The 55,282-nt window shown below is 65.6% G+C and carries 52 protein-coding genes and 2 tRNA genes (2 of these 54 only partly in view); 28 read left to right on the top strand and 26 right to left on the bottom strand.

The annotated features are described in order from the left end of the window. Window positions 1–439, top strand: partial view of an IclR family transcriptional regulator gene (locus tag KT882_RS12120; protein WP_161073970.1) — the 3' portion only. The gene continues 317 nt to the left of window position 1, outside the view; 439 of the gene's 756 nt are visible here — the last part of the coding sequence; its start codon lies beyond the left edge, outside the window; the stop codon is at window positions 437–439. A gap of 132 nt (window positions 440–571) precedes the next feature. Here KT882_RS12120 and KT882_RS12115 read toward each other — a convergent pair. The 5 genes from KT882_RS12115 to KT882_RS12095 form a co-directional block, all read right to left on the bottom strand. After that, a tRNA-Ser gene (locus KT882_RS12115) sits at window positions 572–661 on the bottom strand. 32 nt (window positions 662–693) lie between these two features. Then, window positions 694–783 (bottom strand) — tRNA-Ser (locus KT882_RS12110). Window positions 784–849: 66 nt separating this feature from the next. After that, window positions 850–2,139 (bottom strand): serine--tRNA ligase, encoded by a 1,290-nt coding sequence (serS, locus tag KT882_RS12105; RefSeq protein WP_228895923.1) that lies wholly within the window; start codon window positions 2,137–2,139, stop codon window positions 850–852. A 104-nt stretch (window positions 2,140–2,243) separates the two neighbouring features. Continuing rightward, window positions 2,244–2,447 (bottom strand): hypothetical protein, encoded by a 204-nt coding sequence (locus KT882_RS12100; protein WP_161073968.1) that lies wholly within the window; start codon window positions 2,445–2,447, stop codon window positions 2,244–2,246. 437 nt (window positions 2,448–2,884) lie between these two features. Next, window positions 2,885–3,556, bottom strand: coding sequence for a glutathione S-transferase family protein (locus KT882_RS12095; protein WP_223149372.1), 672 nt, complete (start codon window positions 3,554–3,556; stop codon window positions 2,885–2,887). A gap of 106 nt (window positions 3,557–3,662) precedes the next feature. Here KT882_RS12095 and KT882_RS12090 point away from each other — a divergent pair, with 106 nt between their 5' ends. Both KT882_RS12090 and KT882_RS12085 read left to right on the top strand, forming a co-directional pair. Continuing rightward, entirely contained in the window at window positions 3,663–4,580 is a 918-nt protein-coding gene (locus tag KT882_RS12090) for a LysR family transcriptional regulator (protein ID WP_228895921.1), read from the top strand. 66 nt (window positions 4,581–4,646) lie between these two features. Further along, complete coding sequence (locus tag KT882_RS12085) at window positions 4,647–5,351, top strand: GntR family transcriptional regulator (protein WP_161073966.1); 705 nt, start codon at window positions 4,647–4,649, stop codon at window positions 5,349–5,351. Between the two features lie 86 nt (window positions 5,352–5,437). Here the strand turns inward: KT882_RS12085 and KT882_RS12080 are convergent, their stop codons facing one another. Both KT882_RS12080 and KT882_RS12075 read right to left on the bottom strand, forming a co-directional pair. Beyond that, window positions 5,438–6,814, bottom strand: a complete 1,377-nt coding sequence (locus KT882_RS12080; RefSeq protein ID WP_161074957.1) for an 8-oxoguanine deaminase — start codon at window positions 6,812–6,814, stop codon at window positions 5,438–5,440. 126 nt (window positions 6,815–6,940) lie between these two features. Then, window positions 6,941–8,296 carry a nucleobase:cation symporter-2 family protein gene (locus KT882_RS12075; RefSeq protein WP_161074956.1) on the bottom strand — a complete coding sequence of 452 codons (1,356 nt, stop codon included), beginning with the start codon at window positions 8,294–8,296 and terminating at the stop codon, window positions 6,941–6,943. Between the two features lie 358 nt (window positions 8,297–8,654). On the opposite strand from KT882_RS12075, the gene KT882_RS12070 reads away from it, so the two are divergent. Continuing rightward, the gene (locus tag KT882_RS12070) at window positions 8,655–9,536 is read left to right on the top strand and encodes an alpha/beta hydrolase family protein (protein ID WP_161074955.1); all 882 of its coding nucleotides are present in this window, start codon (window positions 8,655–8,657) and stop codon (window positions 9,534–9,536) included. 5 nt (window positions 9,537–9,541) lie between these two features. On the opposite strand, the gene KT882_RS12065 is transcribed toward KT882_RS12070, so the two are convergent. The 4 genes from KT882_RS12065 to KT882_RS12050 form a co-directional block, all read right to left on the bottom strand. After that, entirely contained in the window at window positions 9,542–9,985 is a 444-nt protein-coding gene (locus KT882_RS12065) for an Hsp20/alpha crystallin family protein (protein WP_161074954.1), read from the bottom strand. Between the two features lie 100 nt (window positions 9,986–10,085). Continuing rightward, window positions 10,086–11,393: a replication-associated recombination protein A gene (locus KT882_RS12060; protein ID WP_161074965.1), complete on the bottom strand. Its 1,308-nt coding sequence runs from the start codon at window positions 11,391–11,393 to the stop codon at window positions 10,086–10,088. Window positions 11,394–11,463: 70 nt separating this feature from the next. Continuing rightward, window positions 11,464–12,093, bottom strand: coding sequence for an outer membrane lipoprotein chaperone LolA (gene lolA, locus KT882_RS12055; RefSeq protein ID WP_161074953.1), 630 nt, complete (start codon window positions 12,091–12,093; stop codon window positions 11,464–11,466). An 11-nt stretch (window positions 12,094–12,104) separates the two neighbouring features. Further along, a complete protein-coding gene (locus KT882_RS12050) occupies window positions 12,105–14,654 on the bottom strand; it encodes a DNA translocase FtsK (RefSeq protein WP_187358850.1) in 2,550 nt (849 codons plus the stop codon). A 199-nt stretch (window positions 14,655–14,853) separates the two neighbouring features. Between KT882_RS12050 and trxB the strand changes: the two genes are divergently transcribed. The 3 genes from trxB (at window position 14,854) to KT882_RS12035 (ending at window position 17,308) form a co-directional block, all read left to right on the top strand. Next, complete coding sequence (gene trxB / locus KT882_RS12045) at window positions 14,854–15,807, top strand: thioredoxin-disulfide reductase (RefSeq protein WP_161074952.1); 954 nt, start codon at window positions 14,854–14,856, stop codon at window positions 15,805–15,807. A 4-nt stretch (window positions 15,808–15,811) separates the two neighbouring features. Continuing rightward, a complete protein-coding gene (locus KT882_RS12040; RefSeq protein ID WP_161074951.1) occupies window positions 15,812–16,504 on the top strand; it encodes a Smr/MutS family protein in 693 nt (230 codons plus the stop codon). 177 nt (window positions 16,505–16,681) lie between these two features. After that, window positions 16,682–17,308 carry a trimeric intracellular cation channel family protein gene (locus tag KT882_RS12035; protein WP_161074950.1) on the top strand — a complete coding sequence of 209 codons (627 nt, stop codon included), beginning with the start codon at window positions 16,682–16,684 and terminating at the stop codon, window positions 17,306–17,308. A 2-nt stretch (window positions 17,309–17,310) separates the two neighbouring features. Here KT882_RS12035 and KT882_RS12030 read toward each other — a convergent pair whose 3' ends face one another. Together KT882_RS12030 and KT882_RS12025 are read right to left on the bottom strand one after the other, a co-directional pair. After that, window positions 17,311–17,649 carry a P-II family nitrogen regulator gene (locus tag KT882_RS12030; protein WP_019922031.1) on the bottom strand — a complete coding sequence of 113 codons (339 nt, stop codon included), beginning with the start codon at window positions 17,647–17,649 and terminating at the stop codon, window positions 17,311–17,313. Between the two features lie 23 nt (window positions 17,650–17,672). Next, on the bottom strand, window positions 17,673–19,736 hold the full coding sequence (locus tag KT882_RS12025) for an NAD(+) synthase (protein ID WP_161074949.1): 2,064 nt from the start codon (window positions 19,734–19,736) through the stop codon (window positions 17,673–17,675). A 130-nt stretch (window positions 19,737–19,866) separates the two neighbouring features. On the opposite strand from KT882_RS12025, the gene KT882_RS12020 reads away from it, so the two are divergent. Then, window positions 19,867–21,000, top strand: a complete 1,134-nt coding sequence (locus tag KT882_RS12020; protein WP_228895919.1) for a GNAT family N-acetyltransferase — start codon at window positions 19,867–19,869, stop codon at window positions 20,998–21,000. A gap of 42 nt (window positions 21,001–21,042) precedes the next feature. Here the strand turns inward: KT882_RS12020 and KT882_RS12015 are convergent, their stop codons facing one another. Both KT882_RS12015 and KT882_RS12010 read right to left on the bottom strand, forming a co-directional pair. Continuing rightward, window positions 21,043–21,402 carry a hypothetical protein gene (locus tag KT882_RS12015; RefSeq protein ID WP_228896615.1) on the bottom strand — a complete coding sequence of 120 codons (360 nt, stop codon included), beginning with the start codon at window positions 21,400–21,402 and terminating at the stop codon, window positions 21,043–21,045. Between the two features lie 13 nt (window positions 21,403–21,415). Beyond that, the gene (locus KT882_RS12010; RefSeq protein WP_228895918.1) at window positions 21,416–21,943 is read right to left on the bottom strand and encodes a winged helix-turn-helix transcriptional regulator; all 528 of its coding nucleotides are present in this window, start codon (window positions 21,941–21,943) and stop codon (window positions 21,416–21,418) included. A gap of 107 nt (window positions 21,944–22,050) precedes the next feature. Here KT882_RS12010 and KT882_RS12005 point away from each other — a divergent pair, with 107 nt between their 5' ends. After that, window positions 22,051–23,232, top strand: a complete 1,182-nt coding sequence (locus KT882_RS12005) for an MFS transporter (protein ID WP_228895916.1) — start codon at window positions 22,051–22,053, stop codon at window positions 23,230–23,232. On the opposite strand, the gene KT882_RS12000 is transcribed toward KT882_RS12005, so the two are convergent. Continuing rightward, on the bottom strand, window positions 23,225–24,640 hold the full coding sequence (locus KT882_RS12000; protein WP_228895914.1) for a heavy metal sensor histidine kinase: 1,416 nt from the start codon (window positions 24,638–24,640) through the stop codon (window positions 23,225–23,227). The genes KT882_RS12005 and KT882_RS12000 overlap by 8 nt on opposite strands. Beyond that, a complete protein-coding gene (locus tag KT882_RS11995; RefSeq protein ID WP_161074961.1) occupies window positions 24,637–25,308 on the bottom strand; it encodes a heavy metal response regulator transcription factor in 672 nt (223 codons plus the stop codon). Before KT882_RS11995 ends, KT882_RS12000 begins: the two co-directional genes overlap by 4 nt. A gap of 143 nt (window positions 25,309–25,451) precedes the next feature. On the opposite strand from KT882_RS11995, the gene KT882_RS11990 reads away from it, so the two are divergent. After that, on the top strand, window positions 25,452–25,784 hold the full coding sequence (locus KT882_RS11990; RefSeq protein WP_228895913.1) for a CzcE family metal-binding protein: 333 nt from the start codon (window positions 25,452–25,454) through the stop codon (window positions 25,782–25,784). 135 nt (window positions 25,785–25,919) lie between these two features. Here KT882_RS11990 and KT882_RS11985 read toward each other — a convergent pair whose 3' ends face one another. Beyond that, a complete protein-coding gene (locus KT882_RS11985) occupies window positions 25,920–26,681 on the bottom strand; it encodes an alpha/beta fold hydrolase (protein WP_228895912.1) in 762 nt (253 codons plus the stop codon). An 80-nt stretch (window positions 26,682–26,761) separates the two neighbouring features. Next, on the bottom strand, window positions 26,762–27,547 hold the full coding sequence (locus KT882_RS11980) for a redoxin family protein (protein WP_228895911.1): 786 nt from the start codon (window positions 27,545–27,547) through the stop codon (window positions 26,762–26,764). A 192-nt stretch (window positions 27,548–27,739) separates the two neighbouring features. On the opposite strand from KT882_RS11980, the gene KT882_RS11975 reads away from it, so the two are divergent. Both KT882_RS11975 and KT882_RS11970 read left to right on the top strand, forming a co-directional pair. Then, window positions 27,740–29,086 (top strand): MFS transporter, encoded by a 1,347-nt coding sequence (locus tag KT882_RS11975; RefSeq protein ID WP_228895910.1) that lies wholly within the window; start codon window positions 27,740–27,742, stop codon window positions 29,084–29,086. A 49-nt stretch (window positions 29,087–29,135) separates the two neighbouring features. Beyond that, window positions 29,136–30,236, top strand: a complete 1,101-nt coding sequence (locus tag KT882_RS11970; RefSeq protein WP_228895909.1) for a porin — start codon at window positions 29,136–29,138, stop codon at window positions 30,234–30,236. A gap of 42 nt (window positions 30,237–30,278) precedes the next feature. Here KT882_RS11970 and KT882_RS11965 read toward each other — a convergent pair whose 3' ends face one another. Then, window positions 30,279–31,193 carry a LysR family transcriptional regulator gene (locus KT882_RS11965; RefSeq protein WP_228895908.1) on the bottom strand — a complete coding sequence of 305 codons (915 nt, stop codon included), beginning with the start codon at window positions 31,191–31,193 and terminating at the stop codon, window positions 30,279–30,281. Window positions 31,194–31,304: 111 nt separating this feature from the next. Here KT882_RS11965 and KT882_RS11960 point away from each other — a divergent pair, with 111 nt between their 5' ends. From KT882_RS11960 to KT882_RS11905, 12 genes are all read left to right on the top strand, one after another. Continuing rightward, a complete protein-coding gene (locus KT882_RS11960; RefSeq protein WP_161074939.1) occupies window positions 31,305–32,414 on the top strand; it encodes a muconate/chloromuconate family cycloisomerase in 1,110 nt (369 codons plus the stop codon). An 11-nt stretch (window positions 32,415–32,425) separates the two neighbouring features. Beyond that, window positions 32,426–32,716, top strand: a complete 291-nt coding sequence (gene catC / locus KT882_RS11955) for a muconolactone Delta-isomerase (protein WP_161074938.1) — start codon at window positions 32,426–32,428, stop codon at window positions 32,714–32,716. A 25-nt stretch (window positions 32,717–32,741) separates the two neighbouring features. Beyond that, window positions 32,742–33,662 carry a catechol 1,2-dioxygenase gene (gene catA, locus KT882_RS11950; RefSeq protein WP_161074937.1) on the top strand — a complete coding sequence of 307 codons (921 nt, stop codon included), beginning with the start codon at window positions 32,742–32,744 and terminating at the stop codon, window positions 33,660–33,662. A gap of 12 nt (window positions 33,663–33,674) precedes the next feature. After that, window positions 33,675–35,054: a benzoate 1,2-dioxygenase large subunit gene (gene benA / locus KT882_RS11945; RefSeq protein WP_161074936.1), complete on the top strand. Its 1,380-nt coding sequence runs from the start codon at window positions 33,675–33,677 to the stop codon at window positions 35,052–35,054. Beyond that, on the top strand, window positions 35,051–35,542 hold the full coding sequence (gene benB, locus KT882_RS11940; RefSeq protein WP_228895906.1) for a benzoate 1,2-dioxygenase small subunit: 492 nt from the start codon (window positions 35,051–35,053) through the stop codon (window positions 35,540–35,542). Before benA ends, benB begins: the two co-directional genes overlap by 4 nt. A gap of 16 nt (window positions 35,543–35,558) precedes the next feature. Further along, window positions 35,559–36,578, top strand: coding sequence for a benzoate 1,2-dioxygenase electron transfer component BenC (benC, locus tag KT882_RS11935; protein WP_228895903.1), 1,020 nt, complete (start codon window positions 35,559–35,561; stop codon window positions 36,576–36,578). Then, window positions 36,575–37,366, top strand: a complete 792-nt coding sequence (locus KT882_RS11930) for a 1,6-dihydroxycyclohexa-2,4-diene-1-carboxylate dehydrogenase (protein ID WP_228895901.1) — start codon at window positions 36,575–36,577, stop codon at window positions 37,364–37,366. Before benC ends, KT882_RS11930 begins: the two co-directional genes overlap by 4 nt. A 2-nt stretch (window positions 37,367–37,368) precedes the next feature. Beyond that, window positions 37,369–38,535: a benzoate/H(+) symporter BenE family transporter gene (locus KT882_RS11925; protein WP_228895900.1), complete on the top strand. Its 1,167-nt coding sequence runs from the start codon at window positions 37,369–37,371 to the stop codon at window positions 38,533–38,535. Window positions 38,536–38,546: 11 nt separating this feature from the next. Then, window positions 38,547–39,323: a 3-oxoadipate enol-lactonase gene (gene pcaD, locus KT882_RS11920; protein ID WP_228895897.1), complete on the top strand. Its 777-nt coding sequence runs from the start codon at window positions 38,547–38,549 to the stop codon at window positions 39,321–39,323. A gap of 42 nt (window positions 39,324–39,365) precedes the next feature. Next, complete coding sequence (locus tag KT882_RS11915; protein WP_161074931.1) at window positions 39,366–39,791, top strand: Fur family transcriptional regulator; 426 nt, start codon at window positions 39,366–39,368, stop codon at window positions 39,789–39,791. Between the two features lie 90 nt (window positions 39,792–39,881). Next, window positions 39,882–42,077 (top strand): TonB-dependent siderophore receptor, encoded by a 2,196-nt coding sequence (locus KT882_RS11910; protein WP_228895895.1) that lies wholly within the window; start codon window positions 39,882–39,884, stop codon window positions 42,075–42,077. A gap of 2 nt (window positions 42,078–42,079) precedes the next feature. Next, window positions 42,080–43,273: a DUF1624 domain-containing protein gene (locus KT882_RS11905; protein WP_228895893.1), complete on the top strand. Its 1,194-nt coding sequence runs from the start codon at window positions 42,080–42,082 to the stop codon at window positions 43,271–43,273. 2 nt (window positions 43,274–43,275) lie between these two features. Here the strand turns inward: KT882_RS11905 and KT882_RS11900 are convergent, their stop codons facing one another. The 6 genes from KT882_RS11900 to hemC all read right to left on the bottom strand — a co-directional run bounded on the left by KT882_RS11900 (window position 43,276) and on the right by hemC (window position 48,682). Then, the gene (locus tag KT882_RS11900) at window positions 43,276–43,611 is read right to left on the bottom strand and encodes a DUF5335 family protein (protein WP_228895891.1); all 336 of its coding nucleotides are present in this window, start codon (window positions 43,609–43,611) and stop codon (window positions 43,276–43,278) included. A gap of 128 nt (window positions 43,612–43,739) precedes the next feature. Further along, on the bottom strand, window positions 43,740–44,282 hold the full coding sequence (gene ppa, locus KT882_RS11895; protein WP_161074928.1) for an inorganic diphosphatase: 543 nt from the start codon (window positions 44,280–44,282) through the stop codon (window positions 43,740–43,742). Window positions 44,283–44,431: 149 nt separating this feature from the next. After that, complete coding sequence (locus KT882_RS11890; protein WP_161074927.1) at window positions 44,432–45,628, bottom strand: heme biosynthesis protein HemY; 1,197 nt, start codon at window positions 45,626–45,628, stop codon at window positions 44,432–44,434. A 3-nt stretch (window positions 45,629–45,631) separates the two neighbouring features. Next, window positions 45,632–46,819 (bottom strand): uroporphyrinogen-III C-methyltransferase, encoded by a 1,188-nt coding sequence (locus KT882_RS11885; protein WP_161074926.1) that lies wholly within the window; start codon window positions 46,817–46,819, stop codon window positions 45,632–45,634. Beyond that, window positions 46,816–47,589 carry a uroporphyrinogen-III synthase gene (locus tag KT882_RS11880; RefSeq protein ID WP_161074925.1) on the bottom strand — a complete coding sequence of 258 codons (774 nt, stop codon included), beginning with the start codon at window positions 47,587–47,589 and terminating at the stop codon, window positions 46,816–46,818. Before KT882_RS11880 ends, KT882_RS11885 begins: the two co-directional genes overlap by 4 nt. A gap of 22 nt (window positions 47,590–47,611) precedes the next feature. Beyond that, window positions 47,612–48,682, bottom strand: a complete 1,071-nt coding sequence (hemC, locus tag KT882_RS11875; protein WP_161074924.1) for a hydroxymethylbilane synthase — start codon at window positions 48,680–48,682, stop codon at window positions 47,612–47,614. Window positions 48,683–48,776: 94 nt separating this feature from the next. Between hemC and ppc the strand changes: the two genes are divergently transcribed. The 4 genes from ppc to KT882_RS11850 form a co-directional block, all read left to right on the top strand. Continuing rightward, a complete protein-coding gene (ppc, locus tag KT882_RS11870) occupies window positions 48,777–51,608 on the top strand; it encodes a phosphoenolpyruvate carboxylase (protein ID WP_407682036.1) in 2,832 nt (943 codons plus the stop codon). A 238-nt stretch (window positions 51,609–51,846) separates the two neighbouring features. Continuing rightward, a complete protein-coding gene (locus KT882_RS30645) occupies window positions 51,847–53,457 on the top strand; it encodes a methyl-accepting chemotaxis protein (protein ID WP_187358847.1) in 1,611 nt (536 codons plus the stop codon). 162 nt (window positions 53,458–53,619) lie between these two features. Next, window positions 53,620–54,639 carry a PEP-CTERM sorting domain-containing protein gene (locus tag KT882_RS11855; protein WP_161074922.1) on the top strand — a complete coding sequence of 340 codons (1,020 nt, stop codon included), beginning with the start codon at window positions 53,620–53,622 and terminating at the stop codon, window positions 54,637–54,639. Window positions 54,640–54,794: 155 nt separating this feature from the next. Further along, on the top strand, window positions 54,795–55,282 hold the 5' portion of the coding sequence (locus KT882_RS11850) for a PAS domain-containing sensor histidine kinase (protein WP_161074921.1). 766 nt of this gene lie beyond the right edge of the window; the window shows 488 of its 1,254 coding nt (coding positions 1–488); its start codon is at window positions 54,795–54,797; its stop codon lies off the right edge, out of view.

Here is a 55,282-nt window from a genome sequence, read left to right as displayed (position 1 = left end):
TGGGCCGTTTGCGGTGTATCTGGTGAAGGAGGTGCCGCAGACGCCGCTGGTGAGCAATATCCGGCCGGGGAGCAGGCTGCCGGCTTATTTGATTGCGCCGGGACGGGTGCTGATGGCGCGCTTGCCGAGGGAGTCCTGGCGGGGGCTTTATGATGCGGCGCAGGGGGATCCCAGGGGCGGCCGGTTTTCGTTTGAGGAGGTAGAGGCTTTGCTGCTGGATGCGGCGGAGCGGGAGTGCTGCTGGAGTTTTGGGAAGTTTGAACAGGGGATTGATGCGTGCGCGGCGCCGGTGTTTGATGCGGCTGGGGAGGCGGTGGCGGCGATTAGTGTTGCGGGACCGAGTTATTTGCTGATTGACGAGCCACTGCAGAAGCTTGCTATTGAGGACGCCGTTGTGGCGACTGCCAAGCGGCTGTCGGGGGTGCTGGGGGCTGGCTAGCTTTTAAGGCGCACTGCAAAATGGGCGATTCGGAGAGGGCTGGGCGAAGTACGCCCAGCCCTTCGAATCCCACCCTCGCCGTCCAAACAAATAAAAAAGGGCTCCCGCAGGGGAGCCCGTTTTTATTTGTTTTGGCGGAGAGGGTGGGATTCGAACCCACGGTAGGGTCGCCCCTACGCTTGATTTCGAGTCAAGTACATTCGACCACTCTGCCACCTCTCCTGGTGACGCATTTTCCTGCAGCAGCTTGTTTGTGGCGGAGAGGGTGGGATTCGAACCCACGGTAGGGTCGCCCCTACGCTTGATTTCGAGTCAAGTACATTCGACCACTCTGCCACCTCTCCGTTTTCCCACATGCTGCTGCGAGAAGGCAAGATTATAGCAGGCCTTCGCAGAAAGGGAAGGCTTATTTATGCCTTGAGGTGAGTTATTCCACCCATGTAGGGACGCAGCACTTCCGGCACTTCCACCGAACCATCCGCTTGCTGGTAGTTTTCCAGCACGGCGACCAGGGTGCGGCCCACCGCCAGGCCGGAGCCGTTCAGGGTGTGCAGCAGTTCTGGCTTGCCTTGGGCGTTGCGGAAGCGCGCCTGCATGCGGCGCGCCTGGAAGGCTTCGCAGTTGGACAGGGACGAGATCTCGCGGTAGGTGTTCTGCGCCGGCAGCCACACTTCCAGGTCGTAGGTCTTGGTGGCGCCGAAGCCCATGTCGCCGGTGCACAGCGACATCACGCGGTACGGCAGGCCCAGGTCCTTCAGGATGCGCTCGGCGTGGCCGACCATTTCTTCCAGCACGTCATACGAGGTGTCGGGATGCACGACTTGGACCAGTTCCACTTTGTCGAACTGGTGCTGGCGTATCATGCCGCGCGTGTCGCGGCCGTAGCTACCGGCTTCGGAGCGGAAGCATGGGGTGTGGGCGGTCATCTTCAGCGGCAGCGCGTCGGCGGCCAGGATTTCGTCGCGCACGATGTTGGTCAGCGAGACTTCCGAGGTCGGGATCAGGTAGAAGGTCTCGCCCTCGCCTTCCGCGCCGCCCTTCTTCACCGAGAACAGGTCGGCTTCGAATTTCGGCAGCTGGCCGGTGCCGCGCAGGGAGTCGGCGTTGACCATGTAGGGCGTGTAGCATTCGGTGTAGCCGTGCTCGCCGGTGTGCGTGTTCAGCATGTACTGCGCCAGCGCGCGGTGCAGGCGGGCGATTCCGCCCTTCATGACGGAGAAGCGCGAGCCGGTCAGCTTGGTGGCGGTGTCGAAGTCCAGGCCCAGGGCCGCGCCCACGTCGACGTGGTCTTTGACTTCAAACTCGAAGGCGCGCGGCGTGCCGACTTTGCGCACTTCCACGTTGCCGCTTTCGTCCTTGCCGACGGGGACCGATTCGTGCGGCAGGTTAGGCACCGCCTGCATGAAATCGCCCATCTGCGCCTGCACGGCCGACAAAGCTTGTTCGTTGTTCTTCAGCTCATCGCCCAGGCCGGCCACTTCCGCCATCACGGCGGTGGTGTCTTCCCCTTTGCCTTTGAGCATACCGATCTGCTTGGAAAGCGAATTGCGCTTGCTTTGCAGTTCTTCGGTGCGCATCTGGATCGCTTTGCGTTCCGCTTCGAGGGCGTTGAAACCGGCCACGTCCAGCTGGAACTTGCGCGTCGCCAGGCGGGCTGCGACGGTGTCAATATCTTTACGGAGAAGTTGGATGTCTATCATGGGAGTTGCCGCTAGGTCGGAAAGACAGCAATTGTACCAAGACGAGGCCACTTCTTTCGAGTTTTCAGCCCTCCAGCCTGCTGCTTCTGAAAAACCGCCCCGTTTCAGATCAGGGCGGCTTTCTCGGCTGCGGTCAGGCGTTTGACGGCGACCACCACGACAGGCATCTTGGCAGGGGCTGCGGCCACGGTAGCGACGGCGGCGGCGGGGACTTCGATCACGGGCGTGCTGGCGGTAGCGTAGCTGGTGGCAACGGCCAGCGAAGCGGCGGCGACGAAGATGATTTCCATGTTTTTCAGTACGTTCATTTTAAGCTCCTCAGGTGGTTGGGACTACGTTGTGTGCTGCGATGTTTGTACTGTACCTAAAGGCTCCCCGCCCTTCCATCGGCGTGCGATGAAGCGCAAAAAACGGGGCATGAAACGCAGAAAACGGCCGAAATCCGGAACCGGGCTCTGCCGCACTCTCCCCAAATTCGGGGTCTGACCCCGGGGTTTGGGAAATGCGGCAGAGTCCGCTTGTAGGATTACATTTAACGGTATAGGACTAAATCAGGGGGACGGGCGGCAAGGTGGTGTCAGCGACGATGTGTCCGGGGCACCAAGGCGGACTCTGCCGCATTTTTACCACTCCGGGGTCAGACCCCGGATCGGGGGAGATGCGGCAGAGTTCGCTTGTAGGATTAGGATTAGCGGCGTAGGGCTAAGTCAGGGCCTGCGGCGATTCCCCGGACTGACAAGTGCTATCAGGCGTTCTGCGGGAACAGGGCGCGGCGGGTTTCTTCGTCGAAGTCTTGCTTCAGCGTGACCTTGTCCTTCAGCGCCAGCGCGCGCGCCACTGCCGGACGGGCCGAGATTTCGGTCATCAGGCGCTGCACGTTCGGGTAGTCGCTCAGGCCTTTTTCACCCAGGATGTAGCCGGCGAAGTTGGCCCAGCCCCACAGCGCCATGTCGGCGATGGTGTATTCGTCGCCGGCCAGGTATTTGCTCACGCCCAGGCGCTCGTCCAGCACGCGGTAGTGTCGCTCCACTTCTTTCAGGTAGCGGTTCTGCGCATACGCCAGCTTTTCCGGGGCGTGGTGCAGGAAGTGCACGGCCTGGCCGGAGAACGGCGACAGGCCGGTGGCGATGAACATCAGCCAGGACAGCATGGCGGCGTGGCCTGCGGCGGTCGATGGCAGGAACTGACCGTGCTTGGCGGCCAGGTGCAGCAGGATGGCGTGGGAGTCGAACACGATCACGCCGTTGTCGTCCAGGGCCGGCACCTTGCCGTTGGGATTGATGCTCAGGAAGGCGGCCTGGTGCTGCTCGCCCTTGAAGGTGTCCACCGCGATCAGTTCGAACGGGGCGCCCAGTTCCTCCAGCAGCAGCGCTGCCTTCATTGGGTTGGGCGAGGTGTGGAAGTAGAATTTCAACATGTGCATTTCCTTTGTAAGGGTTTTTCGTTTAACTGCATGCATGGTAGCGGCCGAAACCGCTCTTGCCGTACAATCTGGACGATGAACTCATTCGATAAAATTGCACATGTTGTCTGAAGACGAACTGGCGCTGCTGGACGCGATCCGCAGCAGCGGCAGCCTGTCGCGCGCGGCGGCACGGCTGGGCAAGGCGCCGTCCACCGTGTCGCACCAGGCGCGCCAGCTGGAATCGCGCTTCGACGCCCTGCTGTTCGACCGCCGCCGCTACCGCCTGCAGCTCACGCCCGCCGGGCAGCTGCTGGCAGACGAGGCCGAGCGCCTGATGCGTGACGCCGCGCGCATGGCCCAACGCGTGCGCCAGGTGGCCAACGGCTGGGAGGACAGGCTGTGGATCGTCACCGACGAGCTGTTTGAATTCGACCTGCTGGCACCGCTGGTGGCGGACTTCGACGCCCTGCAGTCCGGCGTGAGCCTGCGCTTCAGCAGCGAGGTGCTGGGCGGCACATGGGAGGCGCTGCGCGACGGGCGCGCCAGCGTGATCGTCGGCGCCACCAACGAGCCGCCCGCCATACCGGAGCTGCGCTGGTTCGAGCTGGGAGCTATGGAATGGGTGTTCGCGGTGGCGCCGGCCCATCCGCTGGCGCGCGCCAAGGCGCCGCTGCAGCGCGACGAGATCGCCGCGCACCGCGCCGTGGTGGTGGCCGATTCGGCGCGCGTCAGCGGGAGCCGGGCTTACGGCACGGTGGGCGGCCAGGCGGCGCTGGCGGTGCCCAGCATGCGCGCCAAGGCGCTGGCGCAGCGCCAGGGATTGGGCGTGGGCTGGCTGCCGCGCCAGCGCGTGTCGGCGCTGCTGGCACGCGGCGAACTGGTGGAGAAGGCCACCGCCAATCCGCGCGAACCCAATGTGCTGTACGTGGCCTGGCGCGGCAGCAGCGAGGGCCGCGCGCTGGCGTGGTGGCTGGAGCACCTGCGCGAGCCCACGCTGAAGCAGCGCTTGCTGGCAGGCGGCAGGCCGTATGACTAGGGGCTGGGCGTAGCCAATATATAGTCATCCATGTATGATTGGATAATTGATTACTGCTAGCGCTCCATGCCAACGTCCATCATCGCCATCGAAGAAAAACAGAGCAGTGGCGAGAGCTCGAACGACATTGCAAACCACATCGCGGAGGCCATCGCGGCGCGCAAGCTGCCGCCGGGGACCAAGCTGCGCGAGGAGGCTTTGTCGCGCCTGTATTCGGTCAGCCGCACCAAGATACGCGCCGCGCTGCTCATCCTGTCCAAGGACAAGCTGATCCAGATGGTGCCGGACAAGGGCGCCTTCGTGAGCCAGCCCAGCGAGAAGGAGTCGCGCGACATTTTCGCCGCGCGGCGCATCCTGGAAGCGGCACTGGCCAGGGAGTTCGTGGCCAAGGCCGTCGCGGCGGATTACAAGATGCTGGAGCGGCACCTGGAGCTGGAGCGCAAGGCGCTGGGCGACCACAAGGTGCGCTCGCAGCTGCTGGGCGACTTTCATGTGCTGCTGGCGGAAGTGGTGGGGAACCAGGTGCTGCACGAGATGCTGAGCGAACTGGTGGCGCGCAGCTCGCTCATCACCATGCTGTATCAGTCGGACCGCGACGCGGTGTGCTCGTCGAACGAGCATGAGGAATTTTTGAATGCGGCCAAGGCGGGCGACGCCGAGCTGGCCGCCAGGCTGATGCTGGAGCACCTGCTGCACGTGGAAGCCGCGCTGCGCTTCGACTCCAGCGGCGCCGCGCCGGATAAGGACCTCGTGGCGGCGCTGCTGAAGTAACGGCGGGTTATGGCTCCGCCTAACCCGCCCTACGCATGCTTGTGCCGTATCCGTAGGGCGGGTTAGCCGAAGGCGTAACCCGCCGATCACGCGGCCCTGCGCGTCCCGGTAGCCAGCGCCAGCTCGCGCGCCAGCGTGTTGTGGCGCTCTATCACAATCGGCAGATCCACGGTCTGCAGCAGTCCATCCCGCACCACCACCCGGCCGTTGATAACGCTGTGCGTCACATTCGACGGCGTGCAGAACACCAGCGCCGCCACCGGATCATGCAGCGCCCCCGCAAAGCCGATCTGGTCCAGCCTGAAGGTGATGATATCCGCCGCCATGCCCGGCTTGAGCGCGCCGATATCGTCCCGGTTAAGCACCTTGGCGCCGCCCAGCGTGGCCAGTTCCAGCGCCTGGCGCGCGGTCATCGCATCCGGGCCAAAGCCCACGCGCTGCAGCAGCATGGCCTGCCGCACCTCGCCCAGCATATGGCCCGCGTCGTTGGACGCGCAGCCGTCCACGCCCAGCCCCACTGGCACGCCCGCATCCACCATCTTGCGTATCGGCGCGATGCCGGAAGCGAGCCGCATATTCGAGCAGGGGCAGTGCGCAATGCCGGTGCCGGTTTGGGCGAACAGGTAGACCCCGTCGTCATCCAGCTGCACGCAGTGCGCGTGCCACACGTCATGCCCCACCCAGCCGCAGTCCTCGGCGTATTCGGCCGGCGTCATATTGAATTTCTCGCGGCTGTAGGCGATGTCGTTCACGTTCTCGGCCAGATGGGTGTGCAGCGACACGCCGTAGCTGCGCGCCATCGTGGCCGCTTCCTTCATCAGGTCGCGCGACACCGAAAACGGCGAACACGGCGCCACCACGATGCGCTGCATGGCGTAGCGGCCCGCGTCGTGATAGGTCTCGATCAGGCGCTGCGTATCCCTGAGGATGGCACCCTCCTCCTCCACCACGCGGTCCGGCGGCAGGCCGCCCTTGGACTGGCCCACGCTCATGGAGCCGCGCGCGGCGTGGAAGCGCATGCCTATCTTGCGCGCGGCCTCGATGCTATCGTCCAGGCGGCAGCCGTTGGGGTAGATGTAGAGATGGTCGCTGCTGGTGGTACAGCCGGACAGCATCAGCTCTGACATGGCCGTCAGCGTGGACACGTGCACCATCTCGCCGGTGAGGTTGGCCCAGATCGGATACAGATTGGTGAGCCAGTTGAACAGCTCCCCGTTCTGCGCGGACGGGATCACGCGCGTCAGGCTCTGGTACATATGGTGGTGGGTGTTCACCAGGCCGGGCATGACGAGCTGGCCGGTGGCGTCGATCACCTCGTCGGCGTGCTGCGGCAGGTCGGCCGTGAAGCCCACCTGCTCGATCACATTGTCCCGCACGAACACTGCGCCGTTGTCGATTTCGCGGCGCTGCTCGTCCATGGTCACCACCACACGCGCGTTTTTGATCAAGAGAGTTTTAGTCATTTTCAGGTCCATAGGAATGATTAAACACTGCGGAAACAATGCGCGGGCACTGCGGAAACAATGTCAAAACCGCGCCGGGTGGTCGTCACCGGCGCGGGGCTTTACTGCGGGGAGGCGGCGAGGAAGTCAGGCCGCCTCAAGCTTTTTTACCAGCATGGGCTGGGGCACGTCCTCCTCGTCGTCGTCGCTCGCTTCCACCGGACGCTCCGGCAAGATCAGGTTCAGCGTCACGGCCACGATGGCGGCGGTGCTGATGCCGGAACCGAAGATCTCGTGCACGAAAGCCGGCAGCTTGGCCAGCAGCTCCGGCCGCACGCTGACGGCCAGGCCGCAGCCGATGGAGACGGCAATGATAATGCCGGTGCGCTTGCTGTGCTCCACTTTGCTCAGCATCTGCACGCCGGCGGCGATAATCATGGCGAACATCATCAGGCCCGCGCCGCCCAGCACCGGCTGCGGAATCGTGACCACCATGGCGCCCAACACCGGGAACAGGCCGGCCAGCGCCAGCATCACGCCGGTCAGGGCCACCACATGGCGGCTGGCCACGCCGGTCAGCGAGATCACGCCCACGTTCTGCGCAAAGGTCGATACCGGCGGGCTGCCCAGCATGGCGACGCAGGCCGAGCCCACGCCGTCGCACAGCACGCCGCGCGCCAGCGTCTTGCCGCGCATCTTGGTGTTGGTGGCCGAGCCCAGCGCCATAAAGGTGCCGGTGGTTTCCACCATGGTGACCACGTAGGCCACGCCCATGGCGACGATGCCGCTGATGGGGAAGGTCATGCCGTGCGCGAAGGGCTGCGGCAGCGAGAACGCGGCGGCCTTCTGCACCGACGAGAAATCCACCAGGCCCATGGCCACGCACACCAGGTAGCCGACGAACATGCCCAGCACCACGGCGGCGGCCGAGAAGATGCCTTTACCGTACTGCACCAGGGCGATCACCGTCACCAGCACGAACAGCGCAATGCCGAGGTTGATCGGATCGCCGTAGTGCGCGCCCGAACCCTTGCCGCCAGCGGCCCAGTCGATGGCGACCGGCACCAGCGACAAGCCTATCATGGTGACCACCACGGCGGTCACGGCGTGCGGGAACAGTTTGCGGATCTGCGGCATGAAGCAGGAGCCGATTATCATCACCACCGAACCGGCCAGCGAGGAGCCGAGAATGCCGGGCACGCCGTGTTCCAGGCCGATGCTGATGGCCGCGCCGACGAAGGCGAAGCTGGTGCCCATGACGCAAGGCAAGCGGATGCCGATCGGGCCGACGCCCTTGCACTGGATGATGGTGACGATGCCCGAGCCGAGCAGCGCCGCGTTGATCAGGGCCACGATCTGGTCGGCCGGCAGTTTGAGGACGGCGCCCACCACCAGCGGCACGGCGATGATGCCGCCCAGCGCAGCGAGCATGTGCTGGGCGGCCAGCAGGGTGGTGGTGATGAGGGGTGGACGGTCGTCCACTTGGAATAGCAGCTTGTTCATTTGTGTCTCCATCATTGATGTTGTGTCGTGAACTACTTGTTCCGGTGCTATCCGGCATGCCTCACCGCGCAGATCGTGGCGTCTGTTTTTATCGTGGCGAGGTCGTACTGCGAGGCGGGATGGAGGGTCTTGTGGACACTCCACTGGGATGCTTACACGCGGCTCTGCGGCCGCGTTCCATGCAATCGATGATGCCGAGTGCTGAAAAAGTTGTCAACCGATTTTGTATACAATCTATGCATACCGCAAATATCGTATTGCAAAAACCACAAGCGGGGTCAGTTCTCGCATCGCGTCATTTATGGCAGGATGGTGGAACTGACCCCGACTGTTTAGTTCGCTTATTTGGAGACCATGCATGACATTTGCCTGTGGCTGCCGCTTGATGGAGGTGCATGACGCCGTGCAGGGCGCGATGGTGCCGCTGGCCCTGCTTTACCCGGCCGTGGGGACGGAGGCGCTGACGCATTTCGGGCCGTATGGCCTGGAGGTGGCGCGCGATGCGGCGCCGGTGGCGGGGACATGGCCGCTGGTGGTGTTGTCGCACGGGAATTCAGGCACGCCCTGGGCTTACCGCCAGCTGGCCAGGCATTTGGCGCTGGCGGGCTTTGTGGTGGCGCTGCCCTCCCATACGGGCAATACGCGCCTGGACAATTCGCTGGCCGGCACCGCCGCCAACCTGGCGAACCGGCCGCGCCATATTTCATTGTGCATCGGCGCGGCGCTGGCCGATGGCGTTGTCGGCGCGCATATTGCGCCCGGCGGGGTGGCGCTGATCGGGCATTCCATCGGCGCTTATACGGCGCTGGCGGTGGCCGGCGGCCAGCCCTGGACCGGGCCGCGCGAGAACAAGGGGGCGCCGCCCTCCCCTGTTCCCGTGCGGCCGGACGCGCGCGTGCGGGCGCTGGTGCTGCTGAATCCGGCCACGTTCTGGTTCCCGGAAGGCGCCCTGTCGCAGGTGCGCGTGCCCATCCTGATACGCACCGGCGAGAAGGACGACATCACGCCCGTCTCGCACGCGCATCACATCATCAACGGCGTGCCGGATGCGGCCCTGGTGGAGCATGTGGACGTCCCCGGCGGCGGCCACTTCGCTTTCATGAGCAAGTTTCCGCCGGAGATGACGCGGCCCAATTTCAAGCCTTCGCAAGACCCGCCGGGCTTCGACCGCGAGGCCGTCCAGCCCGCGCTGTTCGCCGACGTGACCGTCTTCCTGCGCCGCACGCTGTCAGCCGTGTAAGGGGGTTACTGGATCTGCAGCTGCCGGCTGTGGCCGCCGGTCTTCTTGGGCAAGGTCAGCTCCAGCACGCCGTTGCTGCAGGTGGCAGTGGCTTGCTGGTCGTCCACTTCCTGCGGCAGCGTAAAGCTGCGATAGTGCTCGCCGTGGAAGCGTTCGCTGCGCATCATGGTGCCTGTCTGGGGCTGCTGTTTCTGCTCGTCATGCTTGGCGCGGATGGTGACGGTGCTGCCGTCGATGGAGACGTTGATGTCCTCCTTCTCGAAGCCCGGCATTTCAGCCCGCACCGTGTAAGTCTGGTCGGTCTCCGACACGTCCATGCGCATGCTGCGCGCCAGATCCGGCTGCACGCTCTGGCGCTCGAATTCATCGAAAAAACGTTCGATATCGCGGAAAGGGTCGAAGCGCGCCAAGTCGCCGAAGGGGGTGAAACGGGAAAGGTTGCTAGCCATGGTATTTTCTCCTTGTGGGGGTTGTAGTGGAGTTGAATAGCATGGCGACCGCAAGGCCCGGCGCCTTTGATCTGCGTCAAACGTGCGCGCGCACGGCGGCTTACTTGCCGCGCGCGTCGTCGTCCAGGCTGCGCAGGAAGGCCAGCTTGTCGGCGATCTTGCTTTCCAGGCCGCGCGGGACGGGCTGGTACCAGCCGGGCTCGGCCATGCCGTCCGGCAGATAGGTTTCGCCGGCCGCGTAGGCGTGCGGCTCGTCGTGGGCGTAGCGGTATTCGTGGCCGTAGCCCAGCTCTTTCATCAGCTTGGTCGGCGCGTTGCGCAGGTGCACCGGCACTTCGCGCGACTTGTCGCGCTTCACGAAGGCCATGGCCTGGTTGAAGGCGTTGTAGCCGGCGTTGCTCTTGGCGGCGATGGCCAGGTAGATCACGGCCTGGCCCAGCGCCAGTTCGCCTTCCGGCGAGCCCAGCCGTTCATAGGTGGCGGCCGCGTCGTTGGCCATGGTGAGGGCGCGCGGGTCGGCCAGGCCGATGTCTTCCCAGGCCATGCGCACGATGCGGCGCGACAGGTAGCGCGGGTCCGCGCCGCCGTCTATCATGCGGCAGAACCAGTACAGCGCGCCGTCCGGATTGGAGCCGCGCACGGACTTGTGCAGCGCCGAGATCTGGTCGTAGAAGTTGTCGCCGCCCTTGTCGAAGCGGCGCGCGTTCAAGGTCATGGCGTTTTCCACGAACTTGGCGTCTATCTTCTGCACGCCGGCCGACGAGGCGGCGTTGTCGGCCTGCTCCAGCAGGTTCAGGAAGCGGCGCGCGTCGCCGTCCGCGTAGCCGACCAGGGTGTCGGCGGCCGCGTCGTCGAACTTCAGGTGCGGCAGCGCTTCCTTCTGCGCCTTGGCCAGCAGCTGGCGCATTTCCTCGTCGCTGAGCGACTTCAGCACGTAGACCTGGGCGCGCGACAGCAATGCCGAGTTCACTTCAAAGCTGGGGTTCTCGGTGGTGGCGCCGATAAAGGTGACCAGGCCGGATTCGACGAAGGGCAGCAAGGCGTCCTGCTGGGATTTGTTGAAGCGGTGGATCTCGTCCACAAACAGCAGGGTGTGCTTGCCGTGGCGGTCCAGGTTCTGCTGGGCCTGCTCCATGGCGGCGCGGATGTCCTTCACGCCCGCGAACACGGCGGACAGGGCGATGAACTCGGCGTCGAAGGCGTTGGCGGTCAGGCGCGCCAGCGTGGTCTTGCCCACGCCGGGCGGTCCCCACAAGATCATGGAATGCGGCTTGCCGGCCTGGAAGGCCAGGCGCAGCGGCTTGCCCTCGCCCAGCAGATGCTGCTGGCCGATCACTTCGTCCATGGTTTTCGGACGCAGGGCTTCGGCCAAGGGCGCGCGGGGTTCGGTTTTAAAAAGGTCGTCCATCATGCTTTACTGTAGCGGCGGCCGCGCGCGCGGCGTTTGCGCGCGCGCAAGCAGACGGCGCATTTATTCCTTATTGCTGCGAAATTTCCACGCCCTTGGGCATCACAAACTTGTAGTGCGCGGCGCCCACTTGCGGGTTTTTCTCGAACTTGCTGAAGCTCAGCACGGACATGGAGCCGAAGTTGTCCTTCAGCTCCATCGCTTCCGGCGTGCCGTTGCGCAGGCCGATGGTGATCTGCTCAAAGGTGGAGTCCGGCGTTTTCGGCACGGCTTTCAGCCATTCCAGGCCGTCGCGCGCGCCCGCTTCGGACAAGGTGAAGTTCTTTTCCAGGTCGTTGCTGCCGAACAGGATGGCGGCCGGCGACGAGCCCAGCGCATTGCCCAGCTTCTTCACCGTGACCTGGTTCAGGTCCTTGTCGTAGATGTAGAGCTGTTCGCCGTCGGCCTGCAGCAGCTGGTCATAAGGCTTGAGGTAGGTCCAGATGAACTTGCCGGGACGCGCGAACTCAAACGTGCCGCTGGCGGTGTTGGAGCTCTTGCCGCCCTTCACCTGGCGCTGCGTGAACTCGCCGCGCGCCGACTTGGTGCTGCTGACGAAGGTCTTGAACTGCTCCAGCGCGGCAGCCTGGGCCGCGCCGGCCAGCAGTAGCGAGGCCGCGAAGGCGGCTGCGGTGGTGGCGATCGTTTTCAGTGGGGTCATGCTGTGTCCTTTTATTCTGCGCTGGCGGCCGGCACCAGGATGTCGCGGTTGCCGTTCGACTGCATGGGCGATACCACGCCGCTCTGTTCCATCTGCTCCAGCAGGCGGGCCGCGCGGTTGTAGCCGATGCGCAAGTGGCGCTGCACCAGCGAAATGGAGGCGCGGCGGTTTTTCAACACCACCTGCACCGCCTGGTCGTACATCGGGTCGGCTTCGCCGCCGCCCTCGCCGCCTGCCGCGCCGCCTTCGCCGCCGCCCTCGCCTTCCAGCGTGCCGCCTTCGAGGATGCCGTCAATATAATTCGGTTCGCCCTGCTGTTTCAAATGCTTGACCACGCGGTGCACCTCGTCGTCCGACACGAAGGCGCCGTGCACGCGCACCGGCAGGCCGGTGCCGGGCGGCATGTAAAGCATGTCGCCCATGCCCAGCAGCGCTTCCGCGCCCATCTGGTCCAGAATGGTGCGCGAGTCGATCTTGGACGACACCTGGAAGGCGATACGGGTCGGGATATTGGCCTTGATCAGGCCGGTGATCACGTCTACAGATGGGCGCTGCGTGGCCAAAATCAAGTGCAGGCCGGCCGCGCGCGCTTTCTGCGCGATACGGGCGATCAGTTCTTCCACCTTCTTGCCGACCACCATCATCAGGTCGGCCAGCTCGTCGATGATAATAACGATGGTGGGCAGCTTCTCCAGCGGCTCGGGCGAATCCGGCGTAATGCTGAAGGGGTTCGGAATGTGCTCTTCGCGCTTGGCCGCCTCGGCGATCTTGGCGTTGTAGCCGGCCAGGTTGCGCACGCCCAGCTTGGACATCAGCTTGTAGCGGCGCTCCATCTCGTTCACGGCCCAGTTCAGCGCGTGGCCGGCCTGGCGCATATCGGTCACCACCGGCGCCAGCAGGTGCGGAATGCCTTCGTAGACCGACATCTCCAGCATCTTCGGGTCGATCAGTATCATGCGCACGTCGGCCGGGTCGGACTTGTACAGCAGCGACAGGATGGTGGCGTTGATACCCACCGATTTACCCGAGCCGGTGGTACCGGCCACCAGCAAGTGCGGCATCTTGGCCAGGTCGGCCACCACCGGCTTGCCGGCAATGTCCTTGCCCAGCGCCACGGTCAGCGGCGAGGCGTTGTCGTGGTAGACCTTGGAGCCGACGATCTCGCTCAGGCGCACAATCTGGCGCTTGGGATTGGGCAACTCCAGCGCCATGTAGTTCTTGCCGGGGATGGTTTCGACCACGCGGATGGAGGTGAGCGACAGCGAACGCGCCAGGTCGCGCGCCAGGTTCACGATCTGCGAGCCTTTCACGCCCGTGGCCGGTTCGATTTCGTAGCGCGTCACCACCGGGCCGGGATAAGCGGCCACGACGCGCGCTTCCACGCCGAAGTCCGACAGCTTCTTCTCGATCAGGCGGCTGGTGAACTCCAGCGTTTCCACCGCCACGGTTTCCTGGGTCTGTGGCGCGTCGTCCAGCAGCGACAGCGGCGGCAGGTCGCCGGGGCGGGAGTCCTGGAACAGCGCGCCCTGGCGCTCCTTGACGGCGCGCTCGGACGGCACCACGGACGTCACCTGCTGCTCGATCTTCACCGGCACCGGCGCGGCGAACTTCTCCGGCGCCACGGTGGGCTGCGGACGCGCGGCATCGCCGTCGTAGGCGTCCGCGCCCATGGCGCCGGCCAGGCCGGCGGCAGGAGCAGGCGCCTTGAACGACGGCGCGGCGTCCATGCGCGGCTCGGCGCGCACCGGTTTTTCCACGTGTTTTTCGATATGCTTGGCGCGCTCGCTGACCACCACTTCCTCGCGCAGCACGGTGGCGCGCTCGCCCTGGCGGCGGTCTTCGCGGTCCTGGTAGCGGTGCATCACCCACTCGCCGCAGTCCTCGATAAAGCCGCCGATGCGCTCGGCCACGGCCAGCCAGGAGACATGGAAGAACAGGCTGAAGCCCAGCCCGAACAGCAGCAGCATCAGCAGCGTGGCGCCGGTAAAGCCCAGGCCGACGTGCGCGCCGTGGCCGATCACCTTGCCCAGCACCCCGCCCGGCGCCAGCGGCAGCTGGACCTTCAGCGTGTACATGCGCAGGAATTCCAGGCCCAGGCTGCCCACCAGCAGGAAGGCGAAGCCGATCACGCGTATCAGTCCCTCGTGGCGGTGCTCGTCGTCTTCCTCTTCCTTGGTGACGAACTTGCGGGTCAGGCGGCGGTAGCCGCTCCACACCGCGCGCAGCAGCCACACGCACCACCACCAGGCCGACAGGCCGAAGATGTAGAGCATCAGGTCGCTCATCCACGCGCCGGCGCGGCCGCCCAGGTTGTACACCTTGGGCACCACATTGGAATGGGACCAGCCCGGGTCGGCCTTGTTGTAGCTGACCATAATGAGCAGAAAGTACAGCGCCAGCGCCGCCAGCGCGAACCAGCGCGCCTCCGACAGCAGCCGCACCAGCCGGTTCGGCAGCGGCTGGCGTTCGGTAGGCGTGCGGGTATAGCTTATCGGCTGCTGCTTCGTCGGCTGCTGTTTTGCCGGGGGCTGCTTTGCAGGCTGTTCTCTCGTTTTAGGCATTGATACTTTTATAAGATTTTTGCGGGCGCACCATAGGGCGCTAGCCATTTGTGGGTATTCTAAGCCATCTCTATAGGAAGCGGCCTCCCAATTCAACCAGTTTCCCTGCTTGGACTATAATTCTGTCTTTGCTCGCCGGCATTGTTATCGCCGCGCCTGCCCCCAACTGCGGTTTATCCAATTTACTAAGAAGCCTTCCATGACCACTACCAAACACGCCCGCGTTTTGATTCTCGGCTCTGGCCCAGCCGGCTACAGCGCCGCCATTTACGCCGCGCGCGCCAATCTGAACCCCATGCTGGTGACCGGCGTGGAACAGGGCGGCCAGCTGATGACCACCACCGACGTGGAAAACTGGCCTGCCGACCCGATGGGCGTGCAAGGCCCGGACCTGATGCAGCGCTTCCTGCAGCACGCCGAGCGCTTCAACACCCAGATCGTGTTTGACCACATCCACACGGCCAAGCTGAGCGAAAAGCCGATCCGCCTGATCGGCGACAGCGCCGAGTACACCTGCGACACCCTGATTATCGCCACCGGCGCCTCGGCCCAGTACCTGGGCCTGCCGTCCGAGCAGGAATTCATGGGCCGCGGCGTGTCCGCCTGCGCCACCTGCGACGGCTTCTTCTACCGTGGCCAGGAAGTGGCCGTCATCGGCGGCGGCAACACCGCCGTCGAGGAGGCGCTGTACCTGTCCAATATCGCCACCAAGGTCACGCTGGTGCACCGCCGCGACAAGTTCCGCGCCGAGGCCATCCTGATCGACCGCCTGATGGCCAAGGTCGCCGAAGGCAAGATCGAGCTGAAACTGAACCACACGCTGGAAGAAGTGACGGGCGACGAAGGCGGCGTCACCGGCCTGACCCTGGCCGCCACCGCCGACGGCGCGCAGACCAAGATCAAGGTGCACGGCCTGTTCGTGGCGATTGGCCACAAGCCGAACACCGGCATCTTCGAAGGCCAGCTGGAAATGCACAACGGCTACATCAAGACCAAGACCGGCACCGAGGGCATGGCCACGGCCACCACCGCGCCGGGCGTGTTCGCCGCCGGCGACGTGCAGGACCACATCTACCGCCAGGCCATCACCAGCGCCGGCACCGGCTGCATGGCCGCGCTGGACGCCCAGCGCTACCTGGAAGGCCAGGAGTAAGGGCATGGCGGGACTGAAGGACTTTGCCGACCTGAAATCCCTCGGCAAGCAGCTGAAGGAACAGGGCGAGGCGCGCGCGGCCGCCGAGGCCGAGCGCGCCAAGCGCGAAAAGGTGGCGGCGGCGGAAGCGAACATCTTCCGCAACACGCTGGGCCAGGTGCAGCGCATGCCCGAGCAGAACCGCTATGTGCACCAGCCGGCCCCGGTGGTGTCGGCCAAGGCGCTGGCGGCGGCAAAGAAACGCGGTCCGCTGACGCCGGAAGAACAGCGCCAGGACGACGCGGCCGTGCTGCAGGAGTCCCTGTCCGACCTGTTCGAGGTGGACCACTACATGGAAGAAGACCCAGCGCTGAACTACGCGGCGCCCGGCGTCGGCCCCGATGTGGTGAAAAAGATGCGCAAGGGCTACTGGCCGGTGCAGGACGAGCTGGACCTGCACGGCCTGAACCGCGACGGCGCGCGCGACGCGCTGGGCGCCTTCCTGACCCGCGCCAACCAGCGCGGCATGCGCTGCGTGTGCGTGATCCACGGCCGCGGCTTCGGCTCGCGCGGCCAGGAGCCGGTGCTCAAGTCCATGGTGCACAGCTGGCTGGTGCAAAAGGAAGTGGTGGCGTTCTGCCAGGCCCGTCCGTCCGACGGCGGCGAAGGCGCCCTCATTGTCCTGCTGCGCGCGGCCCTGCAGCCCGAGCGGCGCTGAGACGGCGGGTTACGGTGCGCCGCACCTAACCCGCCCTACGCGATTGCAACCGTCATCGTAGGGCGGGTTAGCGGCGCAGCCGCGCAACCCGCCATAGCGGCACCAAATACCCCTATCCGTCCTCGTGTTGCGCATGTTAACCTGTGGGAATTAGCAACTTTGCCAATCCCACAGTAAATGAAGCACATCCCGCACGTCTCCCTGATCACCATCATCGAAGTTGTGGCTATCCTGGTCGGGGCGATTTCTGGCTTCATTGAGGCGCGCCGCAAGCGCATGGACCTGGTAGGCGTGTTCACCGTGGCCTTTATCGCGGCCTTCGGCGGCGGCACGCTGCGCGACATCCTGCTCGACAAGCGCCCGCTGTTCTGGGTGCAGCATCAGGAATACGCCATCCTCATCTTCGTGCTGGCCCTGATCGCCACGCCGCTGATACGCACGCTGCGCCAGATCGTCTCCGAACGCGTGATCGTGGTGGCCGACGCCGTCGGCCTGGGCCTGTTCGCCGTGGCCGGCGTGTCGCAGGCGCAGCAGGCCAATATGCCCATCTTCATCGCCTCCATGATGGGCGTGATCACCGGCATCTTCGGTGGCGTGCTGCGCGACATCGTCTGCAACGAAGTGCCGATGGTGTTCCGCGACGGCAAACCCTACGCCATCTGCGCCTTCATCGGCTGCTGGATGTACATCGTGATGCAGAAAACGTCCGTGTCGGACGATTTCGCACTATGGTCAAGCGCCACGGCCATCACCGTCATGCGCTTGCTGACCTGGAAGTTCGATATGCGGCTGGGCCGCCCCTGAACTTAGACCGCGTCCGGGCCGGTCTCGCCGGTACGGATGCGTATCACCTGCTCCACGTTCTGCACGAAGATCTTGCCGTCGCCGATCTTGCCGGTGCGCGCCGCCTTGATGATGGCGTCCACCACCTGCTCGGCCACGCCGTCGTCCACCACCACTTCCACTTTCACTTTCGGCAGGAAGTCCACCACGTATTCCGCGCCGCGATACAGCTCGGTGTGGCCCTTCTGGCGGCCAAAGCCCTTCACTTCCGTCACGGTCAGGCCGGTGACGTTCACTTCGGCCAGCGCTTCGCGGACTTCGTCCAGTTTGAACGGTTTGATTACTGCGGTGATCTGCTTCATGGGGTTCTCCTATTTGATTACGGTTATGCGTCCGGCACGTTCTTCAACTCTTCCATCCACACCACGGATTCCGAATCGCTGGGGGCGCGCCAGTCGCCGCGCGGCGACAGCGATCCGCCCGATCCCACCTTGGGCCCGTTCGGCACGCAGGTGCGCTTGAACTGGCTGGTCTGGAAGAAGCGGCGCAGGAAGATGCCCAGATTGTGCTTGATATCCTTTAGTGCGTACTGATTGCGCACCACGTGCGCCTCGTTAGGCCAGCCGCCGATGCTGCGGTCACGCCACGCGGCATGGGCCAGGAACGCCACTTTTGACGGCGAGAACCCGAAGCGCAGCGTGTAGTATAAGTTGAAGTCCTGCAATTCGTATGGCCCAATCACACTTTCGGTAATTTGGGCCGGCGCGCCGTCGTCCGCCTTGCCCGGCACGAGTTCGGGGCTGATCTCGGTGTCGACCACGGCCAGCAGCACCGCCGAGTCCTGTTCGCCGAACTGGCGGCTCTCGGCCACCCAGCGCACCAGGTGGGAAATCAGGGTCTTGGGCACGCTGGCGTTGACGTTGTAATGCGACATATGGTCGCCCACGCCGTAGGTGCACCAGCCCAGCGCCAGCTCGCTCAGGTCGCCGGTGCCGATCACGATGCCGTTGTGGAAGTTCGCCAGCCGGAACAAATGGCTGGTGCGCTCGCCCGCCTGCACGTTCTCGAAGGTGATGTCGTACTGCGGCTCGCCGTCCGAGAACGGGTGGCCGATGTCCTTCATCATCTGGATGCAGCTCGGGCGGATATCGATCTCGGACGCGCTGCAGCCCACGAACTCCATCAGCTGGCGCGCCTGCAGCAAGGTGCGCGCGCTGGTGGCGAAGCCCGGCATGGTGACGCCGACGATATTGGTGCGCGGCAGATTCAGCCTGTCCATCGCCTTGGCGCACACCAGCAGCGCGTGCGTGGAATCGAGGCCGCCGGAAATGCCGATCACCACCTTTTTGATATTGGACGAGGACAGGCGCTGCACCAGCGCCTGCACCTGGATGTTGTAGACCTCGTTGCAGCGCTTGTCGCGCAAGGCTGGATTGGCCGGCACGTAAGGGAAGCGCGCCACATTGCGCTCCAGTGCCAGCACCGGCTGCGCCGGCAGGTCCAGCGCAAAGCGCACGGTGCGGAAAGCCGCCACTTCCTGGCGGTGGCGGCGCATGGACTGGCCGAAAGTGGTCTGGCGCATGCGCTCGCGCGACAGGCGCTCCAGGTCCACGTCCGCGTAGATCAGGTGCGACTCGTCCTGGAAGCGCTCGGCTTCGGACAGCAGCTCGCCGTTTTCGCAGATCAGCGCCTGGCCGTCCCAGGCCAGGTCGGTGGTGGACTCGCCCCGCCCCGCCGACGAATACAGATACGCCGACAGGCAGCGCGCCGACTGCTGGCTCACCAGCTGGTGGCGGTAGTCCGCCTTGCCCACCACCACATTGGATGCGGACAGGTTCACCAGCACGGTCGCCCCGGCCAGCGCGGCGAAGGACGACGGCGGAATCGGCACCCACACGTCCTCGCAGATCTCGACGTGGAATTTGAACAGCGGAAGGTTCTCGACCTCGAACAGCAGCGCCGAACCGAAAGGCACGGTCTGGCCCAGCAGCGATATCTCGGTGGAGATGGCCTCGTCGCCCGCGCTGAACTGGCGCGCCTCGTAGAACTCGCCGTAGTTGGGCAGATAGGATTTCGGCACCACGCCGTGGATACGCCCGCCGGACAGCACGACCGCGCAATTGAACAGCTGGTGGTCCACCCGCAGCGGCACGCCGACGATCAGCGCGGCGCTGATGGACCTGGACGCCTCCAGGACGGTCTGCAGCCCGGCCAGGCAGCCTTCCAGCAGCGCGCGCTGGTGGAACAGGTCGTCGCAGGTGTAGGCCGAGATGCCCAGCTCCGTGAACGCCACCAGCGCGGCGCCCTTGGCGGCGGCCTGCCGGGCCAGTTTGACGGTTTCTGCGGCGTTGTAGGCCGGATCGGCCACGCGGCAGCGCGGCACGGCCACGCTCAGGCGCGCGAAATCGTGGGAATACAGATTGAAGAATGACTGCGGTGCGTGCGGCATAAGACGGGCTTCCTCTATGGATAAGCCGATTTTAGCATTCGCCCTTACCATTCGTGCAAAGTTGCCCCTGAATGCCACCGAATGCCGCCGCGTTCGACCCACATCGGCGATTTTGCGTAAAATGCCTCTCATGAGCTACCGCCCCGACGTTATTTCCTCCCTCGCCGAAGTCGGCGAAGCCGCTTGGAACGGCCTGCTGGCCGCGCAGGGCGAAACCAATCCCTTCCTGTCCTACGCCTTCCTGCATGCGATGCACGAATCCGGCAGCGCCAGCGCGGAGACCGGATGGCAGCCGCAGTATCTGGCGCTGTGGGACGGCGGCGAGCTGGCCGCCGCCATGCCGCTCTACGTGAAATCGCACTCCTACGGCGAATACGTGTTCGACTGGGCCTGGGCGGACGCCTACCACCGCAACGGTATCGAGTACTACCCCAAGCTGCTGTCGGCCATTCCGTTCACGCCGGTCACCGGCGGCCGCCTGCTGGCGCGCGACGGCCAGGCCCGCGCGGCACTGGTCGCGCTGCTGAAGGCGCAGCAGAAAGCGGCGGACATCTCGTCCACGCACGTGCTGTATCCGCCGGAGGAGCAGGCCATGCAGCTGCACGAGGCGGGATTTATGCTGCGCAGCGGCGTGCAGTTCCACTGGCTGAACCAGGGCTACACGGACTTTGAACAGTTCCTGTCCACGCTGGAGCACAAGAAGCGCAAGAACATCCGCGCCGAACGCCGCAAGGTGCGCGAAGCCGGCGTGACCATGCGCCAGATACGCGGCCGCGACGCCACCGACGCGGACTGGCGCTTTTTCCATCGCTGCTATTCGAACACCTACGCCGAGCACCGCTCGTCGCCGTATCTGAACCTGGATTTCTTCCAGCGCATCGGCGCCGCTATGCCGGGCAATATCCTGCTGGTGGTGGCTGAGCGCGCGGGCCGCGCCATTGCTTCGTCGCTGGTGATCCATACGGAGGACACGCTGTACGGCCGCTATTGGGGCGCGGACGAGCATGTGCCTTGCCTGCACTTTGAGACGGCTTATTACCAGCCGCTGGAGTTCTGCATCGCCAACGGCATCGCCACGTTTGAAGGCGGCGCGCAGGGCGAGCACAAGATGGCGCGCGGCTTCCTGCCGCAGAAGACGTGGTCGGCGCACTGGCTGGCGCATCCTGCCTTTGCGGACGCGGTCGAGCGCTTCCTGGAACGCGAGAGCGGCGGGATTGATGACTACATCAGCGAGCTGAATGAGCGCAATCCGTTCCGCGCATAGCGGGCGGCGCTGGCGGGTTACGCGCTTGCGCGCTAACCCGCCCTACGGGGCTGCATCCACCAGCAGCTCGGGGCGCAGGGCGCGCATGCGCAGTTCGGTGAAGTAGCCGCCTGCTTCGTTGTAGCGCAGGTAGTGGCGGCCGCAAACTTGGCAGCGCAGCACCTGGCTGAGATTGGCGGGGTAGTAGCGCGGCGCGATGGGCGCGTCTTCGCTTTCGTAGCGCGTGCCCTTGGGGTGGTATTCCTTGAAGGTCGGTTCCTCGTAGGGATCCTCCACCAGCGTGCCCACTTCGGCCAGCTGTTCCAGATCCAGCGATGTCGGCAGGCTTTGCCAGGCCAGCAGCGGCACACTGCTGCAGCTGCATTTCGCGCTGACCGCCGCCGAGCTCAGGGCCAGCTTCATCAGGGCCGGAAAATCAATGATCTGCACCTTGCGCCTCGCTTTCACCTAGCACCGCCGCGTTGCGGGCGTCTATCCTGGCCTGGGTGGACGCAGTGGCGCCCGGTCCCGGCATCATGCGCAGGTCGCGCAGGCCCAGCGGGCGGCCGTCGGCCGACTTGGGGCCAACCGGCGCCACTTCCCGGCCATTCTCCCGCTCCACATAGCGCACCGAGCCGCCATTCGGCCCCGGCGCCCACTTATCCCCCCATTGCAGCAGGGCCAGCAGCACCGGGAACAGTTCCTCGCCTTTGGGCGTCATCCGGTAGCCCTGACGGCGCTCATGACCTGCGATCGCCGATTTTTCCAGTATGCCCAGCTCGGTCAGCCGGTTCAGCCGGCTGGTCAGGATGTTGCGGGCAATGCCCAGCCGCTCCTGGAATTCGTCAAAACGCGTCGTGCCCAACGTGCATTCGCGAATGATAAGCAGGCTCCACCACTCGCCAACCTGGTCGAGCGCGCGGGCTATTGAGCAGTTCATGCCATCGAAAGTTTTACGTTGCATGCGGACGATTCTAAATCCATCAGTTGCATAACGCAACCTTATCTGTTAAGTTGCATCATGAAACTAAACTTTTGCCTGCAAAGGCACGCTTTTTAAGGAGCAAAACCATGGATCGACGTTTGATCGTGCTGGCAGCGGGCATGTTCGCCATCGGCACAGACAGCTTTGTCGTGGCGGGCATACTTCCCCAGGTGTCGCAGTCGCTGGGGGTGTCGATAGGGGTGGCCGGGCAGACGGTGACTTTGTATGCGCTGAGCTACGCGCTGCTGTCGCCGGTGGTGGCCGCCACGGCGGCGCACTGGCCGCGCAAGCGCCTGCTGCTGACGGGGCTGGCGGTGTTTGTGCTGGGGAATCTGATCACGGCGGTGGCGCCGTCCATAGAATGGGTGCTGGCCAGCCGCCTGATCGCCGGCCTGGGCGCGGCCATGTTCAGCCCCACCGCCACGGCCACCGGCGCCTCGCTGGTGCCGCCCGAGAAGCGCGCCCAGGCGCTGGCCATCGTCATCGCCGGGCTGACCAGCGCCACCGCCTTCGGCTCGCCCATCGGCACCTTCATCAGCGGCCTGGGCGACTGGCGCGCCACCATGTGGTTCGTGACCATCGTGGGCCTGATCGCCAGCGTGGCCGTCTACGCCATGCTGCCCGCCATCCCCGCCCTGCCCGCCGTCACGCTGCGCCAGCGCCTCGCGCCGCTGAAAGACAGCCGCGTGCTGCTGACGCTGTTGACCACGCTGGCCGCCTATTCCGGCATGTTCGCCGTGTACACCTATATCGGCGTGACCTTCGACCGCGTCACCGGCGGCAGGACGGAAGTGCTGGCAGGCTTGCTGCTGCTGTGGGGCGTGGCCGCCACCGTGGGCAACCTGAGCGCGGGCAAGCTGACGGACCGTTTCGGCAGCCGCGCCATCATCTACGGCGCGCTGGCGCTCGCCACCGTCAACTTCGCGCTGCTGCCCTGGGCCGCTGCGCACCTGTGGAGCGCGGCGCTGTCCATCGTGGTGTGGGGCGTGTGCGGCTGGGGCTTGCTGGTGCCGCAGCAGCACCGCCTGATCAGCCTGGCGCCGGCGTCCGCGCCGCTGCTGCTGGGGCTGAACTCGGCGGCGCTGTATGTGGGCGTGTCGGCGGCGGGCGTGATCGGCGCGGCCAGCATCACCTTCCTGGACCGGCACCAGATCGGCCTGGTGGGCGCGGCCCTGCTGGCCGCCGCCTTCATCATTGCCCGGCTGGCGGACCGGCTGATACGCAAGGAACAGGCCGTGGTGCGGCCGCTGGCCGCAGCCGTCAATTAAAGCACAGGAAGAAAGTCGTGCTGCCGCCCGGCACGCTTTCCACGCGCACCTCGCCGCCGTGCAGCTGCATGATGGCGCGCACGATGGACAGGCCCAGCCCTGCCGAGTGGGCCTGGCTGGAGCGGGCCGCGTCGGCGCGGTAGTAGCGGTCGAAGATGCGCGGCAGGTGCTCGGGGGCGATGCCGGGGCCGGTATTGCTGACGGCCAGTTCCACCCCGCGCTGCACGCGCCGAGCGGACAGCCGGACCTCGCCGCCCGCAGGCGTGTAGCGGATGGCGTTCGAGACCAGATTGTTGACGGCGCGCTGCAGCAGCACGGGATCGACCTGCAACTCCAGCGCCGGCACGTCCACCGCCAATCGCACGCCCACGTCCTCGGCCAGGATTTCAAAGTAGTCGTGGATGCGCAGCAGCTCGGCGCGCAGGTCCAGCGTTTCGCGCTGCAAGGCCAGCTGCGCGTTGTCCACGCGCGCAAGGAACAGCGTGTTCTCTATCATGCGCGCCAGCCGTTCGTATTCTTCCGAGTTGGATGCAAGCAGCGCCTGGTACTCCTCCACCGTGCGCGGGCGCGACAGGGCCACCTGGGTTTCCACCATCAGCGTGTTGAGCGGCGTGCGCAGGTCGTGCGCCAGGTCGGCGGCAAAGCCGGACAGGCGCTGCACGCCCTCTTCCAGCCGGTCCAGCATGGCGTTGAAGGCCGCGCCCATTTCGCGCAGCTCGGCCGGCGCGTCGCGCACCGACAAGCGCGTGTTGAGGCGGCTGGCGTTGATGTCGTTGGCCTTGCCGATCAGCGAGCGCACGCTGCGCATGCTGTGGCGCACGATGGCGTAGCCCAGCAGCGCCGCCAGCGCCGCGCCGCCGGCCAGCGCCAGCAGCAGGTCCGCGCCGTAGCGCTTGAGGATGCGCAGCCGGTCGGAGCGCTCGCGCGCCAGCGTGATTTCCACCGGTTCGCCGCCGGCCAGGCCCAGGGCGCTGACCATGCGTCCGCTGCCCTGCTCCGGCACCCAGTCGTGGATATCGTCCAGCGTCAGCGCGTTCTGCGCGGGCACGCTGGCGATCTTCGGCAACGGGCGCGAGGTGATGGACGTTTGCAGCAGCCGCTCGCCCGCTGGGCCGCGCACGCGCAGCATGAAGTCGTTGTGGCCGGACAGGGTTTCCACCAGCGGACGCTGATCCTGCACGATAGCCTGCGGCGACGGCAGGCTGGCCACGATGCGGCGGATCTGCGTGGCCTTGTTCACCAGTTCCACGTCGTCGCGGTAGTACATCTGGCTGGCCAGCGTCTGGTACAGATAGGCGCCTGCGGCCAGGAAGGTGGCGATGGCCACCGCCGCCAGCATTAGCGCCACCCGCACCGTCAGCGACAGCGGCAGCAGGCGCATTGCGGCGGCGCTCGTGGCGGCGCTCACGGCCGGTGCTCCAGCAGATAGCCCATGCCGCGCACGGTCTGTATCAGCTTGGCCTCGTAAGGGTCGTCTATCTTGGCGCGCAGGCGGCGCACCGCGACGTCCACCACGTTGGTGTCCGAATCGAAGTTCATATCCCACACCATGGAAGCGATCTGCGTACGCGACAGCACCTCGCCCTGGCGCTTGGCCAGCAGGTGCAGCAGCGCGAATTCCTTGGCCGTCAGCTCTATGCGCGCGGACTGGCGCGTAACGCGGCGGCGCAGCACGTCGATTTCCAGGTCGGCCACGCGTATCAGCTCCATCTCGCGCACCGGGCCACGGCGCATCAGCGTCTTGATGCGGGCCAGCAGTTCGGCGAAGGCGAAGGGCTTCACGAGGTAGTCGTCCGCGCCCAGTTCCAGGCCTTTTACACGGTCCACGACGTCGTCGCGCGCGGTGAGGAACAGCACCGGGGTCTGCTTGCGCTCGCGCAGCTTGGCCAGCACCGCCCAGCCGTCCATTTGCGGCAGCATCACGTCCAGCACGATCAGCTCATAGTCCAGTTCCAGCGCCAGCGCCAGGCCGTCCACGCCATTGCGCGCCAGGTCCGCCACGTAGCCGGACTCCTGCAAGCCCTTGACCAGGTAATCGCCGGCCTTCGGTTCGTCTTCCACCACCAGTATTTTCATCATGCCCTCCAGACGGGACATTGTCGGCTTTTCCGGCCGCGATTTGGATTACAAAGCTGTAATTTGCGCGTCATCTTCGCGTCAGTGGCGCCTCGTTAGCATGGGAACCGTGACAAGCCCACTCCCAACCAAAGGACGACAACATGTTTAACGCACTTCGCATGGCGGCACTGACCGCCGCACTGGCCGCCGCCTCCGCCGGCGCTTTCGCTTCCACCAACGGCACCGCTGTCTACGGCAAGGCCGTGGCGTCCGCCAACGCCCAGCGCACCGTGACGCTGACCGCAGCAACCGCCGGCGTCAACGTCGACAACGGCGATACGGTGGAATTCAAGACCGCCAGCGGGGAACGTTTCACCTGGCATTTTGACACGCTGACAGGCGAAAGCGCTTTCCAGCTGGCGAAAATCGCGCCGGCGGGAAGCGTGGACCCCAAGGTTGTGGTTTATGTGGGAGCGAATCCGCTTTATCGCTGATAGGCCGCAATGGCGGGTTACGCAGCTGCGCTGCTAACCCGCCCTACGCATTTTTCATTTCCGCCAAAACGCAAAGAAGCCCCGGCGCGCCACGATGTTTCGTGGACGCGCCGGGGCTTCCGGCGTCTGGCCCTCTTACTTTGCAGCTTCCAGTATCAGATTGGCGATTTCGTCGGGATGGGAAATCATCGATACGTGGCTGGAGTTCAGCTCTATCGTCTTGGCGCCCATGCGATTGGCGACGAAGCGTTCCAGCTCGGGCGAGGTGGTGCGGTCTTGCAGGGAGATGGCGTAGTAGCTTGGCTTGTTTTTCCAGGCCGCCTGCGTGGTGCGGCTGGCGAACAGGGTCTGCGAAATGCGGCCCTGGCCTGCATACAGCACGCGCGCCTGCGCCGGGTCCAGGTCTCCTGCGAAGTCGCGCACGAAAGCCTGCTCGCTCAGCTGGGCGAAACCATCCGGCGACTTTACCAGGCCCGCTGCGGCTGGCGCTGCAGGGAATTGGGCGGCCAGTGCGGCGTAATCCTCGCCCACGTCCGGCGCGCGCGCCGCCAAGTAGACCAGCGCCTTCACTTTCGGATCGTTGCCGGTTTCGCTGATCACCGTGCCGGCCCACGAGTGGCCCACCAGGATGGTCGGCCCGTCCTGCAGCGCCAGCACGCGGCGCGTGGCGTCGGCATCGTCCGCCAGCGAGGTCAGGGGATTCTGCACCGAAGTCACATGCATGCCAGCCTTCTGCAGGCGCGCGATCACCTCGTTCCAGCCGGAGCCGTCGGCATATGCGCCGTGCACCAGCACGACGTTTCGCACGGAGGGCACGGCCGGGGCGGCCGGAGCGGCAGAGGCAAAGCCGCTGGCCAGCATGGCTGCGGCCGCAGCCGCGAAAATTGAGCGTTTCATGGTCCTGTCCTTTTCTGGTTGAAAAACCCAGTATAGAAACCGGCGCATGACCCAAACATGACCCGCAAATTACAAAAAGATTACAGCGGTCGAGCGAATTTTTCGAGATAGGCATTGAGCGAGGCTTGCGACAACTCGCCGATGTGCAGGCTGGCCAGCTTGCCGTCCGCACCGTAGAACAGCGTGGTGGGGAAAGCGGAAGCGCCCGCGACGTGCGCGATCTTCCCGTCCGCGTCGTGCACGGTATTGGCCACGGTGAAGCCGCGTTCGGCCAGGAAGCCCTGCCCCGCCGCCGCTTCGGCGTCCTCGTTGACGAAGACAAAGGCCACGTCGGGGCGCTGCTGCTGCATCTTCGCCAGCACCGGCATCTCGCGCCGGCACGGCGGGCACCAGCTGGCCCAGAAGTTCACCACCATCGGCTTGCCGCCAGCGAACTGGCGGATGGCGGCCGGGGCTGCCGCTCCCTGCGGACTGCGCAAGGCGATGGCCGAGCCGGACATGTCCCACGCGAACACCGCCGCGATCAGGCCCGCAGCCAGCGGCGCTTGCAGCTGCGGCTTGCGCCAGCAGCGCCAGACCGCCACCGCAAGGCCGCCCGCGATGGCCGCAGGCCAGTTGCCGCCGCCGTCGCGGAAGTCGAACCCCGCCCACCAGGGCGCACTGCGGAAATCCTCAAACCGCGTAACGACGAAGGCGATGCGCCCCGCCACCAGCGCAGCGAGCGCCATATCCAGCAATATGCCGGTGACGTTCACCTTGTTCTTGCGCCCCACCAGATAGCCCACGCCGGCGGCGATGCCGAACGCCATGGCCAGCAACAGGTGGCTGGCCTGCAGCACCAGCGGTCCCACATTCACAGAAAACACATGCGCTCCTCGTTCCGTTCACGGGCGCACGATAGCACGCGCGCGGCGCTCCCGCCGAAAAGGTCATCAATGTAATACTTCGAGAGTATCGAAAAGCTACCAAATCGGTCTTGGACGGCGCTGCAAGGTATATCTATCCTCCGAATGTCCCCATTTCAACACTACTAACCGGGGCTTTCAGGAGACTAAACCATGCAACAAATCGACGTTCACAAGCTGTCGGACGGGGCGCGCTTCACGCGCTTCCACGCCGGCGTGCTGTTCTGGTGCGCCATCATCATCATCTGCGACGGCTATGACCTTGCCGTCGCAGGCATCGCCCTGCCCTCCATCATGAAGGAAATGGGCGTCACCGCCCAGAATGCCGGCTTCATGGTCAGCTCGGCGCTGTTCGGCATGATGTTCGGCGCCATCTTCCTCGGCACCGTGGCCGACAAGATCGGCCGCCGCCTGGCCATCGCCATCTGCATCGGCCTGTTCAGCGTGTTCACCGCAGCGGCGGGCTTCGCCACCGATCCCTACACCTTCAGCGCCATGCGCTTCCTGGCCGGCCTGGGCATAGGCGGCGTGATGCCGAATGTGGTGGCGCAGATGACCGAATTCTCGCCCAGGAAAATCCGTTCCACCATGGTCACGCTCATGTTCAGCGGCTACGCCGTCGGCGGCATGCTGGCGGCCCTGCTGGGCAAAGGGCTGATCGAGACCTACGGCTGGTCGTCCGTGTTCCTGGCGGCCGGCGTGCCGGTGCTGCTGATTCCCTTTATCTTGAAGTTCATGCCGGAGTCCATGCCCTTCCTGATCAGGGAGAACCGCCTGCCCGAATTGAAAGCCATCCTGGCGCGCATGGAGCCGTCCTACCATCCCGCCGGCGGCGACCGCTTCGCCATTCCCGCCGCCGACAGCGCAGCGGGCGCGCCCATCCGCAAGCTGTTCCAGGATGGGCGCGGCTTTAGCACCGTGATGTTCTGGGTGGCTTTCTTCATGTGCCTGTTCATGGTGTACGCGCTCAGCTCCTGGCTGACCAAGCTGATGGCCAGCGCCGGCTACAGCCTGGGCTCCGCGCTGACCTTTGTGCTGGTGCTGAACTTCGGCGCGGTGATAGGTGCCGTCGGTGGCGGCTGGCTGGCGGACCGCTTCAACATCAAGCATGTGTTGATCGGCATGTACGCGCTGGCCGGCGTCTCCATCACGCTGCTCGGCTACAAGGTGCCGACTGAGGTGCTGTTCCTGCTGGTGGGCCTGGCCGGCGCCTCCACCATCGGCACGCAGATCGTCACCTACGCCTATGCGGGCCAGTTCTATCCCATGGCCATCCGCGCCACCGGCATAGGCTGGGCTTCCGGCGTGGGCCGCAGCGGCGCCATCCTGGCGCCCATCGCCATCGGCACGCTGGTCGGCATGCAGCTGCCGCTGGAGCAGAACTTCATGGCCATGGCCATCCCCGCCGCGATTGCCGTTGTCGCCGTGTCGCTGATACGGCAGAAGCGTTCGGCATCGGCCTCGCAAGGCGTCACGGCGGCGCAAGCCGAAGCGGCGTAGTCCGCAGGTTTGAACACGCCCATAAAAAACAACAATCTGGAGACACTTGATGAACAAAGCAGTAAAAAAAGCAGCACTGTGCGCCGCGCTGGCCGCCATCATCCATCCGGCCATGGCGCAAAGCCAGGTCACCATCTACGGCATACTCGATAGCGGCCTGGCTTACACCACCAATACCAACGCGGCGGGCGACTCCATGGTGAAGGTGCCGGGCCTGACCGGCAGCGTGCCCTCCCGCCTGGGCTTCCGTGGCGTGGAGGACCTGGGCGGCGGCCTGCAGGCCGTGTTCACGCTGGAGACCGGCGTGAGCCTGGACACCGGCACCGTGGGCCAGGGTAACCGCCTGTTCGGCCGCCAGGCCAATGTGGGCCTGAAAGGCGCGTGGGGCACGCTGACGCTGGGCCGCCAGGTCAACATGACCTTCCTGGCGCAAGCGAAGGCGGACGTGCTGGGTCCCAATCTGTTCAGCATGTCCAGCATCGACCTGTACATCCCCAACGCCCGCAGCGACAACGCCGTGGGCTATCTGGGCACGTTCAACGGCTTCACCGTGGGCGCAACCTACAGCCTGGGGCGGGACGCATCCTCGGCGGGCGGGCCGGGCGGCACCAACTGCGCCGGCGAAGTGGCGGGCAATTCAAAAGCCTGCCGCCAGATCACGGGACTGCTGGGCTACGACAGCAAGGACTGGGGCCTGAACGCCACCTACGACATCATGTACGGCAACGCCGGCGCGGCGGCCGGGCTGACCACCAGCGACAGCAACGACAAACGCATCACCGTCAACGGCTACGCCATGCTGGGCGCAACGAAGATAGGCGCAGGCGTGATGGCCCGCAAGAAGGTGGCGGCAACGCGCGCCAACGACCTCGAATCGGACCTGTACTACATCGGCGCCAGCTATCCGCTGTCGCCGCTGATGCAGCTCGACGGCCAGCTTGCGCGCCACGACGTGAAGGGCAGCGGCAACGACTCCACGCTGTCGGTGCTGCGCCTGACCTACTTCCTGTCCAGGCGCACCGCCGTGTACACCTCGCTGGGCCACATGAAGAACGCCGGCGCCGCAGCCATCGCGCTCGACGCCGGCGGCACCGTGGGCACGGGGCTGAGCCAGTCCGGCATCTCGGCAGGGGTGCGGCATATGTTTTGATGCCGGCGGTCGCAATGGCGGGTTACGCGTTGCTAACCCGCCCTACAACTCCTCCTTCACGTGCGGGATGCCGCGCGACTCGTAGACGTCGTAAATAATCTGCAGCATGTTGCGGATTTCCTCGGTCCTGTCCATCAGCCGTATGCTGAACAGGATAGGCGACACCGCGTGCTTGTCGTCGATTTCGACATACTGCACATCGGTGCGCTTCATGCCTTGCAGGCTGTCCGGCACGATGGAGATGCCCTGCCCCGCCGCCACCATGCCGATGGCGATCTGCAGCTCGCGCACTTCCATCACGTGCTCGGGATGCAGCGCGCGGTCGCTGAAAATGGCCAGCACCTGGTCGGCGAAGCTGGGGCGCGGGTTGCGCGGGTAGACGATCAGATTCTCCCCCACCAGCTCGCGCAGCTTGAGCGGCCGTCCCAGTTCCGCCAGCCGGTGTCCCACCGGCAGCGCCACGATCAGCCTTTCCTCGCGCAGCAGAATGCGGCGTATCGACGGGTCTTCCGACTTCACGCGGCCAAAGCCCACGTCAATGCGGCCTTCCTTCAGCGCGCGCATCTGCTCCATCGTCGTCAATTCGTGGAAAGTGATTTCCACGCCCTCGTACTGCGTGCGGAAGCGGCGCACGATTTCCGGCAGCAGGCCGTACAGCGTCGACGCCACGAAGCCGATCGACAGCGTGCGCTCGATTTTACCCACGCGCTGCGTCATCGTTTTCAGATCGGCCATCTTGTCGAGCAAAACCTGGGCATGCGCCTGAAAAAAATTACCGGCCTCGGTGAGACGCAGCGGCCGCGAGCCTTTCTCGAACAGGGCCACGCCCAACTCCTCTTCCAGTTGCTGGATCTGCCGGCTTAGCGGCGGCTGCGCTATGAACAGGCGGTGCGCGGCCCGCGTGAAGTTTTTCTCCTCGGCAACAGCAAGGAAGTAGCGCAAATGCCGGATCTCCATCTCTATACCTTATAAGTATTGACGCGATACCAAATCAGTGTTGGACGACGCTTTTTCAAGGGTTTATCGTGGTGTTATCCCTTCGAATTATACCGACTATACGGATAAGATATGATCAAAAGCATAGAAACCATCCTCGCGGACGTCCCCACCATCCGTCCGCACAAGCTGTCCGTGACCACCATGAGCACGCAGACTTTGGTGCTGGTGCGCGTGCGCTGCGGCGACGGCGTGGAAGGCTGGGGCGAGGCCACCACCATCGGCGGCCTGAATTACGGCGAGGAGAGCCCCGAGAGCATCAAGACCAATATCGACACGCATATCGCGCCGCTGCTGATCGGGATGGAGGCGAGCCAGGTGGCCAAGGCCATGGCCAAGCTGCGCAAGGCGATCCAGGGCAACCGCTTCGCCAAGTGCGCCATCGAAACCGCGCTGCTCGACGCGCAGGCCCGCCGCCTCGGCATCCCCCTGAGCGAGCTGCTGGGCGGCCGCGTGCGCGACGAACTGCCCGTGGCCTGGACCCTGGCCAGCGGCGACACCGCCAAGGACATCGCCGAAGCCGAAAAAATGCTGGAACTGCGCCGCCACCGCATTTTCAAGCTGAAGATAGGCGCGCGCGCCGTGGCCGACGACGTGAACCACGTGCTGGCCATCAAACGCGCCCTGGGCGACGCGGTCAGCATCCGCGTGGACGTGAACCAGGCCTGGAACGAGCTGCAGGCGATCGAAGCCATCACCGCGCTGGAAGCGGGCGGCGTGGACCTGATCGAGCAGCCGGTGCCGGCCCACCACAAGGCCGCCATGGCCCGCCTGGCGCAGCGCTTCTCGGTGCCGCTGATGGCCGACGAAGCCCTGCAAGGCCCGCTCACCGCCTACGACTACGCCACCAGCGCGGCGGCGGACGTGTTCGCGGTGAAGATCACCCAGTCCGGCGGCCTGGTGCAAGCGGGCCAGGTCGCCACCGTGGCGCAACTGGCGGGCGTGGCCCTGTACGGCGGCACCATGCTGGAAGGCGGAGTGGGCACGGCCGCATCGGCCCACCTGTTCTCCACCTTCGCCGACCTGTCCTTCGGCACCGAACTGTTCGGCCCCTTGCTGCTCACCGAAGAAGTGCTGCAGGAGCCGCTGGTCTACAAGGACTTCATGCTGCAAGTGCCCACCGGCCACGGCCTGGGCGTTGCAGTCGACACCGACAAACTCGGCCGCCTGCGCCGCCACTAAGGAGAATTGCCATGCTGTTCCACGTTCGCATGGATGTGAATATCCCATCCGCCCTGCCCGAAGCCGAAGCAGCCGCCATCAAGGCGCGCGAGAAGGCGTATTCTCAAGAGCTGCAATCCAGCGGCCAGTGGCGCCACCTGTGGCGCATCGCCGGCCAGTATTCGAACATCAGCATTTTCGACACCGCCAGCATCGACGAGCTGCACACCCTGCTCTCCACGCTGCCGCTGTTCCCCTACATGAAGATCGAGGTGATGCCGCTGTGCCGCCATCCATCTTCAATCCGCAGCAACGACCTTTAACCACACCCACTAGACGGAGACTGACATGACACATAACGACATCGACAAGCTGGTAAAGAGCTGGATCATCGACACCGCAACCCGCCCGGCCAACCCGCGCGTGCAGGCCGTAGTGGCGCGCCTGGTGGCAGACTTGTGCAAAGCGATTGAAGACCTGGACATCCAGCCGAGCGAATTCTGGAAAGGCCTGGAGTACCTGACCAACGCAGGCAAGGCCAATGAACTGGGCCTGCTGGCCCCTGGCCTTGGCCTGGAGCGCTTCCTCGACATCCGCGCCGACGAAGCCGAAGCCAAGGCCGGCCTGCAAGGCGGCACGCCGCGCACGATCGAAGGCCCGCTGTACGTGGCCGGCGCGCCGGAAAGCCAAGGCTTTGCACGCCTGGACGACGGCAGCGAAAGCGCCGAGGCCGAAGTGCTGTTCATGCAGGGCACCGTCTACGACGAAGCGGGCAAGCCGCTGCCTGGCGCCAAGGTGGAAGTGTGGCACGCCAACCTGATGGGCAACTACTCCTTCTTCGATTCGACGCAGTCGCACTTCAACCTGCGCCGCACCATCTTCACCGACGCGCAAGGCCGCTACCAGTTCCGCAGCATTGTGCCCAAGGGTTACGGCTGCCCTCCGGGCGGCAGCACCCAGACCCTGCTGGACCAGCTGGGCCGCCACGGCCAGCGTCCCGCCCACATCCACTTCTTCGTCACCGCCGACGGCCACCGCAAGCTGACCACGCAGATCAATATCGACGGCGACGAATACCTATGGGACGACTTCGCCTTCGCCAGCCGCGAAGGCCTGGTGCCGGCGGTGAGCAAGGTGACCGATGCGGCCGCTATCGCGCAAAAAGACCTGCGCCAGCCCTACTCCAGCATCGACTTCGATTTCCGCCTGTACGGCGAGCACCCAGCCGCGCCGGAAGCCGAAGTGGAACGCGTCCGCGCCGCCGCCTGAACGGAGAACGTCATGATCCCTATCATTCCCGTCAAGTCCGAGGCCAGGAGCCTGGACGACTACCTGGTGGAAGACCACGCGAAAGGCGACTTCCGCCTGCACCGCAGCGCCTTCACCGACGAAGCCTTGTTCGAGCTGGAGATGAAGCACATCTTCGAGGGCAACTGGATCTACCTGGCGCACGAAAGCCAGGTGGCCAATGTGAACGACTACTACACCACCCACATCGGCCGCCAGCCCGTGTTCATCGCGCGCAACCGCCAGGGCGAGCTGAACGCCTTCATCAACGCCTGCAGCCATCGCGGCGCGCAGCTGTGCCGCCACAAGCGCGGCAACAAGGCAACCTACACCTGCCCCTTCCACGGCTGGACCTTCAACAACAGCGGCAAGCTGCTGAAGGTGAAAGACCCGGAAGAAGCAGGCTACCCCGAGTGCTTCAACAAGGAAGGCTCGCACGACCTGAAAAAGCTGGCGCGCTTCGAGAACTACAAGGGCTTCCTGTTCGGCAGCCTGAATGAGAACGTGGCGCCGCTGTCCGAGTTCCTGGGCGAAGCGGCCAAGATCATCGACATGATCGTGAACCAGTCGCCGGACGGCCTGGAAGTGCTGCGCGGCTCGTCCACCTACACCTTCGAAGGCAACTGGAAGCTGCAGGCCGAGAACGGCGCAGACGGCTACCACGTCTCGGCCGTGCACTGGAACTACGCGGCCACCACCAGCCGCCGCAAGGAAGCCGAGGCGGATGCCGCCAACGGCCGCGAGGACAAGATCAAGGCCATGGACGCGGGAAAATGGGGCAAGCAAGGCGGTGGTTTCTACGCTTTCAAGCAAGGCCACATCCTGCTGTGGACCAAGTGGGCCAACCCGCAGGACCGTCCCAACTACCCGCGCCACGGCGAGTACGCGGACAAGTTCGGCACCGCCACCGCCAACTGGATGGTGGAGCGCTCGCGCAACCTGTGCCTCTACCCCAACGTCTACCTGATGGACCAGTTCGGGTCGCAGATCCGCCTGCTGCGCCCGATCTCGGTGGACAAGACCGAAGTGACCATCTACTGCATCGCCCCGAAAGGCGAACCGGCCGAAGCGCGCGCGCGCCGCATCCGCCAGTACGAGGACTTCTTCAACGTCAGCGGCATGGCCACGCCGGACGACCTGGAAGAATTCCGCGCCTGCCAGCAGGGCTACGCGGGCAAGGCCATGGAATGGAACGACATGTGCCGGGGCTCCACGCACTGGATCGAAGGCGCGGACGACGCGGCCAAGGAGATCGGCCTGCAGCCAGTGATGAGCGGCGTGAAGACCGAAGACGAAGGCCTGTACACGGTGCAGCACCGCTACTGGCTGGATGTGATGAAGCAGGCGCTGCGCGCCGAGGGAGAGCAGAAATGAGCGGCATCGACATCAATGGCATCACCGCTTTCCTGTACCGCGAAAGCCGCCTGCTGGACGACGAGCAGTGGGACGAGTGGCTGGATTGCTACCACCCGGACGCCCAGTTCTGGATGCCGGCCTGGGACGACGACGACACGCTGGTCTCCGATCCGGAACGCGAAATCTCGTTGATCTACTACCCCACCCGCCAGGGCCTGGAAGACCGCGTGTTCCGCATCAAGACCGAGCGTTCCAGCGCCACCATGCCGGACACGCGCACCAGCCACAACATCGCCAACGTGGAACTGGAGAAGCAGGACGGCGCGGTCTGCACGGTGCGCTTCAACTGGTACACGCTGAGCCACCGCTACAAGACGGACTACAGCTACTTCGGCATGTCGCGCTACGTGATCGACTTTTCCGGCGCGGCGCCGAAGATCCTGAACAAGTACGTCGTGCTGAAAAACGACTACATCAATCAGGTTATCGACATTTACCATATTTAAAGTCTGGAGCACGGACATGAGCCATACCATCGCACTGCAGTTCGAAGACGGAGTGACCCGCTTCATCAGCTGCAACCCCAATGAAAAGCTGGCCGATGCGGCCTACCGCCAGAAGGTCAACATTCCGCTGGACTGCCGCGACGGCGCCTGCGGCACCTGCCGCGGCCTGTGCGAATCAGGCAGCTACGACATGCCCGAATCCAGTTATATCGAAGACGCGCTCACGCCGGAAGACGCGGCGGAACGCTACGTGCTGAACTGCCAGATGCGCCCCACGTCGGACTGCGTCATCAAGATTCCCGCCACCTCCGCGTCCTGCAAGACGGCGGCGGCCAGCCACCCCGGCAGCATCGCCTCGGTGGAAGTGCTGTCCGAGTCCACGCTGCGCTTCTCGATCGAACTGGCGCAGCCGGACGCGCTGGACTTCCTGCCCGGCCAGTACGTGAACGTGGAAGTGCCCGGCACCGCGCTCACGCGCTCTTATTCCTTCAGCTCCGTGCCCGGTTCGCAGCAAGCCTCCTTCGTGGTGCGCAACGTGCCGGGCGGCCGCATGAGCAGCTATCTGTCGGACGCGGCGCAGCCCGGCCAGAAGATCGCCTTCTCCGGCCCCTTCGGCAGCTTCTACCTGCGTCCAGTGCAGCGTCCGGTGCTGATGCTGGCGGGCGGCACCGGCATCGCGCCCTTCCTGTCCATGCTGGAAGTGCTGGCGGCGCACGGCTTCCCGCAGCCGGTGCGGCTGGTGTTCGCCGTCACCCGCGACTGCGACCTGGTGGCGCTGGAGCAGCTGGACCGCATCGCAGCCGCGCATCCGCAGTTCAGCTACCTCACCTGCGTGGCCGACCAGGCCAGCGCGCATGCACGCAAGGGCTACGCCACGCACCACGTTGAGCCGTCCTGGCTGAACGGTGGCGACGCCGACGTCTACCTGTGCGGCCCCGTGCCCATGGTGGATGCGGTGCGCACCTGGCTGGGCGACGTGGGCGTGACGCCAGCCAACTTCTATTTCGAAAAATTCTCGGCCAGCAGCGGAGCATGAATATGCGATTCAAGGATAAAGTCGTCATCGTTACCGGTGCCGCACAAGGTATAGGACGCGGCGTGGCGCTGGAAGCCGCGCGCGAAGGCGCATCGCTGGTACTGGCGGACCGTTCGCCGCTGGTCCTGGAAGTGCTGGCCGAGGTGCAGTCGGGGCGCGACTTCCCCGCTGCGCTGGCCATCGCCTGCGAAGTGGACCTGGAGACGCACACCGGCGCGCGCGAGATGGTGTGCGCCGCGATCGCCGCCTTCGGCCGCGTCGATGTGCTGGTCAACAATGTGGGCGGCACCATCTGGGCCAAGCCCTACCAGGAGTACGAGGCCGAGCAGATCGAAGCGGAAATCCGCCGCTCGCTGTTCCCCACCATGTGGTGCTGCCACGCGGTGCTGCCGGCCATGATAGAGCAGCAGCGCGGCGTGATCGTCAACGTGTCGTCCATCGCCACGCGCGGCATTTACCGCATTCCCTACTCGGCAGCCAAGGGCGGCGTGAACGCCATGACGGCCAGCCTGGCGCTGGAGCACGCGCAGGACGGCATCCGCGTGAACGCCGTGGCCACCGGCGGCACCGAGGCGCCGCCGCGCAAGGTGCCGCGCAACCCCAAGCCGCTCAGCGAACAGGAACAGGTCTGGTATCAGGGCATCGTGGACCAGACCATCGCCAGCAGCTTGATGCACCGCTACGGCACCATCAACGAACAGGTGCGCGCCATCCTGTTCCTCGCCTCCGACGAAGCCAGCTACATCACCGGCACCGTGCTGCCGGTCGGTGGCGGCGACCAGGGCTGACCGTGCGCGGCTGGTCGCTCTCGGCCGTGCTGGCGGGCTTCCTCGCGGTCGTGATTTCGTATTCCGGCCCGCTGGTGATCTTCTTCCAGGCTGCCAGCGCGGCGCACGCCTCGCAGGCCATGATGTCGTCCTGGATCTGGGCCATCTCGCTGGGCGCGGGCCTGTCCGGCCTGTGGCTCAGCTGGCGGCTGAAGACGCCCATCATCACCGCCTGGTCCGCGCCCGGCACCGCGCTGCTGGTGACGCTGTTCCCCGCCATGAGCATCAACGAGGCGGTGGGCGCCTACATCACGGCGGCCGCCGCGATACTGCTGATCGGCCTGTCCGGCTCTTTCGACAAGCTGCTGCGCCACATCCCGAAAGGCGTGGCGGCGGGCATGATGGCGGGCATCCTGTTCCAGTTCGGCGTGAACACCTTCAAATCCATTGCCACACTGCCCGTGCTGGCGGTGGGCATGGTGGTGAGCTACATCGTCTGCAAAAAATTCGTGCCGCGCTACGCCGTGGTGGTGGTGATGCTGACCGGCGCAGCAATCGCGTGGACCACCGGCGCGGCGGACCTGGGCGGCGTGCGCATCGCCGCCGCCGCGCCGCAATGGATAACGCCCGAATGGAGCTGGCGCTCCACCTTCAGCTTCGCGCTGCCGCTGGTGCTGGTCAGCCTGAGCGGCCAGTTCCTGCCCGGCATGGCCATCCTCAAGCTGTCCGGCTACCACACCAGCGCCAAGCCCATCATGGGCGCCACCGGCATCGCCTCGCTGGCGGTGGCCTGCTTCGGCGGCATCACCATCGTCATCGCCTCCATCACGGCGGCGCTGTGCACCGGCCGGGACGCGCACGAAGATCCAGCACGCCGCTACGTGGCCGGCATGGCCAACGGCGTGTTCTACATCATCGGCGGCACGCTGGCCGCCACCATCGTGGCGCTGTTCGCCAGCCTGCCGAAAGAACTGGTGGCGGTGCTGGCGGGCCTGGCGCTGCTGGGCGCCATCACCTCCAACCTGATGGGCGCGGTCGAGGACGAGCAGCATCGCGAAGCATCGGTCATCACCTTCCTCGCCACCGCATCCGGCATGAGCTTCCTCGGCCTGGGCTCGGCCTTCTGGGGCATCCTGATAGGGCTGTTCGCCTATTTCGTCCTGAAACGCAAACCGGCCGCAATGAACTAACGAGTACCACCATGCCTATCGCAATCATCAACGACACCTGCATCCACTACCGCACGGAGGGCGACCGCAGCCTGCCCGCGCTGGTGTTTTCCAACTCGCTCGGCACGGACCTGAGCATGTGGCAGGAGCAAGCGGACGCGCTGGCCGGCCGCTACTTCCTGGTCCGCTACGACACGCGCGGCCACGGCCTGTCCGCCAGCCCGCCCGGCCCCTACTCCATCGACCAGTTGGGTACGGACGTGGTGGCCTTGCTGGACCACCTGGACATCGAAAAAGCCCACTTCTGCGGCATCTCCATGGGCGGCGTCACCGGACTATGGCTGGGCGTGCACGCGCCCAAGCGCCTCAACCGGCTGATACTCGCCAACACGGCGGCGCGCGTCGGCACGGCGGACGGCTGGCGAACCCGCGCCGCCGCCGTGCGCGCGCAAGGACTGGGCGCGATTGCCGACAGCGCCGCCTCGCGCTGGTTCACGCCCGAGTTTGTGCAGCACCAGCCCGCCGTCGCCGACGCCATGGCCAACAAGCTGCGCGGCCAGAACTACGAAGGCTACGCCGCCTGCTGCGACGCGCTGGCCAGCGCCGACCTGCGCGCCGAGATCCACGCCATTACCGCGCCCACCCTCATCGTCGCCGGCGCGGCGGACCCGGTCACCACCGTGGCGGACGCCGAAGCCCTGCGCAGCGCCATCCCCGGCGCCCTCGTGGCCGCCCTGCCCGCGTCCCACATTTCCAACGTCGAAGCGCCGGCCCAGTTCACGCGCCAGCTGCTGGAGTTCCTGGCCTGACGGCTGCCGGATGGCTTGAGGGCTGCGTGATAGAATATGCGCATGTCTCCGTCCCTCATCTCCCAAGCCGAATCGCTGATACGCGACACCGGCGCGCGCCTGACCCAGCCGCGTACCCGGGTGCTGTCCTACCTGCTCAAACAGAAGGAGGCGATGACGCACCACGAGATCCACGCCCACCTGCCCGGCGAGCCGCTGGACGCGGTCACGCTGTACCGCGTGCTGGAATGGCTGACCGAAAACGGCCTGGCGCACCGCATCGCGGGCGCCGACCAGGTGTGGCGCTTCTCCGCCGGCGCGGGCCAGCAGAATCACGAACACGCGCATTTCCAGTGCAATAGTTGCGACGCCATCACCTGCTTCAACGACGTGCCGCTGCCGCGCCGCGTGAAAATGCCGGAAGGATTCGTCAGCGAGGAAGTGGACTTCCTCATCAAGGGAATCTGTCCACGCTGCAGCAAGAAGTAATCCGCTTTTTTTAACCATAAATGCAATCGAGTTGCATTTATCGGCGAGTAAAACTATTATTGCAACCCTCTTGCATTAATGGATACTCCCATGCCCGTCCACCACACCCGCCTGCCCGGCCCGGAAAAACCCACACTGATCAATCTCAGCCCCGCCAATTTTGAAGGCTGGAGCACCCTGCGTTTCAGGAGGAAATCCGTGGCCGCGCTGGCGGCGTGGGCCTGCGCGTTGCCATGCGCGGCGGCCGGCGCGGACGGCGGCGAGCCGGCCGGCAGCGTCACCATCAATGGCCAGCGCCAGAATTACCGCAGCCTGAGCGCGGCCGGCGCCACCAAGACCGACGCCCTGCTGCAAGACCTGCCGCAGAGCGTGCGCGTGCTGACATCCGACCTGCTGCGCGACGCGGGCGCCACCTCACTGTCGTCCGCACTGGAACTGGCCAGCGGCATCGCGCCGCAGAGCAATCTGGGCGGCCTGTGGGACAGCTACGCCATGCGCGGCTTCACGGGCGATCCGAATTTCGGCTCCGACTACATGGTGAACGGTTTCAGTTCCAGCCGGGGCTACAACGGCATGCGCGACATCGCGGGCGCGCAGTCGATGGAGATCCTGAAAGGCCCGGCGTCCGCCCTGTACGGACGAGGCGATCCGGGCGGCACCGTCAACATCCTCACCCGCAAGCCGCGCTTCGCGCCGCAGTACAGCGTGGAGACGTCCGCCGGCAGCCTCAGCACCTGGCGCACTGCCGCCGATCTGACCGGCCCGTTCGGCGAGACGCTGGCCTACCGCCTGAACGCCGCCCACCAGCAGGGCGACAGCTTCCGCGACACACTGCACAGCGAGCGCGACTTTCTGTCGCCGTCGCTGCTCTGGCTGATCGGCCCCGCCACTACGGTCTCCTACGAAATCGAAGCGGCGCGCCAACAGTCGCCGTTCGACCGTGGCGTGCTCGCCGTCAACGGCAAGCTGGGCGCGGTGCCGGTGTCGCGCTTCCTCGGCGAACCGGGCGACGGCGGCATGACGGTGAAGTCACTGGGCCATCAGCTATTCGTGCAGCACGAGCTGTCGCCTGCGTGGTCGCTGCAAACCGGCTTGTCCTACCGCGACAGTTCGCTGGCCGGGTATTCCAGCGAAGCGAACAACCTGCTGGCCGACGGCCGCACCTTGCGCCGCCAGCGCCGCTACCGCGACTTCTCCGCCACCGACCGTTCGGCGCGCGCCGAACTGCTGGGGCAAATCGCCACCGGCGCGGTGACGCACAAGCTGCTGTTCGGCCTGGACGGCTACCGCTTCGACGACGAACGCCTGCAACTGCGGCGCAATCCGGGCGCGGGCAATCCCTACGCCATCGACATCCACGCGCCGGTGTACGGCGCCGTGGCCGATCCGCTCACGCTGTCCATCGACACGCTGGAGCACCAGCGTGCGCACGCGGTCTACCTGCAGGACCAGCTGTCGCTGGGCGCGCAATGGAAGGCGCTGCTGGGCGTGCGGCGCGACAGCTATCGCCAGCAGGTCATCAACCGCCGCACGGCGGCCGCCAACGAACAGGGACTCAGCGCAAGCAGCCCGCGCGTGGGCTTGGTGTACCAGCCTGCGGCGGAGGTTTCGCTGTACGCCAGCGCGGCCAAGGGCTTCCGGCCCAACAGCGGCATCAGCATCGACAACCACGCCTTCCCGGCCGAGTCCAGCCGCGCCTACGAAATCGGCGCCAAGGCCGACACGGCGGACGGACGCCTGAACGCCACCCTTGCGCTCTACCGCATCGCCAAGAAAAACGTGCTGACCACCAATCCGCTTAACACGGACTTCGCCATCGCGGCCGGTGAAGTCGCCAGCAAGGGCGTGGAGCTGGACGTGTCCGGCCAACTGGCTGGCGGCTTGCGCCTGTCCGGCGCCTATGCCTACACCGACGCCAGCGTAACGAAGGGCGACAACACCATCCGCACCGGCAGCAGCCTGCCCAACGTGCCGCGCCACAGCGCCAACGTGCTGCTGTCGCAAACCTTCCGGACCAGCGGCAGCGGCGGCAACGCCACGCTCGGCGCGGGCCTGGGCTACGCCGGCGGGCGCCTGGGCGACGTGGCCGTGTCGAGCAGCTTCCGCCTGCAGGCCTACACCACCGCGCGCCTGCTGGCCGCCTACGCCCCCACGCCCCGCCTGCGCCTCTCGCTCAACGTGGACAACCTGTTCAACCGCGCCTACTACGCCAGCGCCTATAGCCAGCTGTGGGTGGCGCCCGGCGCCGCGCGCACCATCACCGCTTCCCTGGCCTACCGCTTTTGACTATGACCGCCAACAATTCCAGCGCCCGCGTGGCGTCGATCGACATCCTGCGCGGCATCATCATGCTGCTGATGACGGTGGACCACGTGCGCGAAACCTTCTATCTCAGCCACCAGGTGAGCGATCCCATGGACGCCGCCAGCACGCCGCCCGCGCTGTTCTTCACGCGGCTGGCGGCGCACTTCTGCGCGCCGCTGTTCGTATTCCTGACCGGCCTCGCCGCCTGGCTGTACGCGCACCCGCCCGGCGGCCCGCGCAGCGCCACCGGCTTCCTGCTCAAGCGCGGCGCGCTGCTGCTGTTCCTGGAACTGGTGGTGATCAATTTCGCCTGGTCCGGGCAGTGGCCGGGACCGGTGCTCTACCTGCAAGTGATGTGGGCCATCGGCCTGTCCATGATTGCGCTGGCCTTGCTGCACCGGCTGCCGCTGCGCTGGCTGGCCGCGCTGGGTGCGCTGATCGTGGCGGGCCACAACGCCCTGCCCACGCTGGCGCAGCTGGCCGCGTCTTTCGGCGCCGGCTTCGAGCCGGGCGGCGCAGGCCACATGCTGTGGACGGTGCTGGAGCAGCGCGGCTACCTGGCGAGCGACGGCGCGGTCAAGGTGCGCATCAGCTATCCGCTGCTGGCCTGGATAGGGGTGATCCTGCTGGGCTACGCGGCCGGGCCGCTGTACAGCAGGACGATGGCGCCGCAACGCCGCGTGCGCGTGCTGCTGGCCGCTGGCGCCGCCGCGCCGGCGCTGCTGCTGGTGCTGCGCACCTTCAACATCTATGGCGAAGCGCTGCCATGGGCACAGGGGACGGACACGCTGCACAGCGCCATGTCCTTCCTTAATTTCACCAAGTACCCGCCCTCGCTGGACTTCCTGCTGCTCACGCTGGGAGCCGGCATGCTGGTCCTGGCGTGGCTGGAACCGCAGCCGCGCGCCATCCCGGCACCGGCGGCGGCATGGCGTCGCGCCTGCGCCGTGTTCGGCGGGGCACCGCTGTTCTACTACCTGCTGCACCTGTATGCGCTGCTGGCCTTGCAGCGCATCGCATCGGCGCTGCAAGGCACAGGCAGCGGCCGCTACGAATTCAACGCCGTGTGGCAATTGTGGCTGGCCAGCGCGCTGCTGGCCGCCCTGCTCTACCTGCCCACGCGCTGGTTCGGCCGGTACAAGCGCAGCAGCGGCAACGCCTGGCTCAAGTACTTCTAGAATCAGGGTGGCGGTAGCGGCAAGGGATCGCGCAGCTTGACGATGTGGCGCACATTGTCGCCGTCGATCACTTCCATGCTGGCCAGCCGGCCCAGCTCAACGTCGACGAAAATGGTCTCGGGCTTGCGGATCATATGGCCCAGGCCTTCCACCGCGATCGACAGCGCATCGCTTTTCGGATCGTAGCTGATGCCCAGCAGCGGCACCCAGTCAGCCTCGACCTGGCTGCCGATGGACATCGCCTCCACGTCGATCTCGGCGCTCATGCCCTCGAGCTGCCGGGCAACCCCATCGAAATAAGTCTGCCAGGCACGCTTCTCGATTCGTGACATAGTCATGATGCTCTCCTCCCACAGCTTACGCTTGCTGTAGATGGATAGACCGGATCGCGCGCCAAAGATTCCGTACCGGCGAAAAAAAACACCCGGCCTTGCGGCACGGGTGTTCTTCACCGGCAAGCGGGCAATTAGCCAGCTGCGTTTTCTTTGTTGTAGTTGGCCACGCCGTTCAGGATTTCCTGTTTGGCTTCTTCCGGGCCGTACCAGCCTTGCACTTTCACCCACTTGCCTGGCTCCAGGTCTTTGTAGTGCTCGAAGAAGTGCTGGATCTGCTGCAGGCGCAGGTCTTGCAGGTCTTCCGGTTTTTGCCAATGTTTGTAGATCGGCAGCACTTTATCGACCGGCACGGCCAGCACTTTCGCGTCTTCACCGGCTTCGTCGCTCATTTTCAGCACGCCGATGGCGCGGCAGCGCACCACCACGCCCGGGATCAGCGGGAACGGGGTGATCACCAGCACGTCGCATGGGTCGCCGTCGTCGGACAGGGTGTTAGGCACGTAGCCGTAGTTGCATGGGTAGTGCATGGCGGTGCCCATGAAGCGGTCGACGAAGATCGCGCCCGATTCCTTGTCCACTTCATACTTGATCGGATCGGCGTTCATCGGGATTTCGATGATGACGTTGAAGTCGTTAGGCACGTCGCGGCCGGACGATACTTTATTCAGGCTCATATTTTCCTCGTTTGCTATGCTGGGAGATTGCTTTTGGATAGTCTAACCGCGTAATTATAGCGAAGTGGACAGCACTTGTGCGCCGCAGCAGGAAACGGCGCAGAAAAAAGCCCGTCGCAAGGACGGGCTCTTCAGGGAATGGCAGGCATTTACAGGATGGTGGCCAGCGCGCACTGGCGGTAGTGGCTGGCCGCTTCCTCGGGCTGCTGCAGCGCTTCGTGCATCTGCGCCAGCTTCAGGTGCGACTCGCGCACCATGCGCGGGTCTTCCGCGTCCGACAAGGCCTGCTCCAGGTAGCGCTGGGCCTTGCCCCACAGTTTCTGCTTCAGGCACAGGGAGCCCAGCGTCAGCGCCAGCTCGGCGTCGGTCGGACGTTCCTGTATCCAGCGCTCGCAATGTTCGATCTGGGCCAGCAGGGCCGGCGTGCCGGCCGGGGCGGCTGCTTCGCGGTAGGCCCGCACCACGCGGTCGTCCCAGTTGGCGGCCAGCGCTTCCTCGGCCACCACGCGCGCCGCGTCGTGCAGGCCGCGCGCGTTCATGGCGGCGGCGGCGCGGCAGGCGACGTAGGGTTTCAAGCGGTCCGAGTTCGGAATGGTGGACCAGACGCGCTGCACCGATTCGGCGTCGTGCGACTTGTCCGACAGCAGATCGTCATAGGCCAGCTCGCGCAGGCGCGCCGACAGCGCCGGGTGCAGCGCCTTGTGCTTGTCCAGCGAGCGCACCAGGCGCAGCACTTCGGGCCAGTTCTTGGCCTGCTGCTGCGCCTTGAGCGACCATTGCAGCGCGTGGATATGGCGCGTGCCGCTGGCGTTCAGTTCACGCACCGCTTCCAGCGCCGCTTCCGGCTGGTGGTCGTCCACCAGCAGCTCGGTCATGGTCATCAGGCGCGCGGTTTTCAGCGTGTTGTCGCCGGCGGTCTGGGCCAGCCAGTTGTCGCGGCGGTGGTTCTGGCGCATGCGGTGCGCGGCGCGCGCGCCGATCAGCGCGGCCACGCCGGCGTTTTCAGGCAGCTCGGCGGCGCGCAGCGCAGCCTTCTCCGCATGGCCGAAGCGGCCTTCGAACAGGGCCTTGAGCGCGTCGCGCAAGCCCTTGTTGCCGTCGCGCTCGCGCTTGCGCAGGCGGTAGGCCGCCACGCGGCCCGGCATCTGCATGGTGCTGCGCAAAGCGCCTATCACCAGGTACAGCAGCGCGAACAGCGCCAGCATCAGCACCACGAACAGGTTCAGCGACAGGTCGATGCGATGCGGCGGATAGAACAGCACCACATTGCCCGGATTGAAGCGCGCCGTCACGGCAACGCCGATGGCCAGCGCCATCAGTGCGAGTAACCAGAGGAAGAAACGCATGGCTTAAGGCTTCGCTTTGTAGTTGCGCACGGCGTTCAGGCTGTCGGCCAGCGTCGGCATTTCGATGGCCAGGTTGCTGCCCTGGACCTGGCGCAGCAGCGCCTGCACCGCCAGCGTGCTCTTGGCGCGCGTGTCGAAGTATTTGGCCAGCGCTTCCTGGGCGGCGATCAGGTCGCCGCGGAAGGCGGTCTCGTTGCGCGACAGCAGCGCCATGCGGGCGTTCAGCAGGCGCAGTTTCAGGTTCTCGCGCAGGAAGTAGGCTTGCGACGGCGACAGCATCAGCGCGTCCGGCGTATCCACGCTGCGCACGCGTATCAGCTGGCGCACGTCGGACCACATGTCGGTACTCCAGGTGCTCCACGCGTCCTGCACCTGGTGCAGCCACGGGCTGGTTTCCTCGGCCGGGGCGCTGGCCTCCTTGACGGACTTGGCGCCTTTGCCGGCAACGGCGGGCTTGGCGGCCACGCGCACTTTCTTTTCAGGCGCGGCGGGCAGCGTGGGCTTCTCGTCAGCCAGCATGGGCAGCGTGTCCACTTGCGCCATCACGTTGTCCAGGCGCAGCGCGAGGCCGACCGAATCCACGCTGGGCAGCGCTTTCAGTTTCTCGGTGTCCTTGGCGATGGCGCGGCGGATGGTGATGAATTGCGGTTTGTCCGAACGCGACAGGCTGCGGTCGGCGTTTTGCAGCGCGATCAGCGCGCCCTGCACATTGCCGGCCAGCTGCAGCTGCTGGCTGGCGGTCGACAGCACTTGCTCGATCTCGGCCAGCGCCCATTCGTCGCGGTTCTTGGACAGGTCCTGGTACAGCTGCTCCAGCGCCAGTTGCTGGCTCTGGGCTTCGGTCTGGCGGTTTTCCAGCAGCGCCACTTTAATCTGCAGTTCCTTGGCGCTCTCCTGCACGGTGCGCGCCAGGGCGCCGGTTTCGGTATTGACGACATCGCCCTTTTGCAGGCGGCGCGCCATTTCTTCGCGCAGGTTGCGCATCTGGTTGTGCGAAGACCAGGTCTGCGCGGCCAGCAGGATGCCGAGCACGATGACGGCGATGGTCAGCGGGCGTTGCAGGGTGTCGGCGACGCCGGGGGCGGCAGCAGCTGGGGCGGCGGCAGCAGGTGCGGCGGCGGCCGGCGGGGACTTGTCCGCCGCGCCGTCGGGCAGCGCAACAGGGTCGGGTTGGGTAGGCAAATCGTTCATGGACGTGATTGTAACGCGGCCAGCAGGCGTTCGTCGCCTGATCCTGTCTGCGTGATGCTATGGAAGCCCAGGCCGTTTGCCGTTTGGGCAATGCGGGCGTGGGGGACAATTAAATGCTGTTGTTGCAACTTTACAACGGCGCTGGCGCCGCCGGGCAGCTGCGCGGCCAGCTGCAGCAAGCCGCGCAGCGCCTCGGAACTGGTGATGACCCAGTCGGCCGGGTGCGCCAGCAGGCGCTCCAGCGTGGCGCCCAGCGCCGGCGTCATGGCGGGCGTGCTGCGGCGGTAGGCCGCCACCACGGTGACGTCGGCGCCGGCGGCGCGGAAGGCGTCGCCCATCAGCTCGCGGCCGCTCTCGCCGCGCACGATCAGCACGCGCGCGCCGCGCAGCGCGTTCAGGTCCAGCGCCTGCAGCAGGTGCTCGGTGTCCGCATGGGCCGGATTGGCGGGGCTGGCGATATGGGCGTTGGCGTCGGTCACGCCGTGCGCGGCCAGCGCGGCGCGGCTGCCCTCGCCCACCACGGCCGCCGTCACGCCCTTGGGCCAGGCGCTAATGTGGGCGAAGGCGGCGTCAATGGCGTTGGGCGACACGAAGGCCACCAACGCGTAGCCGGCCAGACCGGCCAGCGTGGACTGCAGCAGCGTGCTGTCGGCCAGCGGCGCGATCTCAAGCAGCGGCAGCACCTCCACCGGACGGCCGAGCGCAGCCACGCGCGCAGCCAGCGGCTGCGCCTGCGCTAAGGGACGGGTAATGACGACGGTGGCGGGCATCCGGTGCTGGCGAGTCCGCGCGTCAGACGCCGGAACGACCGCCGGTGGGCTCGCCGGGCTGCGTATGGGCGATGTCATCGGGGCTGCCGGGCTGCGGCGCGGCTTGCGGCGCGGCTTGCGGATTGGCTGCGGCCGCGTCGGCAGCGGCGGCGTCGGCCAGGCACGAGGCCAGGATGGCGACGGCGTCCTGCTGGCGCAGCAGCTCGGCCACGTCCTGCCCCAGCTGTTCGGCGCTGGCGGCATCGCCGCGCACTTCGGCGCTGGCCATGCGCGCGCCGTCCGGCGTGGCGACCATGGCGCGCAAATACATGCTGCCGTTTTCCACCGTGGCGTAGGCGGCCAGCGGCACCTGGCAACTGCCGCCAAAGACCTTGGACACCTTGCGCTCGGCCGTCACGGCCTGCGCGGTGGCCAGGTGGTTCAGCGGCGCGAGCAAACGCATAAGGTCCAGGCCGTCGCTGCGTTCAGCAATCTCGATCGCCATCGCGCCCTGCCCGGCTGCGGGCAGGCTGCTTTCCGGCTCCAGCAGCGCGCGGATGCGCTGCGGCAGGCCCAGGCGTTTCAAGCCGGCCGCGGCCAGGATGATGGCCGCATAGTCGCCGCGGTCCAGCTTGCCCAGGCGGGTGTCCAGGTTGCCGCGCAGCGGCTTGATCACCAGCTGCGGATAGCGCGCCGCGATCAGCGACTGGCGGCGCAGGCTGCTCGTGCCCACCACCGCGCCGGGCGGCAGTTCGTCCAGCGAGGCGTAATCGTTGGAGACGAAGGCGTCGCGCGGGTCTTCGCGCTCCAGCACGGCGGCCAGCGCAAAGCCCTGCGGCAGCTCCATCGGCACGTCCTTCAGCGAATGCACGGCCAGGTCCGCGCGGCCCTCGGCCATGGCCACTTCCAGTTCCTTCACGAACAGGCCCTTGCCGCCGACCTTGGACAGGGTGCGGTCCAGGATCTGGTCGCCACGCGTGGTCATGCCCAGAATTTCTACGCTACACTGTGGATACAAGGCCGACAGGCGCGCACGCACATGCTCCGCCTGCCACATGGCAAGGCGGCTCTCGCGCGAGGCGATCACCAGTCGGGAAGGAAGCTCTTGAGCCATATCGGAAGTATTCAAAGCCTGTTCTTTCGTATCGTGCATGGTTTTATATTTTGCGAGACTGCAAATTTTATCATGCGCGCCCCATTCGAGAATCATGCATAGGGCATATACCATGGTTGCATCCGCAGCAGACACCGGCGCCGACAAGGACGCGCCGCTGAAAGAAGACATCCGATTGCTGGGCCGCCTGCTGGGCGACGTGCTGCGCGCGCAGGAGGGCGAGGACATGTACGCGGTGGTGGAAACCATACGCCAGACCGCCGTGCGCTTCCGCCGCGAGGCCGACGCGGGCGCGGCCAAAGAGCTGGACGGCATGCTGAAGATCCTCACCCGCGAGCAGACCATCACCGTGGTGCGCGCCTTCTCCTACTTCTCGCACCTGGCCAATATTGCCGAGGACCAGCACCACATCCGCCGCCGCCGCGCCCACCTGCTGGCCGGCTCCCGGCCGCAGCAGGGCAGCGTCAGCTTCGCGCTGTGCAAGCTGGCCGGGGCCGGCGTGGACGAAGCCACCGTGACCCGCTTCTTCCGCCAGGCCCTGATCTCGCCGGTACTGACGGCCCACCCCACCGAAGTGCAGCGCAAGTCCATCCTGGACGCCGAGCACGATATCGCCCGCCTGCTGGCCGAGCGCGACAGGCCACTCACGCCCAAGGAGCAGGCCGCCAATCTGCACCTGCTGCGCTCGCGCGTGGCCACGCTGTGGCAGACCCGCATGCTGCGCTACTCCAAGCTGACCGTGGCCGACGAGATCGAGAACGCGCTGTCCTACTACCGCATCACCTTCCTGCGCGAACTGCCCGGCCTGTACGACGACATCGAGGCCGACATCGCCGCGCAGTATGGCGGCCCGGACGCCCCGCCCAGCGCCATCGCCGCGTCCTATGTGCAGATGGGCAGCTGGATAGGCGGCGACCGCGACGGCAATCCCAACGTCAACGCCGCCACCATGCGCCACGCACTGGCGCGCCAGGCCACCACCATCCTCGACTTCTACCTGGACGAAACGCACACGCTGGGCGCCGAGTTGTCCGTCTCCACGCTGATGGTGCGCTGTACGCCGGCCCTGCAACTGCTGGCCGACTCCTCCACCGACAGCTCAGACCACCGCAGCGACGAGCCTTACCGGCGCGCGCTGATCGGCATCTACGCGCGCCTGGCCAGCACCGCGCGCGCCCTGGGCGCGGCCAACATCCTGCGCCAGGAGGTGGGCCACGCCGAGCCCTACGAGAACGCGGCCGCCTTTGCCGCCGACCTGCAGATCCTGATCGATTCGCTGAACGCCAACCACGGCGCCATGCTGGTGCAGCCGCGCCTGTCCACGCTCAAGCGCGCCGCCGACATCTTCGGCTTCCACCTGGCCTCGCTGGACATGCGCCAGAGCTCGGACGTGCACGAGCGCGTGCTGGCCGAGCTGTTCGCCAAGGCGGGCGCCGCGCCCGCCTACGCCGAGCTGGATGAGGAGGCCAAGGTGGCGCTGCTGCTGGCCGAGCTGGGCCAGCCGCGCCTGCTGTACTCGCCCTACATCAGCTACTCGGCCGAGACCGAGTCCGAACTGGGCGTGCTGCGCGCCGCGCGCGAGATCCGCCAGCGCTACGGCGCGCGGGCCGTGCGCAACTACATCATCTCGCACACCGAGACCGTGTCCGACCTGCTGGAGGTGCTGGTGCTGCAGCAGGAAACCGGCATGCTGCGCACAACGGACCAGGGCAGCGCGCTGGACCTGATGGTGATCCCGCTGTTCGAGACCATCCCCGACCTGCAGCGCGCGGCCGGCATCATGCAGCGGCTGATGGCGCTGCCGCTGGTGCGCCGCCTGGTCGAAGCGCAGGGCCTGGAGCAGGAAGTCATGCTGGGCTACTCGGACTCCAACAAGGACGGCGGCTTCCTCACTTCCAACTGGGAGCTGTACAAGGCCGAGCTGGGCCTGGTGCAAGTGTTCGCGCAGGCCGGCGTGAAGCTGCGCCTGTTCCACGGCCGGGGCGGCACCGTGGGCCGGGGCGGCGGCCCCAGCTACGAAGCCATCCTGGCCCAGCCCAAGGGCACGGTGAACGGCCAGATACGCCTGACCGAACAGGGCGAAATCATCGCCTCCAAGTTCTCCAATGCGGAAATCGGCCGCCGCAACCTGGAGCTGCTGGTAGCCGCGACGCTGGAAGCGAGCCTGATGCCGCCGGCGGCGGACGACGCGCAGCAGGGCCAGCTGGCGGGCTTCGAGGCCGTGATGGCGGAGATTTCCGAACGCGCCTACCGCGCCTACCGCGACCTGGTGTACGACACGCCCGGCTTTACCGACTACTTCTTCGCCGCCACGCCCATCGCCGAGATCGCCGAGCTGAACCTGGGCTCCCGGCCCGCCTCGCGCAAGTCCACGCGCCGCATCGAAGACCTGCGCGCCATCCCCTGGGGCTTCTCCTGGGGCCAGTGCCGCCTGCTGCTGCCGGGCTGGTACGGTTTCGGCAGCGCCATCGGCGGCTGGATAGGCGAAGGCGACGGCGCCGATGCCAGGCTGGTCCAGCTGCGCGCCATGTTCCAGCACTGGCCCTTCTTCGCCACCCTGCTGTCGAATATGGACATGGTGCTGGCCAAGACCGACCTGGCCATCGCCTCGCGCTACTCGCTGCTGGTGCAGGACGCGGCGCTGCGGGAGCGCATATTCAAGCGCATCACCGCCGAGCACGCGGCCACGCTGGCCTGCCTGGAGCGCATTACCGGCGCCAGCGAGCGGCTGGCGGGCAATCCGCTGCTGGCGCGCTCCATCCAGAACCGCTTTGCCTACCTGGACCCGCTGAACCACTTGCAGGTGGAGCTGATCAAGCGCCACCGCTCGGTGGGACACGATCCGGGCAAGGTGGACGAACGCGTGCACCGGGGCATCCACCTGTCCATCAATGGGGTGGCGGCAGGCCTGCGCAACACCGGCTAACCCCAAGCAATACACGATGCGTTAGCGCAACGCATCGTGAAAAACCGTGAAATTGTGACATTTGGAGAGAATTGCACCAAAGTACAATGACAACACCATGATGCTAAGAATATATTGAAGGTGAAGCTGGCCTTGCGGCCAGCGCCCTTCGCGCCCCGCCCCCGCGCGAATCCGGTTTCCGGCGCCTTGCCGGTTGCAGCCCCTCCCCGCTGCAAGTTCACCAGATCAAGACTACATCATGAAGAACCTGACTATCAGAACGCGCCTGACTTTCGCCATGGGCTTTCTGTCGCTGCTGCTGCTGGCCATGGGCGCGGCCAGCCTGTACAGCCTGGGCAGCACCAACGCCTCGCTCAAGACCGTGTACGACGACCGCCTGGTGGCCATGGGCATGCTGTCGTCCGTGATGGAACAGCAGCTGCGCAGCCAGGTACGCTACGCCAAGGCCGTGGGCGCCGGCCCGGAAGAGGCGGCGGCCAATCTGGCGGAGTTGCGCAAGCATATCGACAAGGCCGACGCCGAATGGACCGCCTACATGGCGACCTACCTGACGCCGGAGGAAAAGACCCTGGCGCAAGGCTATGAAACCGGCCGCAAAGCCTACTACGAGCAAGCGCTGGCCCCGGCCGTGGCAGCCGTCCAGGCCCACAACGCCGAACAGGCCGACGCCCTGTTCAAGGGCGCCATGAGCAAGCTGTTCACGCCCGCCCGCGAAAGCCTGCGTGAACTGATGACGCTGCAGCTGACAGTGGGCAAGAGCGAATTCGAAGGCGCGCAAAGCCGCTATACGGCGTTCCGTTTCATGGCCGTCGCCGCCATCGCCGCCGGCGTGCTGCTGGCGGCCGGCATGTGGTACTGGCTGGTGCGCTCCATCTCGGTACCGCTGGCGCAAGCAGTCAGGATCGCCAACGCCGTCGCCGAGGGCGACCTGACGCAGCAGATCGAAGTCCTGTCCACCGACGAAACCGGCCAGCTGACCAGCGCCCTCAAGCACATGAACGAAAAGCTGCTCGACATCGTCGGCCAGGTGCGCACCGGCACGGATACGATCGCCACCGCGTCGGCTGAAATCGCCGACGGCAACCTGGACCTGTCCTCGCGCACCGAGCAGCAGGCCAGCTCGCTCGAGGAAACCGCCTCATCGATGGAGGAACTGACCTCCACCGTCAAGCAAAACGGCGAAAATGCGCGCCAGGCCAACCAGCTGGCCGTGAACGCCTCCGCCATCGCCACCCAGGGCGGCGAAGTGGTGGCGCAGGTGGTGCGCACCATGGGCGACATCAATGCCTCGGCCAAGCAGATCGAAGCCATTATCAGCGTAATCGACGGTATCGCCTTCCAGACCAACATCCTTGCGCTGAACGCGGCAGTGGAAGCGGCGCGCGCCGGCGAACAAGGGCGCGGCTTTGCCGTGGTGGCCTCGGAGGTGCGCAACCTGGCGCAGCGCTCGGCCAGCGCGGCCAAGGAGATCAAGACCCTGATCGACTCCTCGGTGGCCAAGGTGAACACCGGCAGCACGCTGGTGAACCAGGCCGGCGCCACGATGGAGCAGATCGTCGCCAGCGTGCGCCAGGTGACGGAAATCATGGGCCAGATCACGGTGGCGGGCAGCGAGCAGGAAGCCGGCATCGAGCAGATCAACCAGGCCATCACGCAGATGGACACGGTGACGCAGCAGAACGCGGCGCTGGTGGAACAGGCTGCCGCTGCGGCGGCGTCCATGCAGGACCAGGCGGGCAAGCTGGAAAAGTTGGTTAGCGTTTTCAAGCTCACCGGGCAGCAATCCGCCGCCGCCGCGCGCCCTGCCGCACAGCGCCGCCTGGCGCTGGTTTCCTCTATGGCTGGGTGATTTGACATCTTTTCACGCAGGCAATGTCGATTTCTTTTACAGGTGCCTGCGTGAAGAAAACGTTAACTCTTGGTAACTTACTGATTACATGTAAATTTTTCCGACAGGCACGAGTTATGCATGCTTCCTGCATGCTACCCACCACCCCGTCAGGAGAAAGCCATGAATATCAAAAAGGTCTCCCGCGTGGCGCTGATGGCCTGCCTGCTGCTTGCAGGCGCCGCCAAAGCTACCACGCTTGAACTGCCCAACATCAATCCACTGTCCGCCACGACCTACAACAATTTCAATGTGTATTCGCTGGACCTGCTGAAAAAATGCTCGGCAGATCCGCGCTGCCAGCCCTCCGGCCCACTCCCCGTGGATTCGAGCCCGGGCCAGATCGCAGACCAGGCCATCATCCTGACCGCAGCGAATGGCACCAACGTCAACAATTTCCCCTCCCCGTTTACTGCCGGCCAGGCAGTGGACGACTCCTTCGACACGTCGACCTCGTCCTCCGGCAGTTTCTCCATGACCGACACCGGCGGCGCTTTTGCCGGCGACCTGGCGAACCGCTGGGATATCAATCTGGGCCTGCTGAAAACCTACCTGGGCAGCAATGACCTGGTCTTCTTGTTCGACAACAACCAGTCGGCCAACGGCGGCGCGCAATTCATCAGCATCTGGGGCCAGGCGCGCATTTACGACAACCTCGGCAATATGGTCAGCTGCTTTGAGATCAGCACCTCCGCCACCAATTCCGGCTGCCATGGCGGCGCCGATCCCACGCCCGCCACTGCCGACTACCTGAACGTCATCAGCGACTTCTGCGTCGACAAAGACACCGGCGCCAGCTACAACCTCGGCGGCGCGCACAATGCCGGCGATTGCCCGGTGGACGGCCTCCACCCTGCCGGCGGCTATCAGGTCAACAACAACCTGAGCACCAGCCAGGCCGAGTTCGCGGCCTACAACAAGGCCTTGAGCGATGCGGCCAAATCGTCGGCCAACAACTACACCTTGTCGGTCAATATCAAATATATCGGCCAAGGCGCCGGCGCCGAACAACTGTGGATCTGCAGCGCTTGCGACGTGAACGACGAAACCACCCGCATTCCCGAACCGGGCACACCCTTCCTGATCGGCATCTCCCTGCTCGGACTTGCCGTAGCGCGCCGCCTTCCCAAAAGGGGCGCGTAAGACTTCAATCAGCACCGGGGCGGCGCCAGGCAGGGCCGCCCCATCCTCCCGCCAAGCCGGTAGCATCCGCAAATCATTTCCGTGCGCCAAATTCACGCCATTCCGTGCTATACATGGTAGATGGCAAAATATCAACAACGGAGTACAATCCACGGATGTTTCCAGAACTCACTATTCCGTTGACGCAAACGGCTGCAGCCGGGGCCGCCCTGCTTGCCGCAATTTGGCTGTGGCGCCGCGCCGAGGCGGCGCGCCGCTCCGCCGAAAACGAACTGGCCCGCCTGCGCCAGCAACTGGCCGCCTGCGAAAAAGGCGCAGCCGAGCTTGCGCGTAATGAACACCAGCTGCGCGAGGTACTGGAAAAGCTGCCGCTGGCGCTGTTCCTGAAGGACGCCGAGTCCCGCTTTGTCATGATGAACGAAGCCTGCGAGCAGGCCTTCGGGCAGCGCTACGCCACCCTGGCGGGCACGCACGGCGGCGCACACTACCCGCCCGAGCAGCAAGCCGGCTTCCTGGCCGCCGACCGCGCCGCCTTCGAATCGCGCCGCCTGTGGTGCGACGAGGAATGGCTGTGGCACGCCGGCCTGCAGCAGGACCGCCGCCTGCTGACCTACAAGCAGCCGCTGTACGACGAGCACGGCCA

The organism is Pseudoduganella aquatica (assembly GCF_020865585.1).
Taxonomy (GTDB): domain Bacteria; phylum Pseudomonadota; class Gammaproteobacteria; order Burkholderiales; family Burkholderiaceae_D; genus Rugamonas; species Rugamonas aquatica_A.
This window is presented reverse-complemented; position numbering and strand designations above follow the sequence as displayed.

What these genes read in the sequence shown, in the direction of transcription:
- KT882_RS12010 (WP_228895918.1), bottom strand. Translation starts at nt 21,943, where the DNA reads ATGCAACGTAAAACTTTCGATGGCATGAACTGCTCAATAGCCCGCGCG.
- KT882_RS12040 (WP_161074951.1), top strand. Translation starts at nt 15,812, where the DNA reads ATGGCGGGACTGAAGGACTTTGCCGACCTGAAATCCCTCGGCAAGCAG.
- KT882_RS12075 (WP_161074956.1), bottom strand. Translation starts at nt 8,296, where the DNA reads ATGAACAAGCTGCTATTCCAAGTGGACGACCGTCCACCCCTCATCACC.
- benC (WP_228895903.1), top strand. Translation starts at nt 35,559, where the DNA reads ATGAGCCATACCATCGCACTGCAGTTCGAAGACGGAGTGACCCGCTTC.
- KT882_RS12085 (WP_161073966.1), top strand. Translation starts at nt 4,647, where the DNA reads ATGCCAACGTCCATCATCGCCATCGAAGAAAAACAGAGCAGTGGCGAG.
- KT882_RS12090 (WP_228895921.1), top strand. Translation starts at nt 3,663, where the DNA reads ATGTTGTCTGAAGACGAACTGGCGCTGCTGGACGCGATCCGCAGCAGC.
- KT882_RS11900 (WP_228895891.1), bottom strand. Translation starts at nt 43,611, where the DNA reads ATGACTATGTCACGAATCGAGAAGCGTGCCTGGCAGACTTATTTCGAT.
- benA (WP_161074936.1), top strand. Translation starts at nt 33,675, where the DNA reads ATGATCCCTATCATTCCCGTCAAGTCCGAGGCCAGGAGCCTGGACGAC.
- trxB (WP_161074952.1), top strand. Translation starts at nt 14,854, where the DNA reads ATGACCACTACCAAACACGCCCGCGTTTTGATTCTCGGCTCTGGCCCA.
- KT882_RS12080 (WP_161074957.1), bottom strand. Translation starts at nt 6,814, where the DNA reads ATGACTAAAACTCTCTTGATCAAAAACGCGCGTGTGGTGGTGACCATG.
- KT882_RS11990 (WP_228895913.1), top strand. Translation starts at nt 25,452, where the DNA reads ATGTTTAACGCACTTCGCATGGCGGCACTGACCGCCGCACTGGCCGCC.
- ppa (WP_161074928.1), bottom strand. Translation starts at nt 44,282, where the DNA reads ATGAGCCTGAATAAAGTATCGTCCGGCCGCGACGTGCCTAACGACTTC.
- KT882_RS11910 (WP_228895895.1), top strand. Translation starts at nt 39,882, where the DNA reads ATGCCCGTCCACCACACCCGCCTGCCCGGCCCGGAAAAACCCACACTG.
- KT882_RS11985 (WP_228895912.1), bottom strand. Translation starts at nt 26,681, where the DNA reads ATGAAACGCTCAATTTTCGCGGCTGCGGCCGCAGCCATGCTGGCCAGC.
- KT882_RS11965 (WP_228895908.1), bottom strand. Translation starts at nt 31,193, where the DNA reads ATGGAGATCCGGCATTTGCGCTACTTCCTTGCTGTTGCCGAGGAGAAA.
- KT882_RS12095 (WP_223149372.1), bottom strand. Translation starts at nt 3,556, where the DNA reads ATGTTGAAATTCTACTTCCACACCTCGCCCAACCCAATGAAGGCAGCG.
- catA (WP_161074937.1), top strand. Translation starts at nt 32,742, where the DNA reads ATGACACATAACGACATCGACAAGCTGGTAAAGAGCTGGATCATCGAC.
- KT882_RS12100 (WP_161073968.1), bottom strand. Translation starts at nt 2,447, where the DNA reads ATGAACGTACTGAAAAACATGGAAATCATCTTCGTCGCCGCCGCTTCG.
- serS (WP_228895923.1), bottom strand. Translation starts at nt 2,139, where the DNA reads ATGATAGACATCCAACTTCTCCGTAAAGATATTGACACCGTCGCAGCC.
- catC (WP_161074938.1), top strand. Translation starts at nt 32,426, where the DNA reads ATGCTGTTCCACGTTCGCATGGATGTGAATATCCCATCCGCCCTGCCC.
- KT882_RS12065 (WP_161074954.1), bottom strand. Translation starts at nt 9,985, where the DNA reads ATGGCTAGCAACCTTTCCCGTTTCACCCCCTTCGGCGACTTGGCGCGC.
- KT882_RS12025 (WP_161074949.1), bottom strand. Translation starts at nt 19,736, where the DNA reads ATGCCGCACGCACCGCAGTCATTCTTCAATCTGTATTCCCACGATTTC.
- KT882_RS11960 (WP_161074939.1), top strand. Translation starts at nt 31,305, where the DNA reads ATGATCAAAAGCATAGAAACCATCCTCGCGGACGTCCCCACCATCCGT.
- KT882_RS12050 (WP_187358850.1), bottom strand. Translation starts at nt 14,654, where the DNA reads ATGCCTAAAACGAGAGAACAGCCTGCAAAGCAGCCCCCGGCAAAACAG.
- KT882_RS12035 (WP_161074950.1), top strand. Translation starts at nt 16,682, where the DNA reads ATGAAGCACATCCCGCACGTCTCCCTGATCACCATCATCGAAGTTGTG.
- KT882_RS11975 (WP_228895910.1), top strand. Translation starts at nt 27,740, where the DNA reads ATGCAACAAATCGACGTTCACAAGCTGTCGGACGGGGCGCGCTTCACG.
- KT882_RS11890 (WP_161074927.1), bottom strand. Translation starts at nt 45,628, where the DNA reads ATGCGTTTCTTCCTCTGGTTACTCGCACTGATGGCGCTGGCCATCGGC.
- KT882_RS12070 (WP_161074955.1), top strand. Translation starts at nt 8,655, where the DNA reads ATGACATTTGCCTGTGGCTGCCGCTTGATGGAGGTGCATGACGCCGTG.
- benB (WP_228895906.1), top strand. Translation starts at nt 35,051, where the DNA reads ATGAGCGGCATCGACATCAATGGCATCACCGCTTTCCTGTACCGCGAA.
- KT882_RS11995 (WP_161074961.1), bottom strand. Translation starts at nt 25,308, where the DNA reads ATGAAAATACTGGTGGTGGAAGACGAACCGAAGGCCGGCGATTACCTG.
- KT882_RS11855 (WP_161074922.1), top strand. Translation starts at nt 53,620, where the DNA reads ATGAATATCAAAAAGGTCTCCCGCGTGGCGCTGATGGCCTGCCTGCTG.
- pcaD (WP_228895897.1), top strand. Translation starts at nt 38,547, where the DNA reads ATGCCTATCGCAATCATCAACGACACCTGCATCCACTACCGCACGGAG.
- KT882_RS11885 (WP_161074926.1), bottom strand. Translation starts at nt 46,819, where the DNA reads ATGAACGATTTGCCTACCCAACCCGACCCTGTTGCGCTGCCCGACGGC.
- KT882_RS11970 (WP_228895909.1), top strand. Translation starts at nt 29,136, where the DNA reads ATGAACAAAGCAGTAAAAAAAGCAGCACTGTGCGCCGCGCTGGCCGCC.
- lolA (WP_161074953.1), bottom strand. Translation starts at nt 12,093, where the DNA reads ATGACCCCACTGAAAACGATCGCCACCACCGCAGCCGCCTTCGCGGCC.
- ppc (WP_407682036.1), top strand. Translation starts at nt 48,777, where the DNA reads ATGCATAGGGCATATACCATGGTTGCATCCGCAGCAGACACCGGCGCC.
- KT882_RS11930 (WP_228895901.1), top strand. Translation starts at nt 36,575, where the DNA reads ATGAATATGCGATTCAAGGATAAAGTCGTCATCGTTACCGGTGCCGCA.
- KT882_RS11905 (WP_228895893.1), top strand. Translation starts at nt 42,080, where the DNA reads ATGACCGCCAACAATTCCAGCGCCCGCGTGGCGTCGATCGACATCCTG.
- KT882_RS12030 (WP_019922031.1), bottom strand. Translation starts at nt 17,649, where the DNA reads ATGAAGCAGATCACCGCAGTAATCAAACCGTTCAAACTGGACGAAGTC.
- KT882_RS11880 (WP_161074925.1), bottom strand. Translation starts at nt 47,589, where the DNA reads ATGCCCGCCACCGTCGTCATTACCCGTCCCTTAGCGCAGGCGCAGCCG.
- KT882_RS12015 (WP_228896615.1), bottom strand. Translation starts at nt 21,402, where the DNA reads ATGAAGCTGGCCCTGAGCTCGGCGGCGGTCAGCGCGAAATGCAGCTGC.
- KT882_RS12020 (WP_228895919.1), top strand. Translation starts at nt 19,867, where the DNA reads ATGAGCTACCGCCCCGACGTTATTTCCTCCCTCGCCGAAGTCGGCGAA.
- KT882_RS30645 (WP_187358847.1), top strand. Translation starts at nt 51,847, where the DNA reads ATGAAGAACCTGACTATCAGAACGCGCCTGACTTTCGCCATGGGCTTT.
- KT882_RS11915 (WP_161074931.1), top strand. Translation starts at nt 39,366, where the DNA reads ATGTCTCCGTCCCTCATCTCCCAAGCCGAATCGCTGATACGCGACACC.
- KT882_RS12060 (WP_161074965.1), bottom strand. Translation starts at nt 11,393, where the DNA reads ATGGACGACCTTTTTAAAACCGAACCCCGCGCGCCCTTGGCCGAAGCC.
- hemC (WP_161074924.1), bottom strand. Translation starts at nt 48,682, where the DNA reads ATGGCTCAAGAGCTTCCTTCCCGACTGGTGATCGCCTCGCGCGAGAGC.
- KT882_RS12005 (WP_228895916.1), top strand. Translation starts at nt 22,051, where the DNA reads ATGGATCGACGTTTGATCGTGCTGGCAGCGGGCATGTTCGCCATCGGC.